This window comes from Rhodococcus baikonurensis, from assembly GCF_040489275.1.
In the GTDB taxonomy this organism is placed as follows: domain Bacteria; phylum Actinomycetota; class Actinomycetes; order Mycobacteriales; family Mycobacteriaceae; genus Rhodococcus_F; species Rhodococcus_F baikonurensis.
Map to the genome: position 1 here is coordinate 1 of NZ_JBEUOQ010000025.1, position 49,970 is coordinate 49,970.

Here is a 49,970-nt window from a genome sequence, read left to right on the forward strand (position 1 = left end):
CTCTCAATGCCTTCGCGATCACGTTCGCGGATCGTTGGCCCGGATCAGAAACCTACTGATGAAAACGGCCGAAACACCGTTAACGAGATAGTCCCGGTTCTTCGGCGAGCATCGGGACGATGGCGGTTCGCTGGCTGTATTTGTTTGTGATGCTGTCGATTTCGGTGATCTCTCCGGCTGCGCGTTGCTGCAGGAGCGTCGAGGTCGGTTCGGCTGCCGCGAGGGAGTTGTTGACCACCCACGCCCAAGGGTGAATGCCTGCGCGTTGCAGGTCGGCTTGCAGACCGGCGGCCTCGAGGACAGGTGTGGTTTCAGCGAGGGTCACGAGTAGGACTTTCGTGGCGTTCGGGTCCTGGAGCCGCATGAGCGGGGTGGTGAAGTTCGTGTTCTCACCCATTTGGCGGGCGATTTCCCGGTGGTAGGAGCCGGTGGCGTCGAGCAACAACAAAGTGTGCCCGGTCGGGGCGGTGTCGACGACGACGAATTTGCGGCTCGATTCGTGAATCACCCGCGAAAACGCCTGAAAGACCGCCACTTCCTCGGTGCAGGGTGATCGGAGGTCTTCGGCGAGGTTCGCGCGTCCGCGTTCGTCGAGGTTCTTGCCTTTGGTGGTCAGAACCCGGGTGCGGTACTGCTCGGTGGCTTCGGCGGGGTCGATTCGGGAGACCTGGAGGTTGTCGAGTTCCCCGTTCAAGGTTTCTGTCAGATGTGCGGCCGGGTCGGTGGTGGTCAGGTGCACCTGGTGGCCGCGTTCGGCGAGGGCGACAGCGATGGCGGCTGCGATGGTGGTCTTGCCGACTCCGCCTTTGCCCATGCACATGATCAGGCCGTGATCGTCGGTGTCGAGTTCGTCGATCAGGGATGAGAGCGGAGCACTGGGTAGCTGCAGGGCCGGGTCCGCTGAGGCGGCGGATACCGGGCTGAGGTCGGGGGTGAAGAGGCTTTCGAGTGCGTCGATGCCGACGATATTGGTCGCTTTGAGCGGGACCTGATCGGTGGGCAGCTGCGCCAATTCGTCGGGCAGGCCGGCTATCGCGGCTTGTTCACGCCGGTAGATCGCGGTCGCGAGTGGATCGGTGTCGTCGCCCGGTGCCGGGAGGACACCGTTGATCACGACATGCTGATGGGTCAGTCCGATGTCGGCGAGTTCGCGGTGGGTGCGGGTAATTTCGGCGAGCGTCGAACGCTGGGCGCGCGAGACCAGGACGAGGCGGGTCCGCTGCGGATCTGCGAGCGCGGCAACAGCGTCAGCGTAGATGGCTCGCTGCTTCTCGAGCCCGGACAGCGGCCCCAGGCACGATGCGTCGCCCCTACCGTCGTCGAGGAACTCGGTCCACGATCCGGGAAGCTGCAGCAGCCGGATGGTGTGCCCCGTCGGAGCGGTGTCGAAGAGGACATGGTCGAAGTCGGCGGTGATGTCGCCTTGGCAGGAGAGCAGTCCGGTGAACTCGTTGAACGACGCTATTTCGGTGGTGCAGGACCCAGAGAGCTGTTCGGCGATCGCCGCGATCTCCTTCTCGGGGAGCAGTCCGCGGACGGGGCCGATGATCCGCTCGCGATAGGCGGCGGCGGCTTGTTCCGGGTTGATCTCGAGCGCCGACAATCCGGGAGCGGCGGGAATGTCGGTGATGGTGTTGCCGATGCTCACGCCGAAGACCTGCCCGACGTTGGAGGCGGGATCGGTGCTCACGAGCAGCACTTTCTTCCCGGCGCGGGCGAGGGTGATCGCGCTCGCGCAGGCGATGGAGGTCTTTCCGACACCGCCTTTGCCGGTGAAGAACAGGAATCGGGGTGCATCGTTCAGGAACTTCATTGCGTTGTGGGTGCTTTCAGCAGCAGGTGGTGGAGTCGGCGTCGTCGGTGGAGCAGCATGCTGAGCCGTCGGCGAGTCCGAGCATGGCGATCCCGGCCGGCGCGTCCGCGGCTCCGGCTTCGGTGATGCCGGCCCATTTCGCGAGCTGGTTGCGGGTGGGATAAGTACCGGTCAGGGCGGTGACTCCGTCGACGATCGCCAGCGGGAGTCCTTCGGAGCCTGAGATTTTGAGGAATGCTGCGACGGTGTCGTTTCCGGCGAAGGCAAGGGGGTCGTTGGCGAGGTTGTGACGGGTGATGGTGCCGCCGTTGCTCGCGACCCAGTCGAGGTCGGCGGTGAAGGTGATCAGCGCTTGGTCGACGTCGTCGCCGCAGACGCCGGTGTTGCAGCACAGGGCGGGTTCGAATACTTCGATGGTGCTCATGATGTGTCCTCTGTTTTGTTTCGGATGTTGCTCAGATGGCCGGGACTGTGAAGAGGTCGTCGTCGAGTGCGGTGATGGCGTCGCGGGCGGTGCGGCCGACTCCGATCAGGGTGGCCGATGCGGGACCGGTCCAGTCGCCGTATCCGAGGAAAATCAATCCGGGTTCACCGGCGACGTGCGCTCCGTCGAGTTCGATGCGTCCGGTGTCGCCGTCTCGGAGTCCAAGGGGCTGAAGGTGCCGTAGCGCGGGGCGGAATCCGGTGCACCAGATAATGGCGTCCACCTGTTCGACGTGATCGCCGAATCCCAATCCGGTGGCGGTGAGGCGGTCGAACATCGGGTGCGCCACCATCACGCCGCGCTCGCGGGCGGCTTGGACCGGGGGCACCATCACGATGTCGCCGAGGCCGGCGATGCCACCGGAATCGGTTTCACCTGAAGCGATTTCACGGGCATGTTCACGGGCGACGTCGAAAAGGATCCGGCCGTCGACGTCGTCGGGCAGGAACCGCGGTTCCCGGCTCGTCAGCCAGAGTGTCTCGGCGACGGTGGAGACTTCGGCGACGATCTGCGCGGCAGAGTTTCCGCCGCCGACCACGGCGACCTTGCTACCGGCGAACGGGGTCGGCGAACGGTAGCTGGTGGTATGGATTTGGGTGCCGGTGAACTCGCGGATACCGGGGTAGATCGGCCAGAATGGTTGCCGCCACGTCCCGGTGGTGTTGACGACGGCCCGCGCGGACCAGCTGCCGTGATCGGATTCGACGAGATACCCGTCACCGGAGCGGGTCACGGACGTGACGCGGACCGGGCGGCGGACCGGTAGGTCGTATCGGGTCTCGTAGGCGGTGAGGTAATCCACGACGTGTGAGGCGGGCGGGAAACCGGGACTCCAGCCCGGCATCGGCCAGCCGGGCAGCGAGGAGTATTCGGCTGGTGAGAACAGGTGCAGTGAGTCCCAGTAGTGCTGCCAGGATCCACCGGGCGCTGTTTCGGCGTCGAGGATGACGAAGTCGCGGCCGGAGCGGCGCAGGTAGTACCCGGCGGCCATTCCGGCTTGACCACCACCGATCACGACAACGTCGACCGTGATCGGTGTCCCTTGCGAGTGCACGAGTGTCCTTTCCTTATCCAGATCTTCTGCTGACAGCCGGGGTGATACGTCGATTACGTGGTCAGACGCCCGGCCAGGGCGTCGACGCGGGCAGCGATGTCGTCGCGGACCAGCCGCATTCGTTCGATTCCGTCGATGCCGCGTTCGGACGGCTCGTCGGTGTCCCAGTTCTCGAAGTCGGTACCGGCGACGGGATCGACCTTCGCTTCGCTGCCCAGGGTGACGACGAGGTCGACATTGCGCACCAGTTGCGGATCGATCAACGTCGGGGTCTCACCGGAGATGTCCACCCCGACCTCGAGGAGCGTTTCGGCGGACAGGGCGTTGACCGCGTCGCCGGGTTTGGTGCCGGCCGAGTACACGTCCACCTGGTCGCCGGCGGCTTTGCGCATGAGGCCGGCGGCCATCTGGGATTTGCCGCCGTTCTTGACGCACACGAACAGCACTGAAGGCTTGCTCATCGAAGTTCCTTTCGCTGGGTGTGGGAGTCAGACGGCGTCTACGGTGTGGCCGGCTGCGTCGAGCGTGTTGGCGGTGATGTCGCCGCGGTCGGCCAGCCAGCGTTCGGCGTCGATTGCTGCGGAGCATCCGGTGCCGGCAGCGGTGATCGCCTGACGGTACGTGTGATCGACCAGGTCACCGGCAGCGAAGACGCCGTCGACGGAGGTCGCGGTGGAACCGGGAGCGACGCGCACGTATCCGGCGTCGTCGAGATCGACCTGGTCCTTGACGAGCTCACTGCGCGGGTCGTGGCCGATGGCGACGAACATGCCGGTGATCTCGAGTGTGGAAGTTTCACCGGTGACGGTGTCGCGCACGACGAGGCCGGTGACGCTGTTCTCACCGAGCACCTCGACGGGCTCTGCGTTGGTCAGGAAGCGGATCTTCTCGTTGGCCTTGGCGCGCTCGAGCATGATCCGTGAGGCGCGGAACTCCTCGCGGCGGTGCACCAGGGTGACCGAGCGAGCGAAGCGGGTGAGGAAGGTTGCTTCTTCCATCGCGGAATCGCCGCCGCCGACCACGACGATGTCCTGGTCACGGAAGAAGAAGCCGTCGCAGGTGGCGCAGGCGCTGACGCCGCGGCCGAGGAGGCGTTCTTCACCGGGAATGCCCAGGTAGCGGGCTGCTGCGCCCATGGCGAGGATGATCGCGTGCGCGGCGTAGGTTTCGCCGTTCGCGACGACCGTCTTGATCGGGCCGCTGAGATCGATCTCCTCGACGTCCTCGGTGCGGATGTCGGTGTCGAAGCGCAGTGCCTGCTCGCGCATCTGTTCCATCAGATCGGGGCCCATGATTCCTTCGCGGAATCCGGGGAAGTTCTCGACCTCGGTGGTGGTCATGAGGGCGCCACCGAACTGGGTTCCCTCGAAGAGCAGGGGCGCGAGCTCAGCGCGCGCGGTGTAGACACCAGCGGTGTAGCCGGCCGGTCCGGAACCGACAATGATGACGTCATGGACCGCGGACGGGATGGTCATAGTGTCTCTTTCACGGGATCGAATACGGGCAGTACGAGCGGTCAGCGCGATACCGACGGGGCGGTGAGTTCGCTGATCAAGGCTTGGACGCGGGTTTTGATCTCGTCGCGGATCGGGCGAACCGCGTCGATGCCTTGGCCGGCGGGATCGTCGAGGACCCAGTCGCGGTAGCTCTTGCCGGGGAAGATCGGGCAGGTGTCGCCGCATCCCATCGTGATCACGACATCCGAATCCTGCACGGCGTCGGTGGTGAGGATCTTCGGGGTCTGGGCAGAGATGTCGATTCCGAGCTCGGCCATCGCCTCGACCGCGGCGGAGTTGATGGTCTCCGCGGGGGCAGATCCGGCGGAGCGGACCTCGATGGCATCGCCGGCGAGGTGGCTCAGGAATCCCGCGGCCATCTGCGATCGGCCGGCGTTGTGGACACAGACGAACAGGACGCTGGGCTTGTCGGTCATGGGGCTGAAACCTTTCCGTCAGTGGGTGTGAAGCGTTTGCGTAGAGCAAGGGAGACATAGACCAGCCCGACGAGCACCGGTACCTCGATCAGCGGGCCGACTACGCCGGCAAGAGCTTGCCCCGAGGTGGCGCCGTAGGTGGCGATGGCTACGGCGATCGCGAGTTCGAAGTTGTTGCCCGCGGCGGTGAACGCCAGGGTCGTCGTGCGTTCATAGCCCAATCCGATTGCGGCGCCGAGGACGTAGCCTCCGCCCCACATGAGCGCGAAGTACGCGAGCAAGGGCAGCGCGATCCGGACGACGTCCCAGGGCTGGGAGGTGATCTGTTCGCCCTGCATCGAGAAGAGCACGACGATGGTGAACAGCAGACCGTAGAGCGCCCAGGGGCTGATCTTGGGGATGAACTTGTTGTCGTACCAGTCGCGGTCTTTGGCGCGTTCACCGAAGAAGCGGGACAGAAAACCTGCCAGCAGCGGGATACCGAGGAAGATCAGGACCGATTTCGCGATCTGCCAGGGCGAGGTGTCGATGGTGGTCTGTTCGAGGCCGAGCCACCCGGGCAGGACCGAGAGGTAGAACCAACCGAGCACGGCGAACATGATCACCTGGAACACCGAGTTGATGGCGACCAGCACCGCGGCGGCTTCGCGGTCTCCGCAGGCCAGGTCGTTCCAGATGATCACCATCGCGATGCAGCGAGCGATGCCGACGATGATCAAACCGGTTCGGTATTCCGGCAGGTCAGGCAGAAACAGCCAGGCGAGGGCGAACATCAGCGCCGGGCCGAGAACCCAGTTCAGGAACAGGGAGCCGGCGAGGAGTTTCTTGTCCCCGGTGACAGTGTCGAGGCGGTCGTAGCGAACTTTCGCCAACACCGGGTACATCATGATCAGCAGGCCGAGGGCGATCGGTAACGAGATGCCGTCGATCTGCACCTTGTCCAGGGCAGTGTTCACGCCGGGGATCCAGCGTCCAACCAGCAGGCCGACGACCATGGCCACGCCGATCCAGACCGCCAGATAGCGGTCGAGGGTGGAGAGTTTTCCGACGACTTCGGGGTGTTCGGTACTGGACGGGGCGCTCATACGGCGGTCTCCTGTGGGACGTCGGCGGCAGTGGATGATGCTTCCACGAGCAGAACGGCGGAAAGTTGTTGCAGGGCTGCGGGTATCACCCAGTAGTACACCCAGGTCCCGCGACGTTCGCAGTCGAGGAGTCCGGCCTGGCGCAACACCTTGAGGTGATGCGAAATCGTCGGCTGGGACAAGTCGAAGGTGTCGGAGATGTCGCAGACGCAGGCTTCACCGCCCTCGTGGCTGGCCACCAGGCTCAGCAGTCGCAGCCGGACGGGATCGCCGAGCGCTTTGAACATCCGGGCCAGATCACCAGCCCAGTCTTCGGTCAACGGTTCACGGTTGAGTGGCGAACAACAGGCGCCGGTCTCCGCCACATCTTGATTCGACATACATCAATATTGACATCGATCAAATCAGTTCGCAACATGGGGCACGCCTCTGGTTCTGCAGCACGGGAAGGCCCCTTCCCTGGACGCGGATTTCTCGATGGCCGCGCATACGGCACTCAGATCGGCGGGTGAGGGCATCCGCCGTGCGACAGCCGTGATGGCCACTTGGATGTCGATGGCCTCGGTGGCCGGCTCCCCGTCGAGCGCGATCACGATCTCACTGATCTGCGCAGGTGAGAGCCGTTGATCCATCAGAGCCAGTAGCGGGCTGTGACCGTATCTCGGTGCGTCCTGCGGGTAGCCGCTGCGAAGCCAGTGCACAAAAGCGGTGACCACTGCCGGAATGAACATGAGAGACCTTCTTCGCAAGGAATTCATCGACGAGCATCAGTGCTGGGCGGCGATGTCGATCTCGTCGAGCAATGTGAGTACTCGCCGTTCGATCTCGTCACGGATCGGGCGGATCGCGTCGACTCCGAGACCTGCGGGGTCGGGAAGGACCCATTCTTCGTAGCGGCGTCCGGGGAAGATCGGGCATGCATCTCCGCAGCCCATCGTGATGACGACGTCGGCTGCGCGGACCACTTCGTCAGTCCATGGCTTGGGGTATTCACCGCTGATGTCGATGCCACGTTCGGCCATTGCTTCGATGGCTGCTTCGTTGACGCTGGTGCCGGGTTCGGATCCGCCGGACCATGCGACGGCACGTTCCCCGGCGAGTTTTTCGAAGAATCCCATGGCCATCTGGGAGCGTCCGGCGTTGTGCGTGCACAAGAACAACACGGTGGGTTTGCCGTCGTTGGAGAGTCCTTCGACCTTGGCCAGGGCGCGTAGTCGCTGCCGGGCGAAGCGTTCGGCCAGGAGAGGGAGGTAGTTGACGACGGAGGCGCGGCCGGCGAACTGGTCGTAGGACGAATGCAGGAACCGCTCGATGGTTTCGGTGTTGAAGACGTCGGTGAATTCCGTGGCCAGGTGTGCGGCGGCGCTTTTGAGGGCTAACCGTTGATCGATGGTCAGGTCGTCGCGGTGATGTGTTGTGGTGCTGAGGTTGTCGGTCATGAGAGTTCTCCGTTCGGGAGGCAATGGGGGGCGAGTCGAGCGACTCGGTGGTCGATGTCGTCGAAGGCTCGGTCGAACGCTGCGGCACTGCCGGTGCGGGCAGGGTCCGGAATCGACCAGTGAAGAGAGTTCGGGTTTTCGCGCATTTCTTCGTGGGCGTTGTCGCACACGGCGATGACCATGTCCCCGGGTGCGAGGACATCGGCGACATCGGCCGGGCGCGTGGCGTCGAGAGGTAGGTCGTGGCGGCGGGCGGCGGCGAGGGCGCCGCTGTGAATTCGGGGAGCGGGGTGGGTGCCGGCCGATGCTGCCGGGATGTGGGATTGCTTGTTCCACAACGCCGCGGCCAGTTGCGAGCGCGCGGAATTGTGGGTGCACACGAACACGATCCGCGTCGCGGTCAAGGGCGACGAGGTAGGAACGAGCACCTCCAGCGCGGTGGGCTGGAGTCGTAGGTAGGTACGGCGCTTGTCACCTTCGGATCTCGATCGGTGCACGAGACCAGCGCGTTCGAGGACCCCGAGGTGGTGGGCGAGCAGGTTCGAGGAGATGGAGAGTCGGCGTTGCAGTTCCGAGGGCGATGCGTCGCCGAGGACGAGCATGTCGACGATCGACAACCGTGCCGGATCGGCCAGGGCGCCATAGAGAGCGGCGCGTTGTTCGAGCGAGAACTTTTGCTCAATAGTCATTGAGTCAATACTCACTGAGTTAATTTGGGATTGTCAAGCAATACCTGCCGGTAGCCGGGCTGTTCATTCAACTTTCGCCCATGGATTCATGTTCCGTTCATTTTCGCAGCGATATCCGTTCATCCCCGGCCTCTAGGTTCATCACCCGAGCGGCAATCAGCGCTGCTCAGTGTCACTCGATCTCGGTGGCCGCGCGCCGCGCGAGCAACCCCGATACTTCGAAGGAACTACGTGAAGCTCAAGCGATCTGGCGCCGCCCTCAGTGTGCTGGCGGCCAGCACCCTCCTGCTTTCAGCGTGCGGCAGCGACAACAACACCGGCGCGACGGGTTCGACCGGATCTACGGGCGCGGGCTCGACCTCGAATGTCGAGTGCGGCGGCAAGTCGGCACTCAAGGGCAGTGGTTCTACCGCCCAGGCCAACGCCATGACGCGTTTCGTGAATGCGTTCGAGCAGGCGTGCAGCGGGCAGACTCTCAACTACACGTCCAACGGCTCCGGCGCCGGTGTGAGTGAGTTCATCGGAAACCAGACCGACATCGGTGGTTCCGATTCGCCGCTCAGCAAGGACAAGGGCGAGTACGACCGTGCGAAGGAACGCTGCGCCAGCGACGCCTGGAACCTTCCCGTCGTGTTCGGTCCGCTCGCGGTGACCTACAACGTCAAGGGTGTCGACGATCTCGTCCTCGACGGCCCCACCGCTGCCAAGATCTTCAACGGTGCGATCACCACCTGGGACGATCCGGCGATCAAGGCTCTCAACGAGGGCGCTTCGCTGCCGTCGGAGAAGATCAACGTGATCTACCGCAACGACGAGTCGGGCACCACCGACAACTTCCAGAAGTACCTCGACGCAGCCTCGGACGGCGCCTGGGGCAAGGGCGCGGGTAAGTCGTTCGTCGGTGGCGTCGGTGAGGGCGCCAAGGGCAACGAGGGCACCTCCGCCGCCATCAAGAGCACCGAAGGCGCGATCACCTACAACGAGTGGTCCTTCGCCAAGGCTCAGGACCTGCAGACCGCCAAGATCGTGACCTCCGCCGGTCCCGAACCGGTCGAGATCACCACCGAGACCGTCGGCAAGACCATCGCCGGCGCCACCATCAAGGGTGAGGGCAACGACCTCGTGCTCGACACGTCCACCTTCTACAAGCCCGCCGAGACCGGCGCGTACCCGATCGTGCTGGCTACCTACGAGATCGTGTGCTCGAAGTACCCCGACGCCGAGGTCGGCACCGCTGTCCGCGCGTTCCTGCAGTCCACGATCGGCGCCGGCCAGAACGGTCTCGAGGAAAACGGGTACATCCCGCTCCCGAGCGCGTTCCAGCAGAAGCTGACCACCGCAGTCAACGCGATCTCCTGATTGCCTGATCAGCGATGGCTCTGCACCCCGACGACGTAACCCGCTCCCCGGAGACGCCCACTGCGGCGGCTCCGGGGGCGGGCGGAAAGATACCCGGCATGCCTGATCACAGCGGCAAGACTTCCCCGACCATTCCCTCGTCTCTTTCGACCGGAAAACACCAGTTCGGTGACAAGTTATTCCGGTGGCTGGCCACCGGTGCCGGTGCCACGATCGTCGTCTCCATCGGCCTGATCGCCATCTTCCTGCTCATTCGCGCCATCCCGTCGCTGCAGGCGAACAACGCGAACTTCTTCACCAGCACCGAATTCGTCACCAGCGATGCATCGAATCTGCGTTTCGGTATCCGTGACCTACTGACGGTCACCGTGCTCAGTTCGGTGTTCGCTCTGGCGATTGCGGTGCCGATCGCACTGGGTATCGCTGTGTTCTTGACGCAGTACGCGCCAGCGCGTCTCTCCCACGCTTTCGGCTCGATCGTCGATCTCCTCGCCGCAGTGCCCTCGATCGTGTTCGGTCTCTGGGGAATTTTCATCCTCGCCCCCAAGCTCAGCCCGGTCGCGGAGTTCCTCAACGACAACCTCGGCTGGTTCTTCCTCTTCAGCGAAGGCAACGTCTCCTTGACCGGCGGCGGAACCATCTTCACCGCAGGAATTGTTCTCGCGGTGATGATCTTGCCGATCATCACCTCCGTCACCCGTGAGGTCTTCCGCCAGACACCGCGCTCGCAGATCGAAGCGGCACAGGCCCTCGGCGCCACCAAATGGGAAGTCGTGCGTATGACCGTGCTGCCTTTCGGGCGCAGCGGCATCATCGCCGCGTCGATGCTCGGTCTGGGTCGCGCTCTCGGTGAAACCGTGGCCGTGCTGATCATCTTGCGTTCGGCTGCCAATGCCTCGACCTGGTCGCTCTTCGACGGCGGTTACACCTTCGCCTCGAAGATCGCCTCTGCAGCGGCAGAGTTCAGTGCTCCCCTTCCGACCGGCGCGTACATCGCCGCTGGTTTCGTCCTCTTCGCATTGACCTTCGTCGTCAACGCACTCGCTCGCATGGTCGCGAAAGGCAAGGTCAACGGATGAGCGCCGATCTCCTCGATGCGCCGGCCAAGGCGCCGACGTTCCAAAGCATCAGCACCAGCCGCAAAGCCAAGAACGGTATCGCCACCGTACTGTTCTACGCTGCCTTCGGTATCGCGCTGATTCCTCTGGTGTGGGTGCTGTTCACCGTCATCGAAAAGGGATGGCGCGCCATCACCTCCTCCGGTTGGTGGACGAATTCTCTGCAGGGTGTGCTTCCGGAACAGTTCGCCGGCGGCATCTACCACGCGCTGTACGGCACCTTGATCCAAGCAGCGATCGCAGCGCTCATCTCCGTCCCGCTCGGCATCATGGCCGCGATCTACCTGGTCGAATACGGGCGCGGAGCCTTCGCTCGCACAGTGACCTTCATGGTCGACGTTCTCGCAGGTGTGCCCTCGATCGTTGCGGCGTTGTTCGTTTTCAGCCTGTGGATCGCCACCCTCGGATTCGAACAGAGCGCTTTTGCCGTCTCGCTGGCGCTGGTGCTGCTGATGCTGCCGGTCGTCGTACGCAACACCGAGGAAATGCTCAAGCTCGTCCCGGACGAGCTTCGGGAAGCCTCCTACGCACTGGGCGTCCCGAAGTGGAAGACGATCATGCGCATCGTCATCCCGACCGCGATGCCGGGCATCATCAGCGGAGTCTTGCTCTCCATCGCCCGAGTCATGGGTGAAACAGCTCCGGTCCTCGTGCTCGTCGGCTACTCCCGCTCGATCAATTTCGACGTCTTCGAAGGCAACATGGCCTCGCTCCCGCTGCTGATCTACACCGAGCTGATCAACCCGCAGCCTGCAGGCCAGCTCCGAGTGTGGGGCGCAGCCCTGACGCTGATCATCGTCATGGCACTCCTCAACCTTCTTGCGGCGCTCGCGACCCGCTTCCTCACCAACAAGCGCTAGAAACGGACAGGAACACCAGACATGGCCAAGCGCCTCGACATCAAAGATCTCAACATCTACTACGGCAAGTTTCACGCTGTCGCCGATGTGGGCCTGTCCGTCCCGCCCCGGAGCGTGACCGCGTTCATCGGTCCGTCCGGCTGCGGAAAGTCGACGGTCCTGCGCACTCTCAACCGCATGCACGAAGTAATTCCCGGTGCGCGCGTCGAGGGTTCGGTCCTGCTCGACGGCGAGGACATCTACGATTCCAGCGTCGATTCGGTAGGCGTTCGCAAGACCATCGGCATGGTCTTCCAGCGACCCAACCCCTTCCCGACCATGTCCATCAAGGACAACGTCGTCGCCGGCCTGAAACTGAGCGGTGAACGCAACAGGAAAAAGCTCGACGAGGTGGCCGAGCGTTCGCTGCGCGGCGCCAACCTGTGGAACGAGGTCAAGGATCGCCTCGACAAGCCCGGTGGTGGCCTCTCAGGCGGTCAGCAGCAGCGTCTGTGCATCGCGCGTGCCATCGCCGTCTCGCCCGACGTCCTGCTCATGGACGAGCCGTGCTCCGCGCTCGACCCGATCTCGACTCTCGCGATCGAGGACCTGATGACCGAGCTGAAGAAGGACTTCACCATCGTCATCGTCACGCACAACATGCAGCAGGCTGCGCGTGTGAGTGACCAGACGGCTTTCTTCAACCTCGAGGCAACCGGCAAGCCCGGTCGACTCGTCGAGATCGACGACACCGAGAAGATCTTCTCGAACCCGACACAAAAAGCCACCGAGGACTACATCTCCGGTCGCTTCGGCTGAGCGACACTGTGGCTGTGCGGGCAGTCGACCTCCTCCTCACCGGCTACTTCAGGTGAGACAATGGGTACGTTCTGAAATAGGGGGTCGACAGTTGACTATCGAATTGCGTCAGCCGGACCGGGAGGTCGCTGCGGGAGCGCATTACGGCTACTCCTTGGCCGATTCGCATACGCGTCTGCTTCTGGCGGAGCCGGACCCAGCCACCGCTGCGCAGTTCATGGCGGCCGCCGACCACATGGGGATTCGCACCGACTGGTGCCGTGACGGTGCCGAGACTCTACTGGCGGTGGGTGCAGAGGTGCCGACCGTCCTGATCTTGGCTGCTCACACCGACAACGTCGACGCCGCCCGAGTGGTGGCCACGATTCGAAGCCGGTCCGATGTTCCGATCCTGGTCGGTGCAGCCAAGTCGGGCGACGAGCGCATCGTGCGCGAAGTCCTCGCCGCGGGCGCGTCGGCGGTCGTTGCCCGCCCGTACGACATCACCACCATTGCTCCGTTCGCCGGCATCACCGCGCTCTCCCTCGCCGAAGACAGTGTCGTCACCGCCGGACCGATCCGGGTCAACCCCAGTGGCTACGAGACCCGCGTCGGAAACCGCGAAGTGCAGTTGACGCAGCGGGAGTTCGAACTGCTCGTCTACTTGATCAAACGCCGCGGCCACGTCGCCAGCCAAAGCGAGATCAGCCTCGCAGTCTGGGGTCACAGCGCCGAAACGAACACCGTCGCGGTGCACGTGAAGCGGCTACGTGAAAAACTCGGCTCGGACACCCAGCACGGACAGTTCATTCGCACCATCCGCGGCGCCGGCTACCGCCTCGCTCCTTCCTTGTGTGCATGAACCCATCAGCTCCCTGCGGTAGCAGAACCCGGAAGAACTCCCAGGTCGTGTGATGGGCGCACCCACCGACGACTGGGAATCAGGATTCCGAGCACTGACGAAGTTCGTCGAACTCAAAGGTCATGCCGGCCCGGCAGGTCGAGTCCATGCGTTCGGAATCGATCTCGGCGGCTGGGTGGCACGTCGACGGATCGCATACTGGGACGGCACACTCTCCGCCGGTGAAGCCGACCTCCTCGAAAACCTACCCGGCTGGACCTGGGGGAAACCGCGACGCAAAAGTTGGCGAGCAGCACTGTCCGCATTATCGGACGAGCTCGCCGCGCGCCCCGACACGGACCTGTCGTCGACTCTCGTGATCGATGGTATCGATCTGGTCGCATGGGCGAACGCCCAGCGCACAGCCCACCAGAATGGCGAGCTCACCGACACCCAGATTCTCATGCTCGAAGCCCTACCCGCCTGGATGTGGGACAACGACACCGTTCGTTGGGAAACCGGGCGCTCTGCACTCGAGATGTACCTCCGAGAGCACGATGGTGCCGATGTCCCTCGCTCAGCGCGCGCCAACAGCTTCGACGTGGGCAAATGGGTGTTCCGCTGCCGAGAAGAGCATCGCGCCGGCACCCTGCCCCCGGATCGTATCGCCGAACTGAACAAGCTCCCAGGGTGGCGATGGGGCCGCGAGAGCGACGCGTGGATACAGGGGATCTCGGCCCTTAAGGCCTACACCGCCATCCACGGAACAGCCTCCCCCCGACAATCAGAGATCCTCGACGGGTTCTCCCTCGGACAGTGGGTCCACCACCGGCGCCGCGACTACAAAACCGGCACCCTGGCGATCGAGAAAATCGCCGCCCTCGAAGCGCTGCCCGGCTGGGACTGGGATCCTTTCCAAACACAATGGGAGAGAGGGTTTTCCGTATTGACTCAGTTCGTCGCGAACTCCGGTCATGCTCGACCATCCAAGAGCGCGGTCACCGGAACTTATCCCCTCGGCGAATGGGTCAGCACCCAACGAAAACACCACCACCGAGGAATTCTGTCCGACGCCCGCTCCGCACGACTCGAACAACTTCCAGGTTGGCGCTGGATCGACGACAAACAGCACGAGTAAACCCGGCAAGTGAACCGTCGCAAGACAACCCCACTCATGCTCGCCAGCAACCTTGGATCACAGCGATGCAGGTTTCGCAGAGGATTCCTGCTTTCCAAGGCAAGGCGAAGTGCACATGGCTCCCTGGGAACGAAAGTTCCGGAAACGCTCAATGGTGACCTCGGCCCCCGAGTGGCGGCGCCTGTCAATTCCCGCACCCGGAGAATCCGCCGAATCGATGTTCCCGACAGATCCCGACACCACTACTTCTGCACCGGACTGATCAACACACCGGCAACACCGCTACAACCGCTTCGCTCACCTCATCACATTGCTGAGCGCCGAACCTGCTGAAACAGGGGGGTGCACCCGCAATCGATTTCACGATTCAGCAACACCGTCCTGAGGCTCAGATTCCAGGATCCAGCACACACCGACATCGTCGGTTTCCGGCGGAATCCCACTTTCCGCTCGACCCAGCAGCGCAACAAGGTTTGTTTCGAGGGTGGCAAGTTCGCGGATCTTGCCACGAACCTGGGAGAGATGCTCCGAGAGCATCTCCACGACCTGCTCACAAGGAGCCGCCCCGCGGTCATGGGTGGTGAGGATCTGGCGGATCTCTCGCAAGGTGAGACCTGCAGACTGGGCGCTGCGGACGAACCGCAAACGCGAAAGAGATTCCGGACCGAAATCCCGGTAGCCGTTGGACTTTCGGACCGGGACGGGAATCACCCCACTGTCCTCGTAGAAACGCAGCGTCTTCGGGGCAACGCCACTCCGAGCGGCCAGTTCACCAATTTTCACGAGATCCTTGACCTTCCATCGCACTGGAATGTCCATTATGGATGACGTTCGGGAACCGCAGGTGACTCGGACCGCTCGTCGTCGCGCTGACGGCGAACGCTCAGAAGGAGGTGTGAAATGAACCCACTGGAGATGTTGTGCGACTGGCTGTGTCGAGCGATGGGTCCTTGCTGTCCCCCCATGTGATGCCGTGGCGAGCAACTCGGAATCTACCGATGTCACTTCGCCGTTCCTGGTGAGGTACGTCGGCCGGCCACCGTTCGGCTGGCGTACCGCATTCACTTCCAAGTCCGGTGCATCACCCTTCCTCGAATCGCCCTACATTGCTATCATCGTTTTATGACGATGAATAACGAGTCGGGATGCCTCGCTGCAACCGGCAGCGGGTCCAGTCTGGATGCGGCAGTGGCACTGTTCCACAGTCTCTCGGATGGCACCCGGTTGTCGATCGTGCGCCGTCTCGCCGAAGGAGAAGCGCGGGTTGCGGATTTGATCGGTGAACTCGGCCTCGCCCAGTCGACGGTGTCCGCACATGTCGCATGCCTACGTGATTGCGGTCTGGTCGACGGCAGACCAGAAGGTCGGCAGGTGTTCTACTCGCTGGCCCGACCGGAGTTGATGGACCTACTCGCCTCGGCGGAGACGCTGCTTGCCGCGACAGGGAACGCGGTTGCCCTGTGCCCGAATTACGGCACCGACACCGGAGATAGCCGTGAGTGACGCGTGCGGCTGCGGCCACGACGAACCCCGCGCCGAGGGCGAGGAAGAACACGAGATCGAAAAGTGGTGGCAGGTTACCGAGATCCGGGCGGCCGCAGCAGCGGGCGTGCTGCTGATCGCGGCCCTGACAGTCCGGCTGGCCGGCGGGCCTGATGCTCTCGGGATCGGCTTCGAAGCGGGCGCGCTGATCATTGCCGGCTACACCTTCGTCCCGTCCACTCTCACACGCCTGGCCAAGGGCAAGATCGGCGTCGGCACCCTGATGACGATCGCGGCCGTCGGCGCGGTACTGCTCGGCGAGGTCGGCGAAGCAGCCATGCTCGCATTCTTGTTCGCGATCAGCGAGGGACTCGAAGAGTATGCCGTCACCCGCACTCGCCGTGGCCTGCGCGCCCTGCTGTCCCTGGTCCCGGACACCGCGACAGTGCTCCGCGGCGGCCGGGAGGAAACCGTCCCGCCCTCGGAGCTCGAGCTCGGTGAGGTCATGATCGTCAAGCCCGGGGAACGGATCGCCACCGACGGCATCATTCGCAGCGGGCGCACCGCCCTGGATACCTCCGCGATCACCGGAGAGTCGATGCCCGTCGAAGCCGGTCCCGGCGACGAGGTGTTCGCCGGGTCGATCAACGGCACCGGCGTCCTCGAAGTCGAGGTCACCGCAGATGCGCAGGACAATTCGCTGGCCAAGATCGTGCGGATCGTCGAGGCCGAGCAGTCCCGCAAGGGCGAGGCGCAACGCCTCGCCGACAAGATCGCCAAGCCGCTGGTTCCGGGCGTGATGATCGTCGCCGCGGCTATCGCCGCGGTCGGTAGCATGCTCGGTGATCCGCTGGTGTGGATCGAACGAGCCCTGGTGGTACTGGTCGCCGCGTCGCCGTGCGCGCTGGCCATCGCGATCCCCGTCACCGTTGTCGCCGCAATCGGCGCAGCATCCAAGCTCGGCGTCCTGGTCAAGGGCGGCGCTGCCCTCGAAGCGCTCGGCCGGATCCGCACCGTCGCGTTGGACAAGACCGGCACCCTTACCCGCAACCAACCCGCCGTGATCGACGTCGCGACCGCGAACGGCGCCGACCGCGGGGACGTTCTCGCGGTGGCCGCAGCGTTGGAAGCGCGTAGCGAGCACCCTCTCGCTCGCGCGATTCTCGCCGCCGTCGAGGACTATGTGCCTGCCGACGACGTGGACGCGGTCACAGGGGCGGGCTTGACCGGCTACATCGACGGCATACCTGTGCGCCTCGGTCGACCGGGCTGGATCGACCCGGGTCCGCTGGCAGGGGATATCGAGCGGATGCAGCATGCCGGCGCCACTGCGGTGCTGATCGAGCGCGCCGGAACGGTCATCGGGGCGGTCGCCGTCCGTGACGAGCTCCGACCGGAAGCACGTGAGGTGGTTGCCGGGCTACGACGCGGCGGGTACACCGTCGCGATGCTCACCGGCGACAACGAACGCACCGCCCAAGCGCTGGCCGCCGACGTCGGCATCGACGACGTGCACGCCGACCTGCGCCCGGAGGACAAGGCACGGATCGTGGAAACCTTGCGTGCGCGCCGCCCGACGGCAATGGTCGGGGACGGTGTCAACGACGCCCCCGCCCTGGCCACCGCCGACTTGGGCATTGCCATGGGCGCGATGGGATCCGACGTGGCCATCGAGACCGCCGATGTTGCTCTGATGGGCGAAGACCTGCGGCACCTGCCGCAGGCGTTGGCGCACGCGCGCCGCTCCCGGACCATCATGCTGCAGAACGTCGGACTGTCGCTGGCGATCATCACCGTCCTGATGCCGTTGGCCTTGTTCGGGGTCCTCGGCCTGGCCGCCGTGGTCCTGGTGCACGAGGTCGCTGAGATCGTGGTCATCGCCAACGGTGTCCGGGCCGGCCGCGCGCAAGCCTTCCCCACCGGATCGGTACCCGCACCGGCGGGGAAGGTCGAGGCCCGCACGTGAGCGAATTAGCGGCTCGATCAATCCGCACAGGTAGCACGCGGCGGGTGATTCTCGTGGTCGTCGGTCTCGCTCTCATCGCGATCGCACTGTCGGCCGAACCCGTTGCGCGCCGTACCCTTTCCGGTGCACGCACCGTCGATATGGGATTGCTGCAACTGAAGTTGGCGTACAACAGCGGTGTCGCGTTCAGCATCGGCCAACAGCTTCCGGCCTGGATCATCCTCGCGGTCACCGCCGCCATCACTCTCGGCGTCGGAATTTACGCCTGGCGCACCGTCCCCACCGCTTCACTGGTGGGGACGGTGGGTTGGTCGGCGATCCTCGCCGGAGCTGCCGCCAACGTGATCGATCGTGCCGTCGACGGAAAGGTCACCGACTATTTCCACACCGGCTGGTGGCCCACCTTCAACCTCGCCGACACCTACATCACCTGCGGCGTCGTGCTGCTCGTCGCATCACTGATCTTTGAGTCCACCCACGACCCGGCCGATCCCCCGCCCGCACAGGAGAGTTCGAAATGACAGCAATACCCGAGATCAGGCCGCGCCGCGGCAGCCGCCGGATGCGAGGATGATCGGCACCATCGCCGCGGCGGTAGCGATGTTCGCCGGCACCAACATCGACGACATCGTCGTACTGACCGTCCTGTTCGTCGCCTCCGCCAGTCAAGGACGGCCGCGGGCATGGCAGATCGTTGCCGGCCAGTACCTCGGCCTGATCACCCTCGTCGCGATCAGTGTGGTCGCCGCCCTCGGGTTGGTGATCGTGCCCGAGGACTGGGTTGGACTACTCGGATTACTTCCCCTGTCGCTAGGAATCTGGGGACTGATCCAGGGCTTACGCAGCGACGGAGACGGTGAACCCGTAGTGGTCGCGGCCGGGACGATCAGCGTCGCCGCCATCACCATCGCCAACGGCGCCGACAACATCGCCGTCTACACCCCGGTCTTCCGCACTCTCGGTGCGCCCCAGACCATCGTTACCATCGCCGTGTTCCTGATCTGTGTCGGACTCTGGTGCGCCGCCGGCAGAATGCTCGGCACCCACAAGAAGGTCATCGACACCCTCGAGCGCGTCGAGCACTGGCTCGTGCCCACAGTCTTCATCGGGCTGGGCGTCATCATCCTGCTCGAATCCGGTGTGATCGGCCGCCTGATCGCCGCCGCGGCATGACCGACACTGCTGGCACGGTGGCACCTTGATCCGTCCCGGCTCCTCGCGGTCGCCGGGGCACGCGGATGTCTGCGACTCCGCGCACCGCATCCCGGCCGGAACCGTGCATGGCGCGTCACAACGGTCCGGCCACCGAAGCAAAGGCGAGCGGAAGATCCAGTGCGAATTGGCAGAACGACAAACTCGGACGGCGCCCGAATGATCGTTGGACCAGCGGTGGCCGCCTTCTCGGACGTCGGCACGGGCAGGGGTTGGGCTTCCTGCCCTCTGTCGGAATTATCCGATGGCCGTTTGCTGAAATCGGGGAGATCAGCCCCGTGAACCACTCGCATCGTGCGGCTTGCGCAGCGGCGGCGCATTCGTCAGGCGGGCGATGTGTGGAGGCCGAGCTGCACGGCATGCTCGTAGTCATCGTCGATGAGGACCACTGTGCGGTGTTCGCGGTCGAGAAGTGAAGCGGCGATCGATGCGCGGTAACCGGATGCGCAGTGCACCCACACTTCGGCCGCGGAAACTTCCTCGAGTCGGTGTGGTAGCTCGTGGAGGGGGATGTTCACGGCACCAGGAAGGTGGCTGTCCGCGTACTCGGACTGTTGACGCGCATCGAGGACGCTTATCTCACGTTCGCCGGTGGCCGCCGCGAGTCCGGCGAAGTCGGATACATCGTAGGAGCGGACCTTTCCGTCGCCGACGAGCGAGTGAATCTCACCGACGGCGGATCCGGAGGGACTGTCGATGCCGATCCGAGCCAGCTCGCGGGTCGCCTCGGCGATCTGGTCGGTTGTTTCACCGATCAGCGTCAACGGCACGCCCCACTGATAAAGCCATCCGAGATAGGTGACGAAGCTGGTCGACAGTTCGAACCCGAGAGAGCCATCGACGTGGCCGGCGGCGAAAGCGGTGCGTGCTCGTAGGTCAACGACCCATTGCCCGGCGTCGATGCGGCGACGTAGTTCGTCTGGATCGACGGGCTCGGGCATGGACAGGTCGATCGGGGCCGGCCCTTTGGTGTTGATGACGCCCATATGGGCGTAGTACGCGGGATATGCAGACAGGCCCGCGATCAGCTCGTCGACATAGGTGTGTTCGTCCTGAGTCAGTGCGGGGTTGGACTGCTGCTGTTCACCGATGGTGGATGAGTCCCCGCTGGTCGGAGTTGCGGCACAGAAGCTACCGAACCCATGTGTGGGGTAGACCTCCACCTCAGCGGCCAGTTCGGCCGCGATACGGCGGACCGAATGGTACTGCGCGTGGGTCAGTTCATCAGTGTGCTCGGAGCCGAGCAGGTCAGTGCGCCCGGTGGACCCGTAGAGCATGGAGCCGCCGGTGAAGATTGCGATCGGCTCGCCGCGCCGGTGCAGAACGTAACTGACGTGGTGATGAGTATGCCCTGGGGTGTGCATGACCTCGAACGTCGTCGATCCCGCGTCGACGACATCGCCGTCGACGACTGCTCGGCGCTCGTATTCGACCGGATCGCCGTCCGGGACGACGTATTCGGCACCCGTGGCGCGCGCAAGTTCCAGGCCGCCAGTGACGTAGTCGTTGTGGATGTGAGTTTCCAGCACGTGGGTGATGACAGCGTTCTTTTCTGCTGCCAGCGCCCGGACGCGGTCGATGTCGCGTTGTGGATCGATCACCACGGCGATACCGTCGTGGCTGATCAGATAGCTGCGGTCGCCGAGGCTGGAAGTTTCAATGATGGCGATGTCCGGGTCGGTCGTGCTCATGGGGAGCTCCTACATGTTGTCGGTCGGCCTCGTTCCTGATGTGAAGCGGGCGTTCAGGCCAGCGCCAGGAAGAGCTTTTCCAGTTCTGCTTCGGTCATGGGTTCTTTGTTGTCTGCCGCTTCGCCTGTCATGCACTCTCGGAGACCGGTAGCGACGATCTTGAAGCCAGCTTTGTCGAGGGCCCTGGAAACAGCGGCGAGCTGGGTGACAACGTCTTTGCAATCGCGTCCGTTCTCGATCATGCCGATCACTCCCGAGAGTTGGCCGTGTGCGCGGCGGAGGCGGTTGAGGACCAATGCGATGCTGTCTTCGTCGCCGATCATGGGGTCTCCTTCAGATGCATGATGATGCCAGAAATTGCCAGATTACCCCCGGGGGCATCCAACGGGGTGCACGGTAGATCATCCGAGAACGAGAGTGTCGATGAGGACGTAACCTGCCACGACAAACACCAGGTAGGCGAACCACTGCCGAAGTGAGTCCGTGGCGATGCGTGTACCGAATCGTCCGGCCACCAACGAACCCGCAATGGCTGAACCTGCGAACGCTGCCGTCAAGGGCCAGTTTCCACCTAGGCCGTCGGCCTGAGCGATGAGTCCGGCGGCGGAGTTGGCGACGATGACCACCAAAGAGGTTCCGACGGCGACACTCATCTCGATTCCCAGCAGCAGAACCAATGCGGGGATGATCAAGAAGCCCCCGCCGACGCCGAACAGTCCGGTAAGGACACCGACGCCGAATCCGGTCGGTATGGACCGAGGTGCGCATCGGCGCCAGTTGATCCCGGAATTGCTCGTCCTGCAGGCGGTTCCGGGATTGTCGGGGCTGCGCAGCATGCGTGCCCCCGCGAGGATCATGACGATCGCAAAGCCGATCATCACGGCAGTTTCAGGTAGATGCTTGCCAAGGGCAGTGCCGGCCAGGGTGCCGAGGACTCCGGTGGCGGCGAAGATTGCCGCGAGTCGCCATTCGATGAGCCGCGCCCGCACCTTGGAGATGACCCCGACCGCGGAGGCGACACCGATCACCAACAGCGAAGTCGGTATCGCCTCCGGCAGGGGGAACCCGAGAGCGTACACGAGGATCGGGACAGCGAGGATCGATCCACCGCCTCCGAGGAGACCGAGCAGGATTCCGACGGTGAGGCCGAGCGCCAGCGCCAGGGTCAACGTCATCAACTGCGCACTGCATCCCGACTGCCGAGCGTGTCCAGGGCGGCTTGGAGTTTGGTGGTGGCCTCGGCCGCGACATCTGACAGTGCTGGTTCGCCCGTCACTTGGACCATGAGGTCCGGGTTCATCGCCTCGACGATGACCGATCCGGCGGTGGTGTCGGCACGGACGACGACGTTGCAGGGCAGTAGCAGGCCGATCTCACGCACGATTCCTACGGCGCGGTGTGCAAGCGTGGGATTGCACGCGCCTAGGATCAGATACTTCTCCATGTCTGTGCCAAGTTTGGCTTTCAGGGTGGCCTGCATGTCAATTTCGGTCAGCACACCGAAGCCTTGCTCGGACAGTGCTGCTTTGGTGGCGGTGACCGCCGTCTCGAAGTCGGTGTCGGTCAAGGTGGTCGAGAGTGCGATGGTCATGGTGGAGAATTCCTTCCGTTCGTCGAACTGCGGCAATTGTGTGCCTATCCGCTTCGGGGGTGGCGAAGACTTGGTACGCCCGCTCTGGTGAGAAGCGCACTTGCCGGGCACCAGCCGACCGCGGCGTAGAGGGCGAGGTTCGCGGCGGCGAAGGCGCTGAGCAGCCTCCACCGTGGTGCGTGGAGTTCGCCGAGGGTCAGGCCCGTCGCGGTGACGCCGGCGGCCAGTGCGGGGACGATACGTTCGATCGGCCACCCGGCAGACGTGCTCGAATGCGTGATGTTCGGATCGGTCATGATTCCTCCGTGAGGTGTTGTAATGGTCAGTGCGAGAAGCGGATCGACGGCAACATTCTGCGCAGCCAGCCCGGTGCCCACCATGCAGCGTGACCGCTCAGCCGGAGCAGGACCGGGAGCAGGATCAGCCTGATCAGGAAGGCGTCGAGCAACACCGCGACGCCGAGGATGATGCCCATTTCCTTGGGTGGGAGCGGATCGGAGAGCGCGAAGGTGAAGAACACGGCGACCATGACCGCCGCAGCGGCGAAGATGACGCGTCCGGAGTGCGCGAGGCCGTCGACCTGAGCAGCCTTCGGGTCCCCGGTCTTCTCGTAGTGTTCTTTCGCGGTGGCGAGCAGGAACACGGTGTAGTCCATGGCGATGGCAAAGATCATCGCGAAGAAGAACACCGGCCCCCAGCCGTCGAGGAAACCTTGAGGGGTGAAGCCGAGCAGCGACGATCCGTGTCCGTCTTGGAAGATCAGCTTCGCAACCCCGAACGCTGCGGCGGTCGACAGCAAACTGACGGCGGTGCCGAGGATCGCGATCAGTGGTACCTGCAGAGCGACGAGCAGCAGGATGAAGCCGAGGGCGAGGATGATCCCGATAACCAACGGTAGGTAGTCGTTCAGGGCTTGCTGCAGGTCGAGGTTCTCCGCTGGCGCGCCGCCGACGAGCGCGGACTCCGGTAGTTGTGCGCGTAGGTCACCGAGGATCGTGCCCATGGCCTCTGCGGAAGGGTCCACGGCAGGAAACGCTTGCAGCAGTGTGTAGTTCGAATCGTCTGTTGATGGTGTGGGCGGGGTGACCATCGAGATCCCGTCGACGCTGCTCGCTGCCGCGGCGGTAGCAGCCGCATCGGAAGACGGGACAACTATCTGCAGCGCGCCGGGTGCCCCGTCACCGAACTGGGCCTGAACCAACTCGTAACCTTGCCGAACGGGCGCATCGTCGGGAACGACAGCGATGGACGGCATTGCCACCTTCAGTCCCAGGACAGGTAAGGCCAGGGCGACGAGGATGCCGACGGAGACCAGCGCGAACGGCCATGGGTACTTGTGAAGCAATTCGCCCCACGCAGCGAACTTCGGGGATCGGTGCTGTTGGCGTTTCGCGTAAGGCAGGGATGCTGCGTTGACCTTGGGGCCGAGTGCGCCCAGCGTGGCCGGAAGAAGTGTCATGGTGGCGATCAGAACGAACGTGACGGCCAGCATGATGCCTACGGCCATGGTGCGCACGGCCGGTGCGGGAACGAGCAGCACTGCCGAGAGGCTGACCAGGACGGTAAGTCCGGACAGGAGCACCGCTTTGCCTGCGGTGTCCATGGTTTCGGCAACGGCTGCTCGTGGATCGGCCGTACGGAGGGCGTCGCGGAAGCGGGCGACGATGAACAAGGCGTAGTCGATGCCGAGAGCGAGGGCGAACATCATCGCGAAATTCATCGCCCATACCGAGATCGGTGTGACCTCGTTGAGCAGCACCAAACCGCCGGCGGAGGCGACGAGTCCGGCCACTGTGAGCAACAGCGGCAGCCCGGCAGCGACGAGGGAGCCGAATGCGAGCACCATGATCGCCAAAGTGACTGGCCAAGAGAATAGTTCAGCCTGAATCATCGCATCGTGGTTGGCTTTGTTGAAGTCGGACCACAACGCGGAGGATCCGGTGGGATAGACCTCGATACCGTCGCCGGAGAGTGCGGTCAGCTCGTCTTTGACATCGTCGACGGCTTTGACCATGTCGTCCGCGTTTGCGTTGGCGCCGGCGATGAGGATGCCGGTGTGGCCGTCGGGGCTGATGGTCATACCAGGCTGTGGGGCGATGACGGCACCGAACCGGGTGTCACCGTCGAACACAGCTGTGACGTCGATGAGTCTCTGCTGCACGGTGGGATCGTCGATCGACGCGGTGTCCGAATGGACCACCACCTGAACCGCGGCCGAGGAGTTCCCGCCGAAATGCTGTTGCGCGAGTTCACGGACCTGGACCGATTCGGATCCGTTGGCTTGCCACCCAGCACCCGCCAGTGACGAAAAAACCGACGGCGCTGCAGATCCGAGCGCGACAAGCGCGATCAGCCAGACACCGAACACCCATCGGCGGCGTGCGACCATCGCGCTTCCCAGGCGTCCGAGTATGCCGGGTGTAGATACGCGATCACGATCGTCACGACCGGTGGCCGTCACGGTGTCGGGCACAGACATAACTTCTCCTAAAATACGGGCTGGGGTATTCAAATGAGCGAGCTAGACCTCGGTAAACCTGACCCAATTGGAAGGTTAGGCCCTTGCACTCGCGACCGGGATTGGCGGCGAAACAGCGATCGCGAGGCGCTGGCGCCGATCGATAGGACCAACGGTCTCAGCAGAGCAGGTGCACTGCCGAGGCCGTGAAACATCCTTCGTGACGTCGTCGACATGTCGATCGCAACCTGCCCACGCGATCTTGTCGCATATCGGGCACGGGACGGGGTAACACATAGACAGTCCTTTCTGACGAGCGTCTACCCACTGTTGCATATACCCAGGGGGGTATGCAAGTACCCCTGGGGGTATACGCTCGGGTAGGCCGTTCGCTCCTCTCGGGCGCCCACCCGAGGGGGTGGGCCGTCCGGGTCGTCGAGTGCCCAGGCGAGGTACCGCTTTCTGGGTAGCCGACGCACACGTCGGCGCATCCGTCGAGACGACTCAGTCCGGGTGCGGCGGCCACGCCATCGGTGAGAGGTCTCGGGAACTCGTGGCGTGGATCGAGCGCGCCGGAACCGTCATCGGGGCAGTCGCCGTACGAGACGAGCTCCGACCGGAAGCACATGAGGTGATCGCCGGGCTACGACGCGGCGGGTACACCGTCGCGATGCTCACCGGCGACAACGAACGCACCGCCCAGGCGCTGGCCGCCGACGTCGGGATCGACGACGTGCACGCCGACCTGCGCCCGGAGGACAAGGCACGGATCGTGGAAACCTTGCGTGCGAACCGCCCGACGGCAATGGTCGGGGACGGTGTCAACGACGCCCCCGCCCTGGCCACCGCCGACTTGGGCATTGCCATGGGCGCGATGGGTTCCGACGTGGCCATCGAGACCGCCGATGTTGCTCTGATGGGCGAAGACCTGCAGCACCTGCCGCCGGCTCTGCATCCGATGAACCGAATGCTCGCACAATTGCGCAGTGTCTACACGAAGCGCATCGCTTGCACGACCGACACAGCGCCGTCGCGTTTCGGCCCGCAAAGAGGACCGCAGCCGGCCGCACCAGCGATGACACCCAGCGTTGGCATCACCTCGAACGCACACATGTCCTCTCCCAGCCCTGTCCATGGCCACACAAACCACCTCGCCATGCTCCCCTGGCCTTACATCAGCGTGACTGCCGCGAAGCCGTCGGGCAGGTTCTTCGCATCATCGTCGTCGCCGCCCCGGGATCCGCACTGGGCCGCTATCCGGAGGGCAACACCGAACGAACTCGTGCCGGTCTTATGACACCGATGCCGATACCTGACGATCTTGCCGAGAAAATGCAGACCTACCAGTCCTGGGTTTCGTTTACCGCGAGCTGTCCTGCACTGCCGCATACTCGAAACCACACGCCGACGGAGGAACACCATGATGCACCTTGAAATTTTGCAAGTCCCGGACTGCCCGAACGTGCAGCTCCTCGAACAACGGATCGAGCACGTTCTCGCGGAGGAGTCCATCGATTGGGAACTGCGCCACGTAATCGTCGACGATCCTCGATCCGCAAGGCTTGCGGGCATGACCGGATCGCCGACGTTGCTCGTCGACGGCCGCGATCCGTTTGCCGAACCGGACCAGGTCCCCAACGTGTCATGCAGGCTCTATCGAGATTCCACGGGCGAGGTCGGTGGCGCTCCTACCGTTGCTGCACTGAGGGGTGCGTTCGGTATGGCTGCGCCCACAGCTGATGTAGAGGGCGATGAGTGAAAGTATCGGCCACCCACCGGTGGTCCCAACAGGGTCGTCTCCAGCAGCAGCCCCGGGGTTCCTCACAAGGGCGAGCTGACTCAACGGTCCTCCGTACTGCGCCTGCTCGAGTCTCGTCCGCCTGATCCCGCAGCTTGTACCGATTCCGAAACTCGAGACCACCACGGATACCGCCGACTCCGCACCTGATCCCGTCACCTGACATCTTCATCCCAATGCCAATCAATGCATGATCGCGCGCCCTCGGCATCACCCAGGAAGGCAGCTTTGAGCGGTCATACGTCCAAAAAAGACAGGTTGTGGCACCGATGCTGGGCATTTTCGTTACTGGAGCTTTCACGCGCACCTAACCGGAGGGAACCCTTCACCGGGTGCGCATTGCACGCCGTTTTTCATCTACGACCATCACTTCTTCATTGATCCGGCGGCGCAATGACCGGAACGCGATCGCAGAGATGGCGAATCCGAGCAGCACCGCCCCGAACAGTGCTAACACACCGGGGATTTCGAGTTCGAGTATGGCGTTGATTCCCATGATGATCACTGCGAGGCCGGCGATCAGGGCGAGTCGAACCGCGGTGTAGTACATCACCAGACGCACGAGCTTTGACCGTGCTACACGGTTGATCCGCGCCACGCGCGTCTGCGGTGCTTGATGGGCACCCAGTGCCGCAATTTCTGGGCTGACTGGTGGATTGATACGGCCCTTCGGAGCGGACTGGCGTTTCACGATGCTCGATTCTCGGGTTCGGATCCCGCCTCTGGTTGGCGGGGGCGACAGAACGAACCATATGTCTACTATGCACAATAGTAGTTCAGTGTTGTCCCGGTTCACCGCACCACGCTTGGAGGAAGTGCATGCAGGCACAGTCTCGGTGGTTCCTGCTCTTCCTGGTTGTGATCGGTCTTCTCGTCGTGGCGATCTGGCCTCGATCAACGTCAACCGAGACCCATTCCTCGACCCGGCCTCAAGTGCCTCCGGCCGCCCAGGCAGATGAAGATCGCGTCGACTCGGGGTTTTCCTCGAAGTCCGCGGCAGCAGCGGTTCCCTGTCCTGTGGCCCCGGCAGTACCGCCCGCTGGAGGAGAACTCCTGGGAATCAAAGCGACGTGTCTTGGCGAGAATACTGTGGTCGACCTCGGTGCAGCGCTGTCCGGGGAGCCGACCCTGATCAACCTCTGGGCCTCGTGGTGCGGGCCGTGCCGATCGGAAATCCCGGTCCTGAATGACTATGCAGGTACTCCGGGCTCCATCCGAGTAGTCGGGATCAACGTCCAGGACGACATGTCCACAGCACTAGCGCTTCTCACCGCTGCAGGCGTGCACTATCCCTCGTTCGCTGCGGTCGACGACATCGGAATTGCGCTATCGGCGCCGCCAGTTCTGCCGCTGAGCTTTCTCGTCCAACAAGACGGGTCCGTCGAACAGATTACAACCCCCATGGTTTTCGAAAACACTGACCAAATACGCTCCGCTGTAAGTGAGTTGATGAAATGAATGCCCCCGCACTCCCTCGCAAATCGAGACAACGCGTACTCGGAAAACCGACCCGCATCCTCCCACTGGTCGCTATTCTCACTGCGATCGTCGTCGCCGCGAGTGGATGTGCAACCGGCACCGATGCAGTCGCTTCGGGTGCGAATTTCGATTTCGTGTCACCGGGAGGACAAACCGATATTTTGTACGACCCGCCCGAATCGCGAAACATGATCGGTGTATTGGCCGGACCTGACCTCATGGCCGACGGTAGCGATATTTCACTCACTGATTACGCCGGTCAGGTCGTCGTGATCAATCTGTGGGGGCAATGGTGCGCCCCGTGCCGGTCCGAGGCCGACGATCTCGAGCGCGCGTACGAAGCAACCGAAAGTCTCGGTGTTCAGTTTCTCGGGATCAACGTTCGAGATCCTCAACGAGACAAGGCCCAGGACTTCGTCGTCGACAACAACGTCAGCTACCCCTCGATCTACGACCCGTCGATGAGAACTTTGACAGCGCTCGGCGGAAACTATCCGACAAGCGTGATTCCCTCCACCTTGGTGTTGGATCGCAGACAGCGCGTCGCCGCTGTGTTTCTTCGCGCACTTCTCACCGAGGATCTGCAACCGGTCATCGAGCGCGTGGCGGCCGAGCGGTGAACGAACTCGCCCAAGGTGTCGGCTCCAGCTTCCAGACCGCCGCCGCGAGCGGCCCGTTACTGCTCGCCGTAGCAGCGTGCATTCTGGCCGGTCTGGTGTCGTTCGCATCGCCGTGTGTGGTGCCGCTCGTTCCCGGATATCTGTCGTATCTGGCCGGCATTTCCGGAGCTGATTCTCCAGCGGTGACCCGTGGCGACGAGACCTCGGAACCTGCAGGCAGATGGCGGGTTACCGGCGCGGCAACGATGTTCGTTGCCGGATTCACCGTGGTGTTCGTTCTCGCCACCGCGTCGGTGTTCGGGGTGATCGGAACCCTGCGCATCAACGAAGACCTGCTCCAACGGGTGGGTGGTGTGATCACCATCGTGATGGGGTTGACCTTCATCGGCTTGATTCCTGCCTTGCAGAAAGACACACGGTTCGCCCCGCGGCGTATCTCCTCCCTTGCCGGCGCGCCCTTGTTGGGGGGCGTGTTCGCGTTGGGTTGGACACCATGTCTCGGCCCCACCCTCGCCGGAGTTATTTCGGTGGCGGCCGGAACTGAAGGCACGACAGCAGCGCGGGGCGTGATACTGATTGTCGCCTACTGTCTGGGATTGGGACTGCCGTTCATCGTGCTTGCGTTCGGGTCGGCGAAAGCTCTCCGCGGCGTCGGGTGGCTCAAACGCCATTCACGGACGATTCAGATCGTCGGCGGAATAATGCTCGTCGCTGTCGGGCTCGCACTGGTCACCGGCGTGTGGGGCATGTTCGTCGGCTGGTTACGCAACGAATTCGTCAGTTCGGTCGTGCTGCCGATATGACAGATAACGCCACCGCGGGAGGTCGCATCCGCCGCCTACCGAGACTGATTATCCGAGAAAGCGTTCGACTACTGCGCCACAATTGGCGCCGGTTGACGTCGATGAGCACCGCGCTCGTGCTCCTGTTCCTCTTGGCACTCGCAGCACTTCCCGGTGCTATGTTGCCTCAGCGAAATCTCAACGTACAGAAAGTTTCCCAGTACATCGCGGCGCAGCCAACCCTCGGCCCGCTATTCGACAAGCTGGAGTTGTTCGACGTCTTTTCCAGCTTCTGGTTCACTGCGATCTACGTCCTGCTGTTTCTCTCTCTCATCGGCTGTCTTGTTCCACGCCTGCAGGCGCATCTCGGCGCGCTTCGGAGCCAACCTGTACGAGCACCTCGGAATCTGTCCAGGTTGCCGCACCATTTCCACGGCGTAGTTGACATCTCGCATGACGAGGCCCTCACCAGAGTGCGGCAGTCGCTCAAGGGCTGGCGGGTAGCCGTCAGGTCCGAAAAGGATTCCGAGGTATCGGTTTCCGCGGAAAAGGGGTATCTGCGTGAGGCCGGGAATCTGGTGTTCCACTTCTCGCTGATCGGGTTGCTCGTCACCGTCGCGATCGGCAAGTTGGTGGGGTACGAGGGTTCGGTGATCGTCATTGCCGACGGCGGCCCCGGTTTCTGTAATACGTCACCTGCCGTGTACGACTCGTTCCGCGCGGGAAGTGCTACTGACGGCACGGGTCTCGCGCCCTTTTGCATCAAGGTCAACGACTTTTCCGCAGATTATCTCGATACTGGTCAGGCCGAAATGTTCACCTCCAACATTTCGTATCAGAGCGGGCAGGATATCGCGACCAATACCTGGAAAGACTATCGTCTTCGGGTCAACGAACCGCTGCGTACCGACGGTGCCCGTGTTTATCTGACCGGCCATGGGTACGCGCCGCAGTTCACCGTCACTTTTCCCGACGGACAGTCCCGTACCGAGACGATGCAGTTTCAACCGGACGATGCGGTCACGTTCCTGAGCAGTGGGGCGTTGCGGTTCGATCCGCCAGGTGGATCGTTTCCGAATCCGGACGAGCGCCGGAAGAATCAGATCGCCATCGAGGGACTCTTCGCGCCGACCGCTTCCTTCAGCGGGACGCTTCTGACTTCGTCGTTTCCCGATGCGCGTGACCCTGCGGTCGCGATCGACATCTACAAGGGCGATACGGGTCTGGACACCGGCATCCCGCAATCGATCTTCTCGTTGAACAAGGAAATGATCAACCAAGGAAGGCTGGTCAAACAAGATCGTGTGAACCTCCGCCCTGGAGAGACGCGGACTCTCACCGATGGAACACAGGTTCGGTTCGACGGCGCAAAGGAATTCGCCAATTTGCAGGTGTCGTACGACCCTGTGCAACAGTGGGTTCTCGTTTTTGCGGTCACGATGATGCTCGGACTTCTGATCTCGCTCGTGATCAGGAGGCGACGGATGTGGGTCCGTCTACGCCCGGGGGCGGGACCAGAGCAGGTTGATCTCGAACTCGGCGGATTGGCGAGGACCGATCATGCCGGGTGGGGCGGCGAATTCGACGACCTTCGCGAGAAGTTGGTGGCAGATCAGCGAAGTTCTCCGCCGATGAGAGTGAGCATGTGAAGGTCCCTTCCCTCGAATGTGCACTTGTCAGCGACGGTCACACTGATTCAGGCCCCAAAGATGTCCGGCCCGCGCGGCGCAGCGGCGGAATTGCTCTGCGTTTCGCGTTTTCGGTGGGCGCTGGATGGCTGCTGTTTCTCAGCTTCCCGCCGCGCACGCTGTGGTTTCTCGCACCTGTCGCCATCGCCCTGCTGACGGTTGTTCTCCGGGGGCGAAGTCTCCGGGCAGGTTTCGGATTCGGCTATGCGGCGGGGCTGGGCTTCTTCATGCCCTTGCTTCCGTGGGTCGGGGCGTACGTGGGTCCGATCCCGTGGTTGGCGTTGGCGTCGATAGAAGCGGTCGCATTCGGAGTGTTCGGCGTCCTGGCAGTGGCGGTCGGTCGCGCTCCGCTCTACCCGGTGTGGATTGCGGGCGCATGGGTAACCACAGAAGCGCTTCGTAGTCGAGTTCCGTTCGGCGGTTTCCCTTGGGGGCGTTTAGCTTTCGGGCAAGCAGACAGTCCGTTGCTACCGTTGACGGCGATAGCCGGGGCACCAGGGTTGTCCTTTGTGACCGCGCTGACCGGAACTCTCCTTGCCTGGTCCCTGGCCGGAACCTCCCGTGTTCGATGGCAGGCATTGATGAAGGGTGGAACGGCCATCGTCCTCGTGTTCGTGAGTGCCTTCGTGGTGAGTTCTCCTGAAGTAACCCCGGACGAAGTCGTCACGGCGACCGTCGTTCAAGGTAATGTGCCGCGCCTGGGCCTGGATTTCAACGCCCAACGCCGAGCGGTGCTCGACAATCATGTTGCCCGCACCGAACAACTCGCAGCTGAGGTCACAGCGGGCCGAGCAGCCCGGCCACGACTTGTCATCTGGCCCGAAAACGCTTCGGATATAGATCCTTTGACGAATCGGGATGCGGCGGATCGACTGGACCGAGCAGCCCGTTCTATCGGCGCCCCGATCCTGGTCGGTACGGTCCTGCAGGGCGAGCCAGGAACATCGATCAACAGTGCCATGGTCTGGGATCCGACGGACGGCCCTGGGCAGCAACACATCAAACGGCAGCTTGTGCCCTTCGGGGAGTACCTGCCGCTCCGATCGATCGTTCGTGCAGTGTCGTCGTATGCCGATGCAGCAGGCAATTTCATTGCCGGGAACGGGAACGGCGTCGTCGACCTCAACGGCGTCCACATAGCTGTTGCCACCTGCTACGAGGTGGCCTTCGACGATCTGGTGACCGAGTCCGTCAAGGCAGGAGCCACCGTCATCGCGGTTCCCACCAACAACGCGACCTTCGGCCGGACCGAGATGACCTTTCAGCAGCTGGCCATGTCGCGGGTGCGGGCGGTCGAACACGGCCGCAGTGTGCTGATCGCAGCAACCAGCGGTGTCAGCGCAATCATCACGCCAACGGGTGTGGTGCGTCAACAGAGCGAGATCTTCACAGCACAAGCATTGACCGACGAGATCGCCGTTCGCTCCGATCTCACGTTGGCAACACGTGTGGGTTCGATTCCGGAACTCGCGTTGTCTGCGATCGTGCTTTCTCTCGCCACTTCGGCACTCTTCAGAGGCATGTACCGGGTTCGGCGGGGTGAAAGAACGAGAACATGAATTACTATGCATGATAGTAATTCAGTGTCGGTGCCAGTGCACAAGCGAAACGAGTTCACCAATGACCCAGAGCCGCAAAAAGTCCCCCACACGGCCGCGAGGCGGCGTGGTGCCTGGTGGCCGAGGATTTCCGTGGGCGATATCGCTGGCAGTCCTGGTCATCGTCGGTTTGGTCTCGGTCATCGCGTACAACGTGGTGCCTCGCGCAATCGATAAGAACGAGGCCCAAAAGTACGCTCCGAGTGCCGACAATCCCGACCCGTCGACGTCGATCGACGGCGTGAGCGAGATCGAATACGCAGCCGGCAGTCATATTCAAGCGCCGCAGCGCGTTGCATACGATCAAAATCCGCCATCGGGAGGTGCTCACGATCAGTACTGGGCAACGTGTACCGGAGTCGTCTATCCGGAGCCGATACGCACCGAGAACGTGGTGCACTCCCTCGAACACGGCGCGATCTGGGTGTCGTACGACCCCGAAGCGTTGAACTCGTCCGACATCGACACTCTCGCCTCCCGGGTCGACGGGGAACCGTATTCGCTGATGTCCCCCTTCCCCGGCATCGGCGCACCCATCTCTCTTCAGTCATGGGGGCACCAACTCAAGGTCGAGAGCGCCGACGACCCCCGTATCGCGCAATTCATCACCGCACTCCGACAGAATCCGAACACCCATCCGGAACCCGGTGCCAGTTGTGCGACGGTTCCGGGCGGATTCGACCCGAAGGAACCCTTCCCGTTCGATCCATCCCCTCCGGGTCCCGACGCCATCCCCGCGGCGGATCCGCCAGCCGCCGGCGTCGCCCCCGCTTCGCCCGCCCCGATGCCCACAGCCGGAGATCGCGGCAATGGCTGAACAACGCGATACGGACCAGATCGAACGCCAGCCAGTGGCTGCCTCTCCCGCAGATCGCCGACACACGCCGCCTGCGGTGTTGGTCGTCGGTATCGTCATCGCCTTGCTGCTCGGCATCGTCATTGGACTGTGGGTACAAGGGAAGATCGCCGACACCTCATCCGGGACGTCATCCGCCGAGTCCGTGGATATCGGCTTCGCGCAGGACATGTCCGTTCATCACGGGCAAGCAGTCGAGATGTCCTCTCTTGCCCTGGTCAACGCCACCGACCCGGCCATTCGAACTCTCGCCTTCGACGTCGTCACCACTCAGCAAAGCCAGATAGGAATGATGCAGGGGTGGCTGACGCTGTGGGACCGCCCCGCCCGTAGTTCAGGTGGGTACATGGAGTGGATGCCGATGCCTTCGGTATCGATGGATCATTCGATGCCAGGGATGAGCACCGCGCAAAGTGATGCCGAAGCGACTGCTGTATCGATGCCAGGTATGGCAACTTCTGCCGAGCTCGCCGAACTACGTGCGTTAACCGGCCCTGCCTTCGAGATTCGCTACCTACAGTTGTTGTTGCGCCACCATCAGGGCGGTATCCCCATGGCCCAGTACGCCGCCGACAATGCCGCTCTCCCGGCCGTGACGAATCTCGCGCGACAAATCGCTGTCACGCAGCAGGCGGAATCGACAGCTCTGCAAAATCTCCTCGCGGACAGGGATGCTCAACCAATCCCGATGAACTGAACCCCATAGGCGTCCGCGGACCACTCGGAACCGTGGCGTGTCGAAAACCTTTACCGGCGCGGAAGAGTTCTCAGGAACTCGTTGTAGGCATCGAGGTCGACATCGCCTTCGCGTGCGACCTTCTTGTCGACTGCGGCGTTGGTGAAGGATTCGTCGCGTTTCCACCGCATCGCGAAAACCACCATGATGATCAAGGCGATCGGTTCTCCGTAGGACCAAGCCAGTGCGCCGGCCATTTGTTGATCCGCCATCAGGTCCACATTCCAGGAGGCTGGCGGATTGGTGAAGGTACTCAGGAGTGGCGAAGTTGCCATCATCAGGATCACGCCGATGAAAACGTGGAGAGGCATTTCGACGAACAGGTCGAAACATCGACCCAGGTTGCTTTGTTTGACGGGCAACGGCCCCGAGGAGAGCACCGGGACGATGAACAGTACTCCGGTGGCCAGGAAGAAGAGCTCGAGACCTGTGTGACCGATCCAGGACCGCGCTACCAGGTCGAAGACCGGCGAGAGGTAAATGCCGTAGTAGCTGAACAGGAACAGTGGAATTGTGACGCCGGGGTGCAGCAGGATCTTCGCGGTCCGGCTTCGAAGCGCCGTCAGGGAAACTGTGAGAATCGGAATTCCCCAACCTGAATGAGGCGTGGAGCGCAGCAAAAGAAGTCCAGGACTGCCCAGAACCAGAAGTGGCGGAATGGCCATGGAGAGGGTCAGATGCTGGAACATCCAGATACTGAAAAGTTCGTATCCGTACCCCTCGACCGCCAGGCCCGTGACGAGAATCAGTAGCACGCAGCCGAAGACGAAACTGGCCGTCCTCGTCCACGGCCATGCTCTTCCGGACGCTTTCACCCGATGGACGCCCCAGCAGTACCACGCCGCCATCAAGATTCCGATGACCGGCAGCATCGGCAATGGCTGCGGAGCCCAGCCGACCATCTCACCGAACGAGGGTGCGGCCTCGGGAAGTCGTATCCAGTCCATCACCTGACCTGGCCTTTCCGTCCTCGCTCGACTGTGCTGCAGGTTCAGCGCTTCGAGCGCTTCTCTCCGCGCAGGACGATCACCATTCCGACCACGAACAGCAACGCCACGGCGCCACCGAGAATCGGCAGCAGCAGTGGGGATCCGTCGGCGGCGCCGGTTTCACCGGTGGCTGCCGACGGGGCGACTGTGACAGAGGGAAGAGCACCTGCAGGAGACGGTGCCGCCGCGTTCGGTGCCACGTTCAACGTGAAGGTATAGGACCCTGTGATCGGATGGCCGTCCTCGGAAATCACGCGATACCCCACGGTGTAGGTGCCCGAAGGCATCTGCGGGGTCGTGGAGAGAGAGACGCGCTCTCCCTGCACTGACGGATCCCCGGCCCCGACCTGCGTTCCGTCGGCCGTACTGACGGTCACGTTCGCAAAACTCGTCTGAATCTCTTGGTTGAACACCAATTCCACGGAAACAGGTGCAGCATCGAGAGCTGCATCCGCGGATGGAGTCGATCCGACCAGCGCACTGTGGGCTTGCGCGGTGCCTGCGCCGATGAGCGCACACCCTGCAGCCACCAGCAGCACAACCATTGCACGCCTCAAAATCTGTTCCTCCTACTCGGCTCACACCATCACGGTGCGGAGTCCGGCGATCGATGCACACCGGCATCTCGCTGAGAGACTACCTCCGACTACTATGTTGCATAGTAGTCAGGGTGTGTGGTCGCCGGAAGGCTGCGCGCACGAACGAACATCGACCCGGTAGGCGGATCCATGAAGTTGACCACCAACGCGAAATTTTCGATAGCCCTGGTAGCTGTCTTCGCTGTCGTCCTCGGTGCACTGTTGCTCGGTAACCGCAGCGGGACAGGGACCACCAGCGCCGGCGCTTCGGACGCGACGGTGCTCCGAGCCGACACCCATCTGCTTTCCACTGCCCCCGACAACGATGTCGTTCTGGTCGAATTCCTCGACTTCGAGTGCGAGGCATGCCTGGCTATGTATCCCACGATGGAACGGATACGTACCGAGTACGCGGACCGCATTACCTTTGGCGTGCGGTACTTCCCTATCCCCAGCCACACGAACAGCGGACTCGCAGCGCGAGTGGTCGAGGCAGCTTCTCGGCAAGGGAAGTTCGTCGAGATGTATCAGCGCATGTACGACACACAGACCGAGTGGGGTGAATCGTCCGAATCTCAAGAACCCCTCTTTCGTACGTTCGCACAGGATCTGGGGCTCGACATGGCTACCTTCGAAGCGGATCTGAAGGATCCCACTGTTGCCGAGCGGGTTGAACGAGACTTCAACGAAGGGATCGACTTGGGGGTGCAGGGCACGCCGACACTTTTCCTCGACGGCGTCCAGTTGCCAGCCATGCCCACATACGAGGAGCTCACCGGGCGCATCGACGCAGCGCTGGCCCGATGACGTCAACGGGTGGCACCCGGACCGATACCAGGGGGGCTCGCACTGCTGGTTCCTTCCCTGCAGCGTGTTCTTCCTACGCGATCGGTTGGATCCTCTCAGGTGCTGGCGTGCTCGGATTGATCGCGTCTCTGATACTGACGATCGAGAAGTTTCGACTTCTCTCCGATCCCTCGTATCGTCCGTCCTGCAGCATCAACCCCGTCCTCAGCTGCGGATCGGTGATGAGTTCTCCCCAGGCGTCGGTCTTCGGTTTTCCGAACTCGATCCTCGGCGTGGTGGCATTCACCGTCTTGCTGACCACGGGAATCGTAACGCTTTCCGCGAAAAGCGGACTTCCTCAATGGTATTGGCGGTCTCTCGTCATCGGATTGTTCGCCGGCGCGGTACTGGTCCACTGGCTGATATTCCAAAGCTTGTACAGAATCCAGGCGCTGTGCCCGTACTGCATGGTCGTGTGGGTGGTGACGATCACAGCACTCTGGTATGCCTCTTTGCACCTTTGCACCCGCAGCGCCTCAGCCTCCTCTCGACCCGTGACGAGAATCGTGACGGTCGGCGCCCAGAATCACACTCTCGTGCCTACCATCTGGATCTTGTCCGTCGCGAGCATGATTCTCAGCGCATTCTGGACTTATTGGTCGACGTTGATCTGAGGGTCTGACGCAAAAGGGCCACCGCCGCCGAACTCGGCAGGTGCACGATCAGCCACGCTCAACGCAACTACTATGGATCTTAGTTTTTAGCTCGGCAATCCACGGGCACATCGGCAATTGAGGCCAGGAGAAGGAGACGAACATGAAACTCACGGGTGCAGCGAAAGCGCTGGTCGACAAAGGCATGGAGGCCGCCTCGAAGAACGCGGACAAGATCGAAAATGCAATCGACAAAACCGCCGCTGCGGCCGAAACCAAAACCGGTGGAAAACTGACCAGCCAGATTCAGAGGGCCGCCTTTGCCGCGAAGAGAGCGATCCCTCCGAAGAAGTAGTCACCCCCTTTGTCGTGCCGCCTGATTGTCGTCGAATCCAAGGCGTACGACTGAGGATGAGTGTCGAATAATCTCGCTTCGGTGTGCCCCCCCTCGTAAAAGCACACCGAAGCGAGGAGCGCTCAGGGTTCGGTCGGTGGAGGGATGACGATGCTCGCGTGAAAATCGCTGTGCCACAGCCGCGCAAGGAGTGCGTAATAGGATTCGGTTACCCTCGATTGGGTCGTGAGCGCCGCTTCCGGCGACTCGATTGTCGTCGGAGCCAGAAGGAGTGCACGATTGGCCAATGCCGCCGCGGAACTCCCGATATCCATCACGGCACCACTGATACTGGCTGCGGCGTTCAGCACGGGGTCGGGAAGGACCGTGATCGAAGGCGTGAAGGTCCGTTCTGCGTCGACGGAAACCGCGACGGTGTGGAGATGGTTCTCGATTGTCGCGATTGCTTCGCCGACCCGGCGGGTGTGGACCCGAAGTTTGCGGGGGTGTCGGACGTGGCGACGAGATATCGGCGGCAAGGTCCGCAAGTGGTCAGCGGCATGGTTCGCCACTCCGCCGTCGAGAGCGGTGGGCAGTACGTCTCGGATCAACCAGTCCGTCAGTAGGGCGGCAGCGGCATCTGTTGCCGGGACGATGACCACTGGCATTGTTCGTGTTGACATTGGCTTTCCCATCGGACTTCGTCGCCGAACTACTTCTTCTCGTCATCGTCGGGCATGCCGGTAAGTACCTTCTCCGATTCTGAGGTCGTCTCCGGCCGATGACCGACCCCGACGTGTGCTTCTGCCCGCATCCGAGCCACCATGTGCGGGTAGTGCAACTCGAAGGCCGGACGCTCGCTACGAATGCGCGGCAACTCCGTGAAGTTGTGCCGCGGCGGCGGGCAAGTGGTCGCCCACTCCAGCGAGTTTCCGTAGCCCCACGGATCGTCGACGGTGACCACTTCGCCGAATCTGTAGCTCTTGAAGACGTTCCAGATGAACGGGAGAGTGGAGGCTCCGAGAATGAAGGATCCGATGGTCGAGACTGTATTGAGGGTGGTGAATCCATCCGCGGGTAGGTAGTCGGCGTAACGACGGGGCATACCTTCGGCACCGAGCCAGTGCTGGACGAGGAACGTCATGTGAAAGCCGACGAACGTGGTCCAGAAGTGCCACTTGCCCAGGCGTTCGTCCATCATGCGACCGGTCATCTTCGGGAACCAGAAATAGATACCGGCGTACGTCGCGAACACGACCGTACCGAAAACCACATAGTGGAAATGGGCGACAACGAAGTAAGTATCCGTGACCTGAAAATCCAGCGGAGGGCTCGCCAGCAGCACACCGGACAGGCCACCGAAGAGGAAGGTGATCAAGAATCCGAGAGAGAACAGCATCGGTGACTCGAACGTCAAGTGCCCCTTCCACATCGTTCCGATCCAGTTGAAGATCTTCACACCCGTCGGCACGGCGATCAGGAACGTCATGAACGAGAAGTACGGCAGCAGGACCGCGCCCGTCGCGTACATGTGATGCGCCCACACTGCGATCGACAGCGCCGCGATACCGAGCGTCGCGTAGACCAGGCCGCTGTAGCCGAAGATCGGTTTGCGGCTGAAGACCGGAAATATCTCCGAGACGATACCGAAGAACGGCAGCGCGATGATGTAGACCTCGGGATGACCGAAGAACCAGAACAGGTGCTGCCACAGCAGGACTCCGCCATTCGCGGGGTCGAAGATGTTGCCACCGAGGCGACGGTCGTAAAGCAGTGCGAAGAGTGCCGCGGTCAACAGCGGGAAGGCCAACAGAATCAAGACCGAGGTGATGAAGATGTTCCACGTGAAGATCGGCATGCGGAACATCGTCATCCCCGGAGCGCGTAAGCAGACAATGGTGGTGATCATGTTGACCGCGCCGAGAATGGTGCCGAGACCGGAGACGAGAAGCCCCACAATCCACAGATCCGCACCGACCCCAGGTGAGCTGACTGCCGAACTCAGAGGTGTGTAGGCCGTCCAGCCGAAATCTGCGGCACCGCCGGGAGTGACGAAGCCGCCCGTAGCGATGAGCGCACCGAAAAGGTAGAGCCAGTAGCTGAACGCGTTCAGTCGCGGGAAGGCGACATCCGGCGCACCGATCTGCAGGGGGAGAACGAAATTGGCGAATCCGAACACCACCGGCGTCGCGTACAGCAGCAGCATGATCGTGCCGTGCATGGTGAACAACTGGTTGTACTGCTCGTTCGACAGGAATTGCATGCCCGGAATCGCCAGTTCGCTGCGCATGATCAGCGCCATGAGCCCGCCGATGAGGAAGAACGCGAACGAAGTCACCAAATACATCAAGCCGAGCGTCTTGTGATCGGTCGTCGTCACAAGGTTCCGCAGCACCGATCCCTTCGGCGCCCGTCGCGCGGGGTACGGCCGGGCGGCGATGGGGGGTGATGCAATTGCGGTCATGGTCAGCCCGCTTCCTGTCGAGACGCAAATAGAGTGTGCGACAGAAGCATAACCCAAATACTACGTTGCATAGTTTTTGGGTTCGAGGTACCGATCGAGTGTTCCTCCGGTGCCGCCTTAGGTCACGAGGGCATGAGCGGACGCGGAGAAGACGACCATGGTGGTCAACGCGGCGATGACGGGAACGATCATCGGGAGCATCGCAGCAGAGATACAGACCAGTTTGGTGGCGCGAATCCGGGAATCGGCCTGCAGCCTGACCAAACGCACCGCGATCTCGTCGTCACCGAGCCCGAGAGTCCACACCGGCTGAGGTAGCGGCGACGTCGCCACCACGCGCAATGCCGACCGGACGGCATCGGGGCTGGTGGCTTGTGCAGCTCGATCGTCGGCAGCGAGCTCGACCAGCCGCCGCACCGCAGCGGGAGCCGCTTTGAACAGCGGGATCACCGGCAGCGCCTTCGCGAAGACTTCGCACACATTGATGATCCGGTGATGCTGCCCTCGCAAGTGTGCCCGCTCGTGCGCGATCACCGCTTCACGCTCGGATGCAGTCAAGCAATCGGAGAGACCTTTGGTCGCTACGACGAATCCCGGCCGTCCAGCGACGCTGTAGGCCATCGGCATCGGATGATCAAGCCAGAGAACGTCATCCGATGCCGGATCTGCGCGGGCGATGATCGATACGACATCACGGTGGTAGTCGCGGACCTTCGCTCGGCCCTTATGTTGTCGATGAGCCAAGAACAAGCTCCGAGCGGCGATGAGCGCGGTAACCGCAACTCCGCCGACAGCGAGCGCTTCCCCGATCCAGGGAGCCATCGCGTGCTGGAAGGCAGTGAAGCATCGCACGAGGGCCTCGGAGAGCCCTTCCGCTGGTGCATGGCTCGGCCACAGAAGGATCACTACTGCCGATACGGCAAGGAATCCCAGACCCACGATACTGCCGATCCATGCCGCGAGAATCGCTGCAGGAGCCAGAGTGGTCGATTCGAAACGCCGCAACACCTTGGGCATGAACGCTCCGATGAGCACGGCCCCGAGAAAGAGGACTGCGGCGAGAGTCATCTACCGAACCTTGCCGTGATCCAGCGCTCGCCGCAGTGCCTCGTATTCGTCATCCGAGACGTTTTGCGCGAAGTGCAGAAGCGCTGAAACAGAGTCGTTGCTGTTGTCGAGTAATTCGCGCATGGCCAGTGAGGTCGCTTCATCGCGGCTACGCGATGGCGAATAGATGTACGCGCGGCTTCGTTTTTCCCTCTGCACCCAACCTTTTTCGTGAAGGTGCGTCACGACGGTCAAGATCGTGGTGTATGCCTTCGGGGCGCCGCCCTCGAAGCGGTCGACCAGATCCCGCACAGACTGCGGCTCTTCTGCATCCCACAGGAGATCCATCACTTCGGATTCGAGCCCGCCGAGCCTCTTCATCTTCCTTCCCCCTTCGAAAATCGTCGATTGCGTCAGTCACTGATGGCCGGAGGCTGAATCTGTACCCCGCGCGCGTCCAACCATGCCATGGGATCGACCTTCTGGCCGTCTGCCTGCCACACCTCGTAATGCAGATGTGGCCCTGTTGATTGTCCTCTGTTTCCTACCGTCGCAATCAATTCTCCGGCACGCACCTTTTGACCCGCGGTTACCAGAGTCTCGTTGATGTGTCCGAAGACCCCGATTGTCCCGTCATCCTGCAGGATACGGACCCACAGTCCGAAACCCGACGCAGGTCCGGACTCGAGTACCGTACCGTCGGTCACGGACACGATAGGTGTACCAATCTCATTGGCAATGTCCAACCCGTAATGAGTCGACCCCCAACGCGGCCCGTAGTTCGACGTCAATGTTCCGCTGACAGGAGCCATCGTCAGCGGTTGGCGTGCAGCTGCCTCTCTCGACGCGCGATCGGTTGCCTCTCTCGACGCGCGATCGGTGTCGCGTTCGGTGCCTCGAGCCAACTGTTCGGCCAGCCTCCCCAGGTCGGCCAGTTTGGGAACCTGGAGAATTTCCGGAGCCGATGCCAGTGCCTGGTCGAGAGGTGCCAGCGGTTGTTGGTCGAGCTCGACGGGAGCACTGACGCTCCCTGCCGATGCATGTGAGGCGGATGTGCCGGCGGCAAGCAAAGCGCCGGTGGCGACAGAGAGAACCAAAGCCCGTCCACCAGGACGACTGCGGGACTGTCGGCGATGAGCACCGCCGCGTCGCGCCTGAACGCTTCCAGCGACGGATTCACGGTCGACTGCAGATGCGGTGGAGATATACATCGTGTCGACTGGCAGGTCTCGATCGCTGTGTGGCGTGCCGAAAAGATAACTTTCCCGAAGTGGGCAGTCGAGATCGTCGGTGTCGGGCTTGCGGTGTCGGGCCAAGATCGCATTCCTTGCGTCGCGGAAGGTCACAGAATGGTGACGGTCCCAGACAGCGTACTACTATTTCGCATAGTTTTTGGGCGAGCGTTGACAAAGTTCAGAATCTCGACGAAACGTCCCCTGCGAATGCACCTTCTCCTACTCATGTGCCGCGCGGTGGCATCTCGGCGAGCAGCACGCGGTGAGGAACCCTGTCGCGATTGCCAGGGGCATTGCTCCGATCGCGATTATCAGTCCGGCACCGAACCGTTGATCTCGCGAGAGGTCGTCGAGCCAGCCGCGCTGCAACGACGCGAAGTACTGATCAGCAATCACCGTGTCAGTGGTGATCAGTGCTGCTGCGAGGCCCCCGTAGGCCAAGAACGCCACCAGGAGCAGGGCCATCCTGACCGCGAGGCTCGCCCGCCTCGGCAAGGGATCGACGCCGACCATGACCCAGAAGAACATGAAACCGCAGATCAGCAGGGTTCCGTTGATCACCAGATGGGGGACGTGCGAGCCGGCGACAGAGCTGTACATCCCCCCCAGGTAAAGGAGAGGCAGGGCTCCGGCGAAAATCACAGCAATCACATAGGGCTGGGACATGAATCGGAACCAGGAGCCTCTGTACACGCTCTGCGCCCATTCCCTGAGGCCGGGCGCATCTCCGGACGATCGTCGAACGGAGAGCCTAAACAGCGTGAACGGGGCGCCCAGGACCAGACAGAGTGGAGCAAGGACCGCCACGGCGGACGTTGCGGCCATATGCATACTCATCACTGCGGGTGCATATCTACCCACTCCCGACGATGTTGCGACAAGCAACACCAGGCACCCCAGAGCCCAGCTGACCGATCGGAACGTCGACCACTGCACGCCCTGCTGTCGGAGGCGAAAAACGCCGACGACGTAGCACGCAGCCAACACCACGGCGAGAGTTCCGAAAATGAGATCGAATCGCCAGTCGACGAGCAAGCGGCCCGCAGTCGGTACGCCATCGAGCGCATACCCGAGTACCTCCTCGACTCTGCTCGGATCCTGTCGTTCCGTGGGCGCCGGGGGCGGCGTGCGGCCCAGGGCGACGGCGATACCGACGGTTACTGCGAGAACCACCGACTCCACCCCTGCCAGACGAATGAAGGTGCGACCGTCGCTAGGGTCCTTCGTCAGTTCGGCGATCGCGATTGTCCGTTGGCGCCAACCTGCCAGTCCGGTGAGGACCAAGGCGGCGACTTTGGCAAGAATCAAGACACCGTAGGTGCTACTCCACACCGCGGTGAGCGGCACCCGCACGGCAGCGTTGACCACACCGCTGATCGCTATGACGACGAACGCCATGAGTGCCACGGCCGAGAAGCGGCGCGCGGCGAAGTCGAGATAGCTCCCCTTTCTGCGGGCATGCAGCACGAGAGCCGCTATTCCTCCCATCCAGATCGACGCCGCAAGGATATGCAGAACCAAACTGTTCGTGGCGATGTCGTGGGATCCGCCCGAGGAGGAGTGACCCGACAATGCCCTGGGGAGCAGGCTGAACAAAGCGAATGCGAGAAGTAACGGTGTCCACGAATATCGCAGGGTCAGACGACACGCAATCGCGAGTACGAGTGTGAGTCCTGCGGTCCATGCCCATGCAGTTGTGACATCGATGTCCGAGATCGCGCGAGCGAACAGCCCTGGATCGGCGAACACGACGGAGAGAGGTTGGCCTGAACTGTCCGAGAGGGTGAGTGGAACGAGCAGCGCCGCGCATACCGCCCAGATAGCGGCGGCGACGCTTGCGGTTCGTAGCGCCAGATATCCGTCGACATCGAGTACACCTGAGGCTTGAGGCGGAACGAGAACGGCAGCCAAAAGTAGACTGCCTACGGTCATCACGGCGGCAACCTCGCCGAACGCCATCACCGCCGGGAGTCCGTAAATCGTCAAGGGCCCCGGATCTGGAAGTCCGAGCAATCGCAGCGCCTCGGAAGTTGATGCGCGCGCCAATGCCGCCGCAGTGATTGCAGCTATGACACCCCATCCCAATACTTTCCGTATGGGTCGTCCGACGACGAGGGTATCGGCGCCGGACGGTTCGGTTTCGATCATTTGCGGGTGGACCTCTCAGCATTGTGGATCTCGCCCGCGCGATCGGTGCTCCGGACCAAAATACTATGACGGATAGTTGCATGGGTGCTTCAGCCAGGGTTTACTGAAACTCTCTCGTTGGCAAATATGCGCATATGAGAATACGACGCTCCAGTCATCGGCGAGAAGGGCATATCGAGATGGGTCACGGCCATGGGCACGGCGTTGCGGAACAAGCTGCGAGTGCATCGGGTAAACATGTCCGCAAATTATGGATAGCCGTCGGGCTCGGTCTGGTCACGTTCGTCACGCAAGTCATCGTGGGGTTGTCCACGTCATCACTCGCCCTGCTCTCCGACTCCGCACACGTCTTCACCGATGTGTTCGGCATCCTCATGGCATTGACCGCTATCTTGCTTGCGCAAAGAGCGCGATCGCGCCCGGATCGCACGTTCGGTATGTACCGGGCGGAGGTGTTCGCTGCCTTGTTCAATGCTCTACTCCTGTTCGGTGTCGCCGGATGGGTTCTCTACGAAGCTCTCGGTCGACTTTCCGATCCGCCTGAGGTCCCTGGACTCCCGGTGAGCATCGTCGCTGTCGTCGGCCTCGTGATGAACATCGCGGCATTCTTGCTGCTTCGCAGCGGGGCGAAGGAAAGCATCAACGTCCGGGGCGCCTATCTCGAGGTCATGGCTGACATGCTCGGGTCCGTTGGAGTCCTGATCAGCGGATTGGTCACACTGATCTTCGGATGGCGGTATGCGGATCCGGTGATCGGTGTTGCGATCGGCTTGTTCGTCCTACCGCGTGCATACAATCTCGGCCGCCATGCCCTGCGGATCCTGCTCCAGCACGCCCCCGCCGGCGTGAGCATCACCGAGGTGACGCAAGCCTTGCAGGGGATCCCCGGAGTCAAGGACGCTCACGACCTTCACATCTGGACGCTCACATCGGGCATGGAAGTTGCGTCGGCGCATTTGACGATCGACGAGGAGTCCGATCCGACCAAGGTTCTCGCTGCTGCCCAGGATCTATTGGCCACCCAGTTCAATCTCGTACACGCGACCCTGCAGGTAGAACCCGCCGCGGGTGACGGGCGTTGCCAGGAGCTTCCGTGGTGAGTACCAACGAGGTGACCACGAACGACAAATCCCCCCATCGCAAGAAACGAATTCTCTTCGCTACGACGGTGCTCGTTTCGGTCGTCGTCGCCCTGACGATTGAGCCCGTTGCGCGGAAGCACCTGTCCGGGGCCAACGAGATGGATCTGGGCGTCGTCAGTTTGAGGCTGGCTTACAACAGTGGTGTCGCCTTCAGCCTGGGCAATCAGCTGCCGAGTGCCGTCATCATCGCCTTTACCGGCCTCGCCACCATGGGAATCGCCGTATACGCCTGGCGGAGTGTCCCGCAAAGTCGCGGGGTGGCCGTGATCGGTTTCGCTCTGATTGTCGCCGGAGCTGCCTCCAACGTGGTCGACCGAGCCCTCGACGGGAAGGTCACCGACTACTTCCACACCGGCTGGTGGCCCACCTTCAATCTTGCCGATACCTACCTCACCTGTGGATTCATCCTGGTCGCCGTGTCGCTGCTGTTCGAATCCGCGCGCGGGTCCGAACGTGAGATTCAGCGTCCGCAATCCGTGTGACCTGATTCGAGCGAGGAGGGAGCCGGAGCGCTGTCGACAGGGAAGCAGTCCATCTCTGCGAACTTCTGCGGTTCGAGGTGGCGAAACCACGACGCCCCACTCGTCGAAAATTTCCGCGGTCCGCCTGTTTTCGGTCGAATGCGTTCGGATAGTTTGGGGGCTATGAAAATAAAGTTCGGCATGACAAACTTTGAGGTGTGACTCTTTTGACTGCCAGGAATGTCGATGCTTCGGTCGGGTGGCCATGAGCGCACCGTCGCGGCGACAATTGTTGATCGGTGGGGCGCTCGCCGGATCAGCCGGACTCATGATGAACGCAGGAAGAGTTGCGGGCGCATCGCCTACCGAGCATCCCGGAAACACCAACCCGGGTACCGCCGCACCTGACGGAGACGGCGGAGTCCGTCACGGCGGCACGAGCGGTGCGACCTTTCGGGCCGGTCAGCAGGTGAACCACACTGCCAACGGGTTTCATCCCACGGCAATGCTGCGTGACTTCGACTACGGGACGACTTCCGAATTGCCTGACGGTCGAACGCTACGCGAGTGGGAGATCTTCGCAGCCGACGAGGAGATCGAGGTAGCACCCGGAGTCTATTTTCCCGCGTGGACCTTCAACTCCCGCATTCCAGGTCCCGCCTTGAGATGCAGTGAGGGAGACCGGCTCCGGGTGCGGTTCGTCAACGGTTCCGCGCACCCTCACACGATGCACTTTCACGGAATCCATCCCGCTGACATGGACGGAATTCCCGGGGTAGGTCGGGGCATCATCGAGCCGGGCGAATCATTCACTTACGAATTCGATGCAACCCCTTTCGGATTGCATCTCTATCACTGCCACGTCAATCCACTTGCAGAGCACATTGCCCGCGGCATGTACGGCACATTCATCGTCGATCCAGCTCAGGGGCGCCCGGCGGCTGACGAAATGGTGATGGTGATGCACGGCTACAACACCACATTCGACGGGCAAGGAAACCAGCTCTACGCGGTCAACGGCATCCCGTTCCATCACATGCACGAACCGGTACAGGTGAAACGAGGCGAGCTGGTTCGCATCTACCTGGTCAACGTCCTCGAATACGATCCGATCAACAGCTTCCACGTGCACGGGAACTTCTTCGACTACTACCCGACCGGGACTCGGCTCGAGTCCAGCGAATTCACGGACACGATCATCCAGGCCCAAGGTCAGCGCGGAATATGCGAACTGCGCTTTCCCTACCTGGGCAAGTACATGTTCCACGCCCACAAGACCGAATTCGCCGATCTGGGCTGGATGGGATTCTTCGAGGTGACCGAATGACCGGCACCCCAGATCCTCCCTCTCCTACGAGCACTCATGAGAATTCCTTTGACACTGCGGGTTCCGCGCATACAGAGTCCGATCAAACAGGCGCATCTCGCACCGGCCTTTGGCTCCGAGGCGCCGCAGTACTCGCGATCATCGTCATCGCCCTGACTGCGCTGGCAATGCTCGCCGGACAAAGCCTCCCCGAACGCACCGGCCCACCGATCGAGAACATCTCCGTCGAACGAACGGCCCTCGAACCAGGCCGAATCACGTTGACGCTACGCAACACCGGCCCCGACGCGGTGACCGTCGCGCAAGTTGCCGTGAACGACACATTCGTCGATTTGGTAGGCGCTGCAGATCCCATCGGCAGACTCGAGTCCCAGACGATCACCCTCGACTACCCGTGGATCACCGGACAGCCGTACCTCGTCTCGATGCTCACCTCCACAGGGTTGGTCATCGAACACGAAATTCCCGCTGCCGTAGCAACTCCCGTCCCGGGAGTGGCGTTCTTCGGCTTGATGGCTCTATTGGGCACATACGTCGGAGTCATCCCGGTCCTGCTCGGGATGCTCTTGCTACCTGTGATGCGGGGCGCCGGCGTCAGGGCAGTCAGATTCGTGCTGGCCGTCACGGTCGGTCTGCTCGCCTTTTTGATCTTCGACGGCACGAGCGAGGGGTTCAAGCTGGCAGCAGCCTCGAGCGGAGCCTTCGGCGGCGGCACTCTCGTCGTTCTCGGCGCGGCGATCGCCTTCCTGACGCTCACGTGCATCGACCGCTACCTACGCGGAAGACGCCCAGCCGGTACGACAGGTGCATCCGAACTCAGACTGGCACTGATGATTTCCATCGGCATCGGATTGCACAATCTCGGAGAAGGCCTCGCGATCGGATCCGCGTATGCGGTAGGTGAGCTTGCGCTCGGCGCGTTCCTCGTTATCGGATTCACCCTGCACAACACAACAGAGGGACTCGCGATCATCGCACCGTTGGCTCGGCGACGTACCCCCCTGTTGACCTTGTTGGGGTTGGGATTGATCGCGGGTGCGCCGGCAATTCTCGGTGCTGTTATCGGGGCGGGCGTCGACAACCGTGAAGTATCTGCGTTGCTGCTCGGAGTCGGGGTCGGCGCAATCATCCAGGTCGTCATCCAAATTGCACCGTCCTTGCGCACACAAGGCCGCTCGGATCTGGATCCGATGGTTCTCGTCGGCGTCGGTGTCGGAATACTCCTGATGTTTCTCACTGGTTTGGTGGTCCCCGCATGAGCACGATCGATCCATCCGACATCAAGGTCGGGCGCAGAACGGTCCTCCTCACAGCCTGCGCGACAACTTGTCTCGCCGTTGCCGGATGTAGCACCCAGAACAACAGCAATGCACCCGGCGTAACCCTGGGCAGTGCCGAGGTTCCGATATCAGCGGTTCCTGTCGGCGGCGGAGTCATTCTGGCGGACGAGCAAGTCGTGATCACCCAGCCGCAGGAAGGCGTGTTCCAAGCCTTCTCTGCGGTATGTACCCACCAGGGATGCGTAGTCTCCGAGGTCAGCGATGGAACGATCAACTGCCCATGTCATGGCAGCCGATACTCCATCGTCGATGGCTCGGTCGTGCAACGACCTGCTCAGAAGCCACTGCACAGCTACGCCCTTTCTCGCACCGCGGACACGATCATCGTCAACTAAGCCGGAGAACGGCACTTCCGAACTGGGACAGCTATCTGCGAAGGTTGTTATGGAACAGTGCGTTCGGCGGCGCTGAGGAAGTGAGAGATGTGTATTCTGCACAACCCGAGTTCTCGGCGTACGGCCCATCGCATTGGGCAGCCATCGCTCTGTTTGTCGCGGGTTCGGTGTTTCTGATCTGGGCGGGACGTAGACAGACCGAAGCGCAAGCTCGCCACCTCAGCCGCGCCCTCGGCGGAATACTGGCGGTGATATACGGCTCGGCGGTGCTCTACTCGCTGTCCTCACCCACGCTAGGAGGATCCGTACCCTTACAACTCACCGATCTCGCGACAGTGTCCGCGATCTACGCATTGTGGTCGCACCGACATTGGCCGTTCGCCCTCACCTACTACTGGGGGCTTGTATTGAGTACGCAGGCGTTGATTTCACCGGCTCTGGCCGGGCCCGACTTCCCCGGTTACGAGTTTCTTGCCTTCTGGGCGATTCACTGTCAATGGCCACGAAGTTCTCCCCGTAGGCGGCCAGTAGTTCTCCCCGCTGGTGGCCACGGGTTCTCCCCGGTGGCGGCCAGTTGTTTTTCC

General features: G+C 62.4%; 56 protein-coding genes and 1 pseudogene. 29 read left to right on the forward strand and 28 right to left on the reverse strand.

Annotated elements, in window-relative coordinates:
* Positions 1-79: 79 nt before the first annotated feature.
* From arsA to ABWI03_RS31290, 11 genes are read right to left on the reverse strand one after another with little or no spacing between them, the layout of a single operon-like run.
* Complete coding sequence (arsA, locus tag ABWI03_RS31240) at positions 80-1,813, reverse strand: arsenical pump-driving ATPase (RefSeq protein WP_298782917.1); 1,734 nt, start codon at positions 1,811-1,813, stop codon at positions 80-82.
* A gap of 16 nt (positions 1,814-1,829) precedes the next feature.
* Positions 1,830-2,237, reverse strand: coding sequence for an arsenite efflux transporter metallochaperone ArsD (gene arsD / locus ABWI03_RS31245; RefSeq protein WP_003944649.1), 408 nt, complete (start codon positions 2,235-2,237; stop codon positions 1,830-1,832).
* Between the two features lie 31 nt (positions 2,238-2,268).
* Entirely contained in the window at positions 2,269-3,351 is a 1,083-nt protein-coding gene (locus tag ABWI03_RS31250; protein ID WP_003944597.1) for an ArsO family NAD(P)H-dependent flavin-containing monooxygenase, read from the reverse strand.
* 53 nt (positions 3,352-3,404) lie between these two features.
* On the reverse strand, positions 3,405-3,812 hold the full coding sequence (locus ABWI03_RS31255) for an arsenate-mycothiol transferase ArsC (protein ID WP_003944607.1): 408 nt from the start codon (positions 3,810-3,812) through the stop codon (positions 3,405-3,407).
* Between the two features lie 27 nt (positions 3,813-3,839).
* Positions 3,840-4,826, reverse strand: coding sequence for a thioredoxin-disulfide reductase (gene trxB, locus ABWI03_RS31260; protein ID WP_003944628.1), 987 nt, complete (start codon positions 4,824-4,826; stop codon positions 3,840-3,842).
* A 41-nt stretch (positions 4,827-4,867) separates the two neighbouring features.
* Positions 4,868-5,284, reverse strand: a complete 417-nt coding sequence (locus tag ABWI03_RS31265; protein ID WP_003944644.1) for an arsenate reductase ArsC — start codon at positions 5,282-5,284, stop codon at positions 4,868-4,870.
* Positions 5,281-6,369, reverse strand: a complete 1,089-nt coding sequence (gene arsB / locus ABWI03_RS31270; RefSeq protein ID WP_003944591.1) for an ACR3 family arsenite efflux transporter — start codon at positions 6,367-6,369, stop codon at positions 5,281-5,283. The genes ABWI03_RS31265 and arsB overlap by 4 nt, the downstream gene beginning before the upstream one ends.
* The gene (locus tag ABWI03_RS31275; protein WP_037131620.1) at positions 6,366-6,749 is read right to left on the reverse strand and encodes an ArsR/SmtB family transcription factor; all 384 of its coding nucleotides are present in this window, start codon (positions 6,747-6,749) and stop codon (positions 6,366-6,368) included. The genes arsB and ABWI03_RS31275 overlap by 4 nt, the downstream gene beginning before the upstream one ends.
* Positions 6,750-6,773: 24 nt before the next feature.
* Positions 6,774-7,100, reverse strand: a complete 327-nt coding sequence (locus tag ABWI03_RS31280) for a DUF3349 domain-containing protein (RefSeq protein ID WP_003944646.1) — start codon at positions 7,098-7,100, stop codon at positions 6,774-6,776.
* Between the two features lie 36 nt (positions 7,101-7,136).
* Entirely contained in the window at positions 7,137-7,808 is a 672-nt protein-coding gene (locus tag ABWI03_RS31285; RefSeq protein ID WP_011331629.1) for an arsenate reductase ArsC, read from the reverse strand.
* Positions 7,805-8,497 carry an arsenate reductase/protein-tyrosine-phosphatase family protein gene (locus ABWI03_RS31290; RefSeq protein WP_003944613.1) on the reverse strand — a complete coding sequence of 231 codons (693 nt, stop codon included), beginning with the start codon at positions 8,495-8,497 and terminating at the stop codon, positions 7,805-7,807. The genes ABWI03_RS31285 and ABWI03_RS31290 overlap by 4 nt, the downstream gene beginning before the upstream one ends.
* 231 nt (positions 8,498-8,728) lie before the next feature.
* On the opposite strand from ABWI03_RS31290, the gene pstS reads away from it, so the two are divergent.
* The 6 genes from pstS (at position 8,729) to ABWI03_RS31320 (ending at position 14,590) form a co-directional block, all read left to right on the forward strand.
* On the forward strand, positions 8,729-9,856 hold the full coding sequence (gene pstS, locus ABWI03_RS31295) for a phosphate ABC transporter substrate-binding protein PstS (protein ID WP_003944624.1): 1,128 nt from the start codon (positions 8,729-8,731) through the stop codon (positions 9,854-9,856).
* A gap of 98 nt (positions 9,857-9,954) precedes the next feature.
* Complete coding sequence (gene pstC, locus ABWI03_RS31300; RefSeq protein ID WP_298782896.1) at positions 9,955-10,935, forward strand: phosphate ABC transporter permease subunit PstC; 981 nt, start codon at positions 9,955-9,957, stop codon at positions 10,933-10,935.
* Positions 10,932-11,834 carry a phosphate ABC transporter permease PstA gene (pstA, locus tag ABWI03_RS31305; RefSeq protein ID WP_003944617.1) on the forward strand — a complete coding sequence of 301 codons (903 nt, stop codon included), beginning with the start codon at positions 10,932-10,934 and terminating at the stop codon, positions 11,832-11,834. The genes pstC and pstA overlap by 4 nt, the downstream gene beginning before the upstream one ends.
* A 21-nt stretch (positions 11,835-11,855) precedes the next feature.
* Entirely contained in the window at positions 11,856-12,632 is a 777-nt protein-coding gene (gene pstB / locus ABWI03_RS31310) for a phosphate ABC transporter ATP-binding protein PstB (protein WP_003944636.1), read from the forward strand.
* A 91-nt stretch (positions 12,633-12,723) separates the two neighbouring features.
* Positions 12,724-13,473, forward strand: coding sequence for a winged helix-turn-helix transcriptional regulator (locus ABWI03_RS31315; RefSeq protein WP_003944618.1), 750 nt, complete (start codon positions 12,724-12,726; stop codon positions 13,471-13,473).
* Positions 13,474-13,525: 52 nt separating this feature from the next.
* Positions 13,526-14,590, forward strand: coding sequence for a helicase associated domain-containing protein (locus ABWI03_RS31320; protein ID WP_011331631.1), 1,065 nt, complete (start codon positions 13,526-13,528; stop codon positions 14,588-14,590).
* A 360-nt stretch (positions 14,591-14,950) separates the two neighbouring features.
* Here the strand turns inward: ABWI03_RS31320 and ABWI03_RS31325 are convergent, their stop codons facing one another.
* On the reverse strand, positions 14,951-15,373 hold the full coding sequence (locus tag ABWI03_RS31325) for a heavy metal-responsive transcriptional regulator (protein ID WP_011331632.1): 423 nt from the start codon (positions 15,371-15,373) through the stop codon (positions 14,951-14,953).
* A 339-nt stretch (positions 15,374-15,712) separates the two neighbouring features.
* On the opposite strand from ABWI03_RS31325, the gene ABWI03_RS31330 reads away from it, so the two are divergent.
* From ABWI03_RS31330 to ABWI03_RS31345, 4 genes are read left to right on the forward strand one after another with little or no spacing between them, the layout of a single operon-like run.
* Positions 15,713-16,093, forward strand: a complete 381-nt coding sequence (locus tag ABWI03_RS31330; protein WP_003944657.1) for an ArsR/SmtB family transcription factor — start codon at positions 15,713-15,715, stop codon at positions 16,091-16,093.
* Positions 16,086-18,038: a heavy metal translocating P-type ATPase gene (locus ABWI03_RS31335; protein WP_003944623.1), complete on the forward strand. Its 1,953-nt coding sequence runs from the start codon at positions 16,086-16,088 to the stop codon at positions 18,036-18,038. Before ABWI03_RS31330 ends, ABWI03_RS31335 begins: the two co-directional genes overlap by 8 nt.
* The gene (lspA, locus tag ABWI03_RS31340) at positions 18,035-18,559 is read left to right on the forward strand and encodes a signal peptidase II (protein ID WP_011133466.1); all 525 of its coding nucleotides are present in this window, start codon (positions 18,035-18,037) and stop codon (positions 18,557-18,559) included. Before ABWI03_RS31335 ends, lspA (ABWI03_RS31340) begins: the two co-directional genes overlap by 4 nt.
* Positions 18,560-18,608: 49 nt before the next feature.
* A complete protein-coding gene (locus tag ABWI03_RS31345) occupies positions 18,609-19,211 on the forward strand; it encodes a cadmium resistance transporter (protein ID WP_003944587.1) in 603 nt (200 codons plus the stop codon).
* A 362-nt stretch (positions 19,212-19,573) separates the two neighbouring features.
* On the opposite strand, the gene ABWI03_RS31350 is transcribed toward ABWI03_RS31345, so the two are convergent.
* The 7 genes from ABWI03_RS31350 to ABWI03_RS34235 form a co-directional block, all read right to left on the reverse strand.
* On the reverse strand, positions 19,574-20,941 hold the full coding sequence (locus ABWI03_RS31350) for an MBL fold metallo-hydrolase (protein ID WP_003944677.1): 1,368 nt from the start codon (positions 20,939-20,941) through the stop codon (positions 19,574-19,576).
* 53 nt (positions 20,942-20,994) lie between these two features.
* Entirely contained in the window at positions 20,995-21,264 is a 270-nt protein-coding gene (locus ABWI03_RS31355) for a metal-sensitive transcriptional regulator (RefSeq protein WP_003944639.1), read from the reverse strand.
* A gap of 78 nt (positions 21,265-21,342) precedes the next feature.
* On the reverse strand, positions 21,343-22,116 hold the full coding sequence (locus tag ABWI03_RS31360; RefSeq protein WP_003944622.1) for a sulfite exporter TauE/SafE family protein: 774 nt from the start codon (positions 22,114-22,116) through the stop codon (positions 21,343-21,345).
* Complete coding sequence (locus ABWI03_RS31365; RefSeq protein WP_011133463.1) at positions 22,116-22,532, reverse strand: DUF302 domain-containing protein; 417 nt, start codon at positions 22,530-22,532, stop codon at positions 22,116-22,118. Before ABWI03_RS31365 ends, ABWI03_RS31360 begins: the two co-directional genes overlap by 1 nt.
* A gap of 44 nt (positions 22,533-22,576) precedes the next feature.
* Entirely contained in the window at positions 22,577-22,828 is a 252-nt protein-coding gene (locus tag ABWI03_RS31370; protein ID WP_003944652.1) for a YgaP-like transmembrane domain, read from the reverse strand.
* Between the two features lie 26 nt (positions 22,829-22,854).
* Positions 22,855-25,011 carry an MMPL family transporter gene (locus tag ABWI03_RS31375; RefSeq protein WP_037131615.1) on the reverse strand — a complete coding sequence of 719 codons (2,157 nt, stop codon included), beginning with the start codon at positions 25,009-25,011 and terminating at the stop codon, positions 22,855-22,857.
* 75 nt (positions 25,012-25,086) lie between these two features.
* Positions 25,087-25,326: a DUF8730 family Cys-rich protein gene (locus tag ABWI03_RS34235; protein WP_080726681.1), complete on the reverse strand. Its 240-nt coding sequence runs from the start codon at positions 25,324-25,326 to the stop codon at positions 25,087-25,089.
* A gap of 229 nt (positions 25,327-25,555) precedes the next feature.
* Between ABWI03_RS34235 and ABWI03_RS31380 the strand changes: the two are divergent.
* The 3 genes and pseudogenes from ABWI03_RS31380 to ABWI03_RS31390 all read left to right on the forward strand — a co-directional run.
* Positions 25,556-25,942, forward strand: a pseudogene (locus ABWI03_RS31380) (HAD-IC family P-type ATPase); the annotation flags it as partial.
* Positions 25,943-25,998: 56 nt separating this feature from the next.
* Positions 25,999-26,424 (forward strand): DUF3703 domain-containing protein, encoded by a 426-nt coding sequence (locus ABWI03_RS31385; RefSeq protein WP_087503898.1) that lies wholly within the window; start codon positions 25,999-26,001, stop codon positions 26,422-26,424.
* Positions 26,411-26,749, forward strand: coding sequence for a hypothetical protein (locus ABWI03_RS31390; RefSeq protein WP_003944633.1), 339 nt, complete (start codon positions 26,411-26,413; stop codon positions 26,747-26,749). The genes ABWI03_RS31385 and ABWI03_RS31390 overlap by 14 nt, the downstream gene beginning before the upstream one ends.
* 364 nt (positions 26,750-27,113) lie before the next feature.
* Here the strand turns inward: ABWI03_RS31390 and ABWI03_RS31395 are convergent, their stop codons facing one another.
* On the reverse strand, positions 27,114-27,479 hold the full coding sequence (locus ABWI03_RS31395) for a DUF4229 domain-containing protein (protein WP_019747393.1): 366 nt from the start codon (positions 27,477-27,479) through the stop codon (positions 27,114-27,116).
* Between the two features lie 128 nt (positions 27,480-27,607).
* Between ABWI03_RS31395 and ABWI03_RS31400 the strand changes: the two genes are divergently transcribed.
* From ABWI03_RS31400 to ABWI03_RS31430, 7 genes are all read left to right on the forward strand, one after another.
* A complete protein-coding gene (locus tag ABWI03_RS31400) occupies positions 27,608-28,246 on the forward strand; it encodes a TlpA family protein disulfide reductase (RefSeq protein WP_003944602.1) in 639 nt (212 codons plus the stop codon).
* Positions 28,243-28,887: a TlpA disulfide reductase family protein gene (locus ABWI03_RS31405; protein WP_003944594.1), complete on the forward strand. Its 645-nt coding sequence runs from the start codon at positions 28,243-28,245 to the stop codon at positions 28,885-28,887. The genes ABWI03_RS31400 and ABWI03_RS31405 overlap by 4 nt, the downstream gene beginning before the upstream one ends.
* The gene (locus ABWI03_RS31410) at positions 28,884-29,690 is read left to right on the forward strand and encodes a cytochrome c biogenesis CcdA family protein (RefSeq protein WP_003944619.1); all 807 of its coding nucleotides are present in this window, start codon (positions 28,884-28,886) and stop codon (positions 29,688-29,690) included. Before ABWI03_RS31405 ends, ABWI03_RS31410 begins: the two co-directional genes overlap by 4 nt.
* Positions 29,691-29,791: 101 nt before the next feature.
* Positions 29,792-31,318 (forward strand): cytochrome c biogenesis protein ResB, encoded by a 1,527-nt coding sequence (gene resB / locus ABWI03_RS31415; RefSeq protein WP_229757318.1) that lies wholly within the window; start codon positions 29,792-29,794, stop codon positions 31,316-31,318.
* A gap of 89 nt (positions 31,319-31,407) precedes the next feature.
* Entirely contained in the window at positions 31,408-32,916 is a 1,509-nt protein-coding gene (lnt, locus tag ABWI03_RS31420) for an apolipoprotein N-acyltransferase (protein WP_435054172.1), read from the forward strand.
* A 61-nt stretch (positions 32,917-32,977) separates the two neighbouring features.
* Positions 32,978-33,772: a thioredoxin-like domain-containing protein gene (locus tag ABWI03_RS31425; protein WP_041814189.1), complete on the forward strand. Its 795-nt coding sequence runs from the start codon at positions 32,978-32,980 to the stop codon at positions 33,770-33,772.
* Positions 33,765-34,508, forward strand: coding sequence for a DUF305 domain-containing protein (locus ABWI03_RS31430; RefSeq protein WP_003944664.1), 744 nt, complete (start codon positions 33,765-33,767; stop codon positions 34,506-34,508). The genes ABWI03_RS31425 and ABWI03_RS31430 overlap by 8 nt, the downstream gene beginning before the upstream one ends.
* Before the next feature lie 50 nt (positions 34,509-34,558).
* Here the strand turns inward: ABWI03_RS31430 and ABWI03_RS31435 are convergent, their stop codons facing one another.
* Together ABWI03_RS31435 and ABWI03_RS31440 are read right to left on the reverse strand one after the other, a co-directional pair.
* Complete coding sequence (locus ABWI03_RS31435) at positions 34,559-35,494, reverse strand: cytochrome c oxidase assembly protein (RefSeq protein ID WP_037131609.1); 936 nt, start codon at positions 35,492-35,494, stop codon at positions 34,559-34,561.
* 44 nt (positions 35,495-35,538) lie between these two features.
* The gene (locus ABWI03_RS31440) at positions 35,539-36,081 is read right to left on the reverse strand and encodes a copper resistance CopC family protein (RefSeq protein ID WP_229757319.1); all 543 of its coding nucleotides are present in this window, start codon (positions 36,079-36,081) and stop codon (positions 35,539-35,541) included.
* Positions 36,082-36,264: 183 nt separating this feature from the next.
* Here ABWI03_RS31440 and ABWI03_RS31445 point away from each other — a divergent pair, with 183 nt between their 5' ends.
* From ABWI03_RS31445 to ABWI03_RS31455, 3 genes are all read left to right on the forward strand, one after another.
* Positions 36,265-36,921, forward strand: coding sequence for a DsbA family protein (locus ABWI03_RS31445; protein ID WP_003944626.1), 657 nt, complete (start codon positions 36,265-36,267; stop codon positions 36,919-36,921).
* Positions 36,918-37,574, forward strand: a complete 657-nt coding sequence (locus tag ABWI03_RS31450) for a vitamin K epoxide reductase family protein (protein WP_003944651.1) — start codon at positions 36,918-36,920, stop codon at positions 37,572-37,574. Before ABWI03_RS31445 ends, ABWI03_RS31450 begins: the two co-directional genes overlap by 4 nt.
* Positions 37,575-37,716: 142 nt before the next feature.
* The gene (locus ABWI03_RS31455) at positions 37,717-37,908 is read left to right on the forward strand and encodes an antitoxin (RefSeq protein WP_003944616.1); all 192 of its coding nucleotides are present in this window, start codon (positions 37,717-37,719) and stop codon (positions 37,906-37,908) included.
* 122 nt (positions 37,909-38,030) lie between these two features.
* Here ABWI03_RS31455 and ABWI03_RS31460 read toward each other — a convergent pair whose 3' ends face one another.
* From ABWI03_RS31460 to ABWI03_RS31485, 6 genes are all read right to left on the reverse strand, one after another.
* A complete protein-coding gene (locus ABWI03_RS31460) occupies positions 38,031-38,570 on the reverse strand; it encodes a hypothetical protein (RefSeq protein WP_229757320.1) in 540 nt (179 codons plus the stop codon).
* 29 nt (positions 38,571-38,599) lie between these two features.
* Complete coding sequence (gene ctaD / locus ABWI03_RS31465) at positions 38,600-40,351, reverse strand: aa3-type cytochrome oxidase subunit I (RefSeq protein ID WP_011331640.1); 1,752 nt, start codon at positions 40,349-40,351, stop codon at positions 38,600-38,602.
* 117 nt (positions 40,352-40,468) lie between these two features.
* A complete protein-coding gene (locus tag ABWI03_RS31470; protein WP_003944663.1) occupies positions 40,469-41,419 on the reverse strand; it encodes a M56 family metallopeptidase in 951 nt (316 codons plus the stop codon).
* Complete coding sequence (locus ABWI03_RS31475; RefSeq protein ID WP_003944627.1) at positions 41,420-41,779, reverse strand: BlaI/MecI/CopY family transcriptional regulator; 360 nt, start codon at positions 41,777-41,779, stop codon at positions 41,420-41,422.
* A gap of 32 nt (positions 41,780-41,811) precedes the next feature.
* Positions 41,812-42,609, reverse strand: coding sequence for a M23 family metallopeptidase (locus tag ABWI03_RS31480; protein ID WP_011331642.1), 798 nt, complete (start codon positions 42,607-42,609; stop codon positions 41,812-41,814).
* A 243-nt stretch (positions 42,610-42,852) separates the two neighbouring features.
* Positions 42,853-44,781, reverse strand: coding sequence for a bifunctional copper resistance protein CopD/cytochrome c oxidase assembly protein (locus ABWI03_RS31485; protein ID WP_011331643.1), 1,929 nt, complete (start codon positions 44,779-44,781; stop codon positions 42,853-42,855).
* A 179-nt stretch (positions 44,782-44,960) separates the two neighbouring features.
* On the opposite strand from ABWI03_RS31485, the gene ABWI03_RS31490 reads away from it, so the two are divergent.
* From ABWI03_RS31490 to ABWI03_RS31515, 6 genes are all read left to right on the forward strand, one after another.
* Entirely contained in the window at positions 44,961-45,881 is a 921-nt protein-coding gene (locus tag ABWI03_RS31490) for a cation diffusion facilitator family transporter (protein ID WP_003944635.1), read from the forward strand.
* Positions 45,878-46,405: a signal peptidase II gene (gene lspA / locus ABWI03_RS31495; RefSeq protein ID WP_011331644.1), complete on the forward strand. Its 528-nt coding sequence runs from the start codon at positions 45,878-45,880 to the stop codon at positions 46,403-46,405. Before ABWI03_RS31490 ends, lspA (ABWI03_RS31495) begins: the two co-directional genes overlap by 4 nt.
* Positions 46,406-46,643: 238 nt before the next feature.
* Positions 46,644-47,711: a multicopper oxidase domain-containing protein gene (locus ABWI03_RS31500; protein WP_432431462.1), complete on the forward strand. Its 1,068-nt coding sequence runs from the start codon at positions 46,644-46,646 to the stop codon at positions 47,709-47,711.
* Complete coding sequence (locus ABWI03_RS31505; protein WP_011331646.1) at positions 47,708-48,970, forward strand: ZIP family metal transporter; 1,263 nt, start codon at positions 47,708-47,710, stop codon at positions 48,968-48,970. The genes ABWI03_RS31500 and ABWI03_RS31505 overlap by 4 nt, the downstream gene beginning before the upstream one ends.
* A complete protein-coding gene (locus tag ABWI03_RS31510) occupies positions 48,967-49,386 on the forward strand; it encodes a QcrA and Rieske domain-containing protein (RefSeq protein WP_011331647.1) in 420 nt (139 codons plus the stop codon). Before ABWI03_RS31505 ends, ABWI03_RS31510 begins: the two co-directional genes overlap by 4 nt.
* Positions 49,387-49,475: 89 nt before the next feature.
* Positions 49,476-49,970: TMEM164-related integral membrane acyltransferase (locus ABWI03_RS31515; RefSeq protein ID WP_353799036.1), on the forward strand; the 495-nt coding region annotated here is incomplete at its 3' end.

Bases quoted from the DNA above. Each gene is read 5' to 3' on its own strand.
- arsA (WP_298782917.1), bottom strand. From the start codon at position 1,813: ATGAAGTTCCTGAACGATGCACCCCGATTCCTGTTCTTCACCGGCAAA.
- arsD (WP_003944649.1), bottom strand. From the start codon at position 2,237: ATGAGCACCATCGAAGTATTCGAACCCGCCCTGTGCTGCAACACCGGC.
- ABWI03_RS31255 (WP_003944607.1), bottom strand. From the start codon at position 3,812: ATGAGCAAGCCTTCAGTGCTGTTCGTGTGCGTCAAGAACGGCGGCAAA.
- trxB (WP_003944628.1), bottom strand. From the start codon at position 4,826: ATGACCATCCCGTCCGCGGTCCATGACGTCATCATTGTCGGTTCCGGA.
- ABWI03_RS31265 (WP_003944644.1), bottom strand. From the start codon at position 5,284: ATGACCGACAAGCCCAGCGTCCTGTTCGTCTGTGTCCACAACGCCGGC.
- arsB (WP_003944591.1), bottom strand. From the start codon at position 6,369: ATGAGCGCCCCGTCCAGTACCGAACACCCCGAAGTCGTCGGAAAACTC.
- ABWI03_RS31275 (WP_037131620.1), bottom strand. From the start codon at position 6,749: ATGTCGAATCAAGATGTGGCGGAGACCGGCGCCTGTTGTTCGCCACTC.
- ABWI03_RS31280 (WP_003944646.1), bottom strand. From the start codon at position 7,100: ATGTTCATTCCGGCAGTGGTCACCGCTTTTGTGCACTGGCTTCGCAGC.
- ABWI03_RS31285 (WP_011331629.1), bottom strand. From the start codon at position 7,808: ATGACCGACAACCTCAGCACCACAACACATCACCGCGACGACCTGACC.
- ABWI03_RS31290 (WP_003944613.1), bottom strand. From the start codon at position 8,497: ATGACTATTGAGCAAAAGTTCTCGCTCGAACAACGCGCCGCTCTCTAT.
- pstC (WP_298782896.1), top strand. From the start codon at position 9,955: ATGCCTGATCACAGCGGCAAGACTTCCCCGACCATTCCCTCGTCTCTT.
- pstA (WP_003944617.1), top strand. From the start codon at position 10,932: ATGAGCGCCGATCTCCTCGATGCGCCGGCCAAGGCGCCGACGTTCCAA.
- pstB (WP_003944636.1), top strand. From the start codon at position 11,856: ATGGCCAAGCGCCTCGACATCAAAGATCTCAACATCTACTACGGCAAG.
- ABWI03_RS31320 (WP_011331631.1), top strand. From the start codon at position 13,526: ATGGGCGCACCCACCGACGACTGGGAATCAGGATTCCGAGCACTGACG.
- ABWI03_RS31330 (WP_003944657.1), top strand. From the start codon at position 15,713: ATGACGATGAATAACGAGTCGGGATGCCTCGCTGCAACCGGCAGCGGG.
- ABWI03_RS31345 (WP_003944587.1), top strand. From the start codon at position 18,609: ATGATCGGCACCATCGCCGCGGCGGTAGCGATGTTCGCCGGCACCAAC.
- ABWI03_RS31350 (WP_003944677.1), bottom strand. From the start codon at position 20,941: ATGAGCACGACCGACCCGGACATCGCCATCATTGAAACTTCCAGCCTC.
- ABWI03_RS31355 (WP_003944639.1), bottom strand. From the start codon at position 21,264: ATGATCGGCGACGAAGACAGCATCGCATTGGTCCTCAACCGCCTCCGC.
- ABWI03_RS31360 (WP_003944622.1), bottom strand. From the start codon at position 22,116: ATGACGTTGACCCTGGCGCTGGCGCTCGGCCTCACCGTCGGAATCCTG.
- ABWI03_RS31365 (WP_011133463.1), bottom strand. From the start codon at position 22,532: ATGACCATCGCACTCTCGACCACCTTGACCGACACCGACTTCGAGACG.
- ABWI03_RS31370 (WP_003944652.1), bottom strand. From the start codon at position 22,828: ATGACCGATCCGAACATCACGCATTCGAGCACGTCTGCCGGGTGGCCG.
- ABWI03_RS31375 (WP_037131615.1), bottom strand. From the start codon at position 25,011: ATGTCTGTGCCCGACACCGTGACGGCCACCGGTCGTGACGATCGTGAT.
- ABWI03_RS34235 (WP_080726681.1), bottom strand. From the start codon at position 25,326: ATGCAACAGTGGGTAGACGCTCGTCAGAAAGGACTGTCTATGTGTTAC.
- ABWI03_RS31390 (WP_003944633.1), top strand. From the start codon at position 26,411: ATGATGCACCTTGAAATTTTGCAAGTCCCGGACTGCCCGAACGTGCAG.
- ABWI03_RS31400 (WP_003944602.1), top strand. From the start codon at position 27,608: ATGCAGGCACAGTCTCGGTGGTTCCTGCTCTTCCTGGTTGTGATCGGT.
- ABWI03_RS31405 (WP_003944594.1), top strand. From the start codon at position 28,243: ATGAATGCCCCCGCACTCCCTCGCAAATCGAGACAACGCGTACTCGGA.
- resB (WP_229757318.1), top strand. From the start codon at position 29,792: ATGAGCACCGCGCTCGTGCTCCTGTTCCTCTTGGCACTCGCAGCACTT.
- ABWI03_RS31425 (WP_041814189.1), top strand. From the start codon at position 32,978: ATGACCCAGAGCCGCAAAAAGTCCCCCACACGGCCGCGAGGCGGCGTG.
- ABWI03_RS31430 (WP_003944664.1), top strand. From the start codon at position 33,765: ATGGCTGAACAACGCGATACGGACCAGATCGAACGCCAGCCAGTGGCT.
- ABWI03_RS31435 (WP_037131609.1), bottom strand. From the start codon at position 35,494: ATGGACTGGATACGACTTCCCGAGGCCGCACCCTCGTTCGGTGAGATG.
- ABWI03_RS31440 (WP_229757319.1), bottom strand. From the start codon at position 36,081: ATGGTTGTGCTGCTGGTGGCTGCAGGGTGTGCGCTCATCGGCGCAGGC.
- ABWI03_RS31445 (WP_003944626.1), top strand. From the start codon at position 36,265: ATGAAGTTGACCACCAACGCGAAATTTTCGATAGCCCTGGTAGCTGTC.
- ABWI03_RS31450 (WP_003944651.1), top strand. From the start codon at position 36,918: ATGACGTCAACGGGTGGCACCCGGACCGATACCAGGGGGGCTCGCACT.
- ABWI03_RS31455 (WP_003944616.1), top strand. From the start codon at position 37,717: ATGAAACTCACGGGTGCAGCGAAAGCGCTGGTCGACAAAGGCATGGAG.
- ABWI03_RS31460 (WP_229757320.1), bottom strand. From the start codon at position 38,570: ATGTCAACACGAACAATGCCAGTGGTCATCGTCCCGGCAACAGATGCC.
- ctaD (WP_011331640.1), bottom strand. From the start codon at position 40,351: ATGACCGCAATTGCATCACCCCCCATCGCCGCCCGGCCGTACCCCGCG.
- ABWI03_RS31470 (WP_003944663.1), bottom strand. From the start codon at position 41,419: ATGACTCTCGCCGCAGTCCTCTTTCTCGGGGCCGTGCTCATCGGAGCG.
- ABWI03_RS31475 (WP_003944627.1), bottom strand. From the start codon at position 41,779: ATGAAGAGGCTCGGCGGGCTCGAATCCGAAGTGATGGATCTCCTGTGG.
- ABWI03_RS31480 (WP_011331642.1), bottom strand. From the start codon at position 42,609: ATGTATATCTCCACCGCATCTGCAGTCGACCGTGAATCCGTCGCTGGA.
- ABWI03_RS31485 (WP_011331643.1), bottom strand. From the start codon at position 44,781: ATGATCGAAACCGAACCGTCCGGCGCCGATACCCTCGTCGTCGGACGA.
- ABWI03_RS31490 (WP_003944635.1), top strand. From the start codon at position 44,961: ATGGGTCACGGCCATGGGCACGGCGTTGCGGAACAAGCTGCGAGTGCA.
- ABWI03_RS31505 (WP_011331646.1), top strand. From the start codon at position 47,708: ATGACCGGCACCCCAGATCCTCCCTCTCCTACGAGCACTCATGAGAAT.
- ABWI03_RS31510 (WP_011331647.1), top strand. From the start codon at position 48,967: ATGAGCACGATCGATCCATCCGACATCAAGGTCGGGCGCAGAACGGTC.